General features: G+C 70.8%; 47 protein-coding genes (2 of these 47 cut by a window edge). 8 read left to right on the plus strand and 39 right to left on the minus strand.

Annotated elements, in window-relative coordinates; genetic code table 11:
- Together QWI33_RS06080 and QWI33_RS06085 are read left to right on the plus strand one after the other, a co-directional pair.
- Positions 1–810 carry the 3' portion of an ADP-ribosylglycohydrolase family protein gene (locus tag QWI33_RS06080; RefSeq protein ID WP_289955925.1) on the plus strand. 156 nt of this gene lie to the left of the window's left edge, so only the last 810 of its 966 coding nucleotides appear in the window; the start codon falls outside the window, past its left edge; it ends in the stop codon at positions 808–810.
- A gap of 79 nt (positions 811–889) precedes the next feature.
- The gene (locus tag QWI33_RS06085; RefSeq protein ID WP_289955927.1) at positions 890–1,312 is read left to right on the plus strand and encodes an ester cyclase; all 423 of its coding nucleotides are present in this window, start codon (positions 890–892) and stop codon (positions 1,310–1,312) included.
- Between the two features lie 69 nt (positions 1,313–1,381).
- On the opposite strand, the gene QWI33_RS06090 is transcribed toward QWI33_RS06085, so the two are convergent.
- The 10 genes from QWI33_RS06090 to QWI33_RS06135 all read right to left on the minus strand — a co-directional run bounded on the left by QWI33_RS06090 (position 1,382) and on the right by QWI33_RS06135 (position 22,783).
- Positions 1,382–2,515, minus strand: a complete 1,134-nt coding sequence (locus QWI33_RS06090; protein WP_353895421.1) for an NAD(P)-dependent malic enzyme — start codon at positions 2,513–2,515, stop codon at positions 1,382–1,384.
- 114 nt (positions 2,516–2,629) lie between these two features.
- Positions 2,630–4,675, minus strand: a complete 2,046-nt coding sequence (locus QWI33_RS06095; RefSeq protein WP_289955930.1) for a YehQ family protein — start codon at positions 4,673–4,675, stop codon at positions 2,630–2,632.
- The gene (locus QWI33_RS06100) at positions 4,672–5,841 is read right to left on the minus strand and encodes a VWA domain-containing protein (protein WP_289955932.1); all 1,170 of its coding nucleotides are present in this window, start codon (positions 5,839–5,841) and stop codon (positions 4,672–4,674) included. The genes QWI33_RS06095 and QWI33_RS06100 overlap by 4 nt, the downstream gene beginning before the upstream one ends.
- Complete coding sequence (locus QWI33_RS06105) at positions 5,841–8,108, minus strand: DUF5682 family protein (protein WP_289955935.1); 2,268 nt, start codon at positions 8,106–8,108, stop codon at positions 5,841–5,843. Before QWI33_RS06105 ends, QWI33_RS06100 begins: the two co-directional genes overlap by 1 nt.
- Positions 8,105–9,202 carry an AAA family ATPase gene (locus QWI33_RS06110; protein WP_289955937.1) on the minus strand — a complete coding sequence of 366 codons (1,098 nt, stop codon included), beginning with the start codon at positions 9,200–9,202 and terminating at the stop codon, positions 8,105–8,107. The genes QWI33_RS06105 and QWI33_RS06110 overlap by 4 nt, the downstream gene beginning before the upstream one ends.
- 13 nt (positions 9,203–9,215) lie before the next feature.
- Positions 9,216–11,402, minus strand: a complete 2,187-nt coding sequence (locus QWI33_RS06115; RefSeq protein WP_289955939.1) for a DUF4132 domain-containing protein — start codon at positions 11,400–11,402, stop codon at positions 9,216–9,218.
- 106 nt (positions 11,403–11,508) lie between these two features.
- Positions 11,509–14,856, minus strand: a complete 3,348-nt coding sequence (locus tag QWI33_RS06120) for a DUF4132 domain-containing protein (RefSeq protein ID WP_289955941.1) — start codon at positions 14,854–14,856, stop codon at positions 11,509–11,511.
- A 53-nt stretch (positions 14,857–14,909) separates the two neighbouring features.
- Positions 14,910–18,272 (minus strand): DUF4132 domain-containing protein, encoded by a 3,363-nt coding sequence (locus QWI33_RS06125; RefSeq protein ID WP_289955943.1) that lies wholly within the window; start codon positions 18,270–18,272, stop codon positions 14,910–14,912.
- Positions 18,273–18,354: 82 nt separating this feature from the next.
- Entirely contained in the window at positions 18,355–21,687 is a 3,333-nt protein-coding gene (locus tag QWI33_RS06130; protein WP_289955945.1) for a DUF4132 domain-containing protein, read from the minus strand.
- Positions 21,688–21,790: 103 nt separating this feature from the next.
- Positions 21,791–22,783, minus strand: a complete 993-nt coding sequence (locus QWI33_RS06135; protein WP_289955946.1) for a heme o synthase — start codon at positions 22,781–22,783, stop codon at positions 21,791–21,793.
- Between the two features lie 177 nt (positions 22,784–22,960).
- Between QWI33_RS06135 and tkt the strand changes: the two genes are divergently transcribed.
- The 6 genes from tkt to pgl are packed head-to-tail and all read left to right on the plus strand — an operon-like array spanning position 22,961 to position 31,100.
- Positions 22,961–25,075, plus strand: a complete 2,115-nt coding sequence (gene tkt / locus QWI33_RS06140) for a transketolase (protein WP_353895405.1) — start codon at positions 22,961–22,963, stop codon at positions 25,073–25,075.
- 39 nt (positions 25,076–25,114) lie between these two features.
- Entirely contained in the window at positions 25,115–26,251 is a 1,137-nt protein-coding gene (gene tal, locus QWI33_RS06145; protein ID WP_289955949.1) for a transaldolase, read from the plus strand.
- Positions 26,248–27,864, plus strand: a complete 1,617-nt coding sequence (locus QWI33_RS06150) for a phosphoglucose isomerase-related protein (RefSeq protein WP_289955951.1) — start codon at positions 26,248–26,250, stop codon at positions 27,862–27,864. The genes tal and QWI33_RS06150 overlap by 4 nt, the downstream gene beginning before the upstream one ends.
- Complete coding sequence (gene zwf, locus QWI33_RS06155; protein WP_289955952.1) at positions 27,865–29,403, plus strand: glucose-6-phosphate dehydrogenase; 1,539 nt, start codon at positions 27,865–27,867, stop codon at positions 29,401–29,403.
- Positions 29,404–29,418: 15 nt separating this feature from the next.
- Positions 29,419–30,360 carry a glucose-6-phosphate dehydrogenase assembly protein OpcA gene (locus QWI33_RS06160; protein WP_289955954.1) on the plus strand — a complete coding sequence of 314 codons (942 nt, stop codon included), beginning with the start codon at positions 29,419–29,421 and terminating at the stop codon, positions 30,358–30,360.
- Positions 30,357–31,100: a 6-phosphogluconolactonase gene (gene pgl, locus QWI33_RS06165; RefSeq protein ID WP_289955955.1), complete on the plus strand. Its 744-nt coding sequence runs from the start codon at positions 30,357–30,359 to the stop codon at positions 31,098–31,100. Before QWI33_RS06160 ends, pgl begins: the two co-directional genes overlap by 4 nt.
- A gap of 113 nt (positions 31,101–31,213) precedes the next feature.
- On the opposite strand, the gene QWI33_RS06170 is transcribed toward pgl, so the two are convergent.
- The 29 genes from QWI33_RS06170 to QWI33_RS06310 all read right to left on the minus strand — a co-directional run.
- Positions 31,214–31,567: an RNA polymerase-binding protein RbpA gene (locus QWI33_RS06170; protein ID WP_289955957.1), complete on the minus strand. Its 354-nt coding sequence runs from the start codon at positions 31,565–31,567 to the stop codon at positions 31,214–31,216.
- A gap of 309 nt (positions 31,568–31,876) precedes the next feature.
- A complete protein-coding gene (locus QWI33_RS06175) occupies positions 31,877–32,494 on the minus strand; it encodes a hypothetical protein (protein WP_289955958.1) in 618 nt (205 codons plus the stop codon).
- A 161-nt stretch (positions 32,495–32,655) separates the two neighbouring features.
- Positions 32,656–32,904, minus strand: coding sequence for a preprotein translocase subunit SecG (secG, locus tag QWI33_RS06180; protein ID WP_344472935.1), 249 nt, complete (start codon positions 32,902–32,904; stop codon positions 32,656–32,658).
- A 266-nt stretch (positions 32,905–33,170) separates the two neighbouring features.
- Entirely contained in the window at positions 33,171–33,956 is a 786-nt protein-coding gene (gene tpiA / locus QWI33_RS06185; RefSeq protein WP_289955964.1) for a triose-phosphate isomerase, read from the minus strand.
- 2 nt (positions 33,957–33,958) lie between these two features.
- On the minus strand, positions 33,959–35,155 hold the full coding sequence (locus QWI33_RS06190) for a phosphoglycerate kinase (protein ID WP_289955966.1): 1,197 nt from the start codon (positions 35,153–35,155) through the stop codon (positions 33,959–33,961).
- Between the two features lie 7 nt (positions 35,156–35,162).
- Positions 35,163–36,158: a type I glyceraldehyde-3-phosphate dehydrogenase gene (gene gap, locus QWI33_RS06195; RefSeq protein WP_289955968.1), complete on the minus strand. Its 996-nt coding sequence runs from the start codon at positions 36,156–36,158 to the stop codon at positions 35,163–35,165.
- Between the two features lie 283 nt (positions 36,159–36,441).
- The gene (gene whiA / locus QWI33_RS06200; protein ID WP_289955970.1) at positions 36,442–37,428 is read right to left on the minus strand and encodes a DNA-binding protein WhiA; all 987 of its coding nucleotides are present in this window, start codon (positions 37,426–37,428) and stop codon (positions 36,442–36,444) included.
- Between the two features lie 3 nt (positions 37,429–37,431).
- Positions 37,432–38,349, minus strand: a complete 918-nt coding sequence (locus tag QWI33_RS06205; protein ID WP_289955972.1) for a gluconeogenesis factor YvcK family protein — start codon at positions 38,347–38,349, stop codon at positions 37,432–37,434.
- 109 nt (positions 38,350–38,458) lie between these two features.
- On the minus strand, positions 38,459–39,358 hold the full coding sequence (rapZ, locus tag QWI33_RS06210; protein WP_435367559.1) for an RNase adapter RapZ: 900 nt from the start codon (positions 39,356–39,358) through the stop codon (positions 38,459–38,461).
- Between the two features lie 93 nt (positions 39,359–39,451).
- Positions 39,452–41,353, minus strand: a complete 1,902-nt coding sequence (gene uvrC / locus QWI33_RS06215) for an excinuclease ABC subunit UvrC (protein ID WP_289955975.1) — start codon at positions 41,351–41,353, stop codon at positions 39,452–39,454.
- A gap of 37 nt (positions 41,354–41,390) precedes the next feature.
- A complete protein-coding gene (locus QWI33_RS06220; RefSeq protein ID WP_289955977.1) occupies positions 41,391–42,317 on the minus strand; it encodes a serine protein kinase RIO in 927 nt (308 codons plus the stop codon).
- 221 nt (positions 42,318–42,538) lie between these two features.
- The gene (locus QWI33_RS06225) at positions 42,539–43,324 is read right to left on the minus strand and encodes an ABC transporter permease (RefSeq protein WP_289955978.1); all 786 of its coding nucleotides are present in this window, start codon (positions 43,322–43,324) and stop codon (positions 42,539–42,541) included.
- 1 nt (position 43,325) lies between these two features.
- Positions 43,326–44,144, minus strand: coding sequence for an ABC transporter permease (locus QWI33_RS06230; protein ID WP_289955980.1), 819 nt, complete (start codon positions 44,142–44,144; stop codon positions 43,326–43,328).
- A 103-nt stretch (positions 44,145–44,247) separates the two neighbouring features.
- Positions 44,248–45,048 (minus strand): ABC transporter permease, encoded by an 801-nt coding sequence (locus QWI33_RS06235; RefSeq protein WP_289955982.1) that lies wholly within the window; start codon positions 45,046–45,048, stop codon positions 44,248–44,250.
- Positions 45,038–45,826 (minus strand): ABC transporter permease, encoded by a 789-nt coding sequence (locus QWI33_RS06240; RefSeq protein WP_289955985.1) that lies wholly within the window; start codon positions 45,824–45,826, stop codon positions 45,038–45,040. Before QWI33_RS06240 ends, QWI33_RS06235 begins: the two co-directional genes overlap by 11 nt.
- A gap of 1 nt (position 45,827) precedes the next feature.
- The gene (locus QWI33_RS06245) at positions 45,828–46,649 is read right to left on the minus strand and encodes an ABC transporter permease (RefSeq protein ID WP_289955987.1); all 822 of its coding nucleotides are present in this window, start codon (positions 46,647–46,649) and stop codon (positions 45,828–45,830) included.
- Positions 46,642–47,439, minus strand: coding sequence for an ABC transporter permease (locus QWI33_RS06250; RefSeq protein ID WP_289955989.1), 798 nt, complete (start codon positions 47,437–47,439; stop codon positions 46,642–46,644). Before QWI33_RS06250 ends, QWI33_RS06245 begins: the two co-directional genes overlap by 8 nt.
- 55 nt (positions 47,440–47,494) lie before the next feature.
- On the minus strand, positions 47,495–48,493 hold the full coding sequence (locus QWI33_RS06255) for an ABC transporter ATP-binding protein (protein WP_289955990.1): 999 nt from the start codon (positions 48,491–48,493) through the stop codon (positions 47,495–47,497).
- A 51-nt stretch (positions 48,494–48,544) separates the two neighbouring features.
- Positions 48,545–49,498, minus strand: coding sequence for a hypothetical protein (locus tag QWI33_RS06260; RefSeq protein ID WP_289955992.1), 954 nt, complete (start codon positions 49,496–49,498; stop codon positions 48,545–48,547).
- Positions 49,495–49,956, minus strand: coding sequence for a hypothetical protein (locus QWI33_RS06265; RefSeq protein WP_289955993.1), 462 nt, complete (start codon positions 49,954–49,956; stop codon positions 49,495–49,497). The genes QWI33_RS06260 and QWI33_RS06265 overlap by 4 nt, the downstream gene beginning before the upstream one ends.
- A gap of 43 nt (positions 49,957–49,999) precedes the next feature.
- Entirely contained in the window at positions 50,000–50,917 is a 918-nt protein-coding gene (locus tag QWI33_RS06270) for an HTTM domain-containing protein (protein ID WP_289955995.1), read from the minus strand.
- Complete coding sequence (locus tag QWI33_RS06275; protein WP_289955996.1) at positions 50,914–51,381, minus strand: hypothetical protein; 468 nt, start codon at positions 51,379–51,381, stop codon at positions 50,914–50,916. The genes QWI33_RS06270 and QWI33_RS06275 overlap by 4 nt, the downstream gene beginning before the upstream one ends.
- 45 nt (positions 51,382–51,426) lie before the next feature.
- On the minus strand, positions 51,427–51,816 hold the full coding sequence (locus QWI33_RS06280) for a thiol-disulfide oxidoreductase DCC family protein (RefSeq protein WP_289955999.1): 390 nt from the start codon (positions 51,814–51,816) through the stop codon (positions 51,427–51,429).
- Positions 51,817–51,854: 38 nt separating this feature from the next.
- Complete coding sequence (locus tag QWI33_RS06285; RefSeq protein WP_289956001.1) at positions 51,855–52,673, minus strand: shikimate dehydrogenase; 819 nt, start codon at positions 52,671–52,673, stop codon at positions 51,855–51,857.
- Positions 52,673–53,974, minus strand: a complete 1,302-nt coding sequence (locus tag QWI33_RS06290) for an endolytic transglycosylase MltG (RefSeq protein ID WP_289956002.1) — start codon at positions 53,972–53,974, stop codon at positions 52,673–52,675. Before QWI33_RS06290 ends, QWI33_RS06285 begins: the two co-directional genes overlap by 1 nt.
- The gene (gene ruvX / locus QWI33_RS06295; RefSeq protein ID WP_289956004.1) at positions 53,950–54,429 is read right to left on the minus strand and encodes a Holliday junction resolvase RuvX; all 480 of its coding nucleotides are present in this window, start codon (positions 54,427–54,429) and stop codon (positions 53,950–53,952) included. The genes QWI33_RS06290 and ruvX overlap by 25 nt, the downstream gene beginning before the upstream one ends.
- The gene (gene alaS / locus QWI33_RS06300; protein WP_289956005.1) at positions 54,430–57,111 is read right to left on the minus strand and encodes an alanine--tRNA ligase; all 2,682 of its coding nucleotides are present in this window, start codon (positions 57,109–57,111) and stop codon (positions 54,430–54,432) included.
- A gap of 20 nt (positions 57,112–57,131) precedes the next feature.
- Positions 57,132–57,422: a hypothetical protein gene (locus QWI33_RS06305; RefSeq protein ID WP_289956008.1), complete on the minus strand. Its 291-nt coding sequence runs from the start codon at positions 57,420–57,422 to the stop codon at positions 57,132–57,134.
- Between the two features lie 36 nt (positions 57,423–57,458).
- Positions 57,459–57,671: the final stretch of a DUF948 domain-containing protein gene (locus QWI33_RS06310; RefSeq protein WP_289956010.1), read on the minus strand. It continues 279 nt past the right edge of the window; only the last 213 of its 492 coding nucleotides appear in the window; its start codon lies off the right edge, out of view — the gene reads right to left on this strand; its stop codon occupies positions 57,459–57,461.

The raw sequence follows: 57,671 nt of genomic DNA on the forward strand, positions 1-57,671 counted from the left end.
ATCTCCGACGACACCCAGATGACCCTCTTCACGGCCGAAGGCCTCCTCGATGCCGCACCCGGCGACGAGTTCGCGTCCGTCAAGAGCGCGTACATGCGCTGGTACGCCACGCAGAAGGAGTACCTGCCGCCCAGCGGCGCGCGGGGGCTGGCCGCCGAGCCGTGGCTCTACGACCGCCGCGCCCCCGGCAACGCGTGCCTCTCGGGGCTGCGGGCCGGCGGGGGGCCCGGCGTGAACATGGACTCGAAGGGCTGCGGCACCGTCATGCGCTCGGCCCCGTTCGGGTTCCACTCCGGACCGGAAGAGGCCTACGCGCTCGCCGAGCGGTGCTCGGCCCTCACCCACGGCCACCCGACCGCCGGAGCCTCGGCGGGCGCGTTCGCGATGATCGTGGCGCACTTGATGAACGGCGAGACGCCGCAGCGCGCGGTCTCCGCCGCGATGCTGCACCTGCGCGACGGCCTCCACCGCTCCGAGACCGCCGACGCGCTCCAGCACGCCTACCGCCTCGCCGGGAGCGTCCCGCCCGGCCCCAACACCTGCGCGCCCCTGGGCGAGGGCTGGATCGCCGAAGAGGCACTCGCCATCGCGGTCTACTGCCTGCTCGGCACCGACGACGTCCGCAAGGGCCTCACCGCCTCGGTGAGCCACAGCGGCGACTCCGACTCCACCGGCGCGATCCTCGGCAACCTCTACGGCGCCGCGTACGGCCATGCGGCCCTGCCCAGGGAGTGGAGCTCCCAAGTGGAGGGACGCGGCACGATCACGGCCCTGGCCGGCCGGTTCGCCGCCGACGCGCCGACCTCGTAGGCGGGCGACGCGCGAATCGCGGGAACCGGACCCGCCGCCGAGAATGCGAACGATAATCGGAGGTGAGGAGGTGATGACCATGGGCCAGGCAAGAGAGGTCCTGGACAAGCTCACCGATACCGCGATCGAGCGGCACGACGTCGACTCGGCCGTCGCTCTCTACGCTGACGACGCCGTGCTGATGACGCCCGATGCGGGGACGGTGCGAGGACCCGAGAAGATCGCCGAGTACTGGCACCAGTTCATCGACGCGTTCCCGGACGGCCACTACGAGACGATCGCCCAGCTCGAATCCGACGGCAAGGCGGTCGACGAGGGCTACTTCATCGGCACCAACACCGGGGCGATGACGACGCCGTCAGGCGAGCGGATCGAGGCGACCGGGAAGCAGGTGAAGCTCCGCAGCTGCGACATCGCGGCCGTGGAGGACGGCAAGATCACCGAGCACCACCTCTACTTCGACGAATCGGAGTTCATGCGCCAGATGGGGCTGAGCAGCTGATCGCCCGGTAGAGCACACGAAATGACCCGGCCGGGACGTTGCGTCCCGGCCGGGTCGTTCGCGTGCGCGCTAGGCGGCGGCCCGCACCGCCGCGGCGACGGCCGGGGCCACGCGGGGGTCGAGCGGGGACGGCACGATGCGGTCGGCGGCGAGGTCCTCGGCCGCGATGTCGGCGATCGCCCGGGCCGCGGCGAGCTTCATCGCCTCGGTGATCTGCGGGGCCCCGGCGTCGAACGCGCCGCGGAAGATCCCGGGGAACGCCAGGACGTTGTTGATCTGGTTCGGGTAGTCGCTGCGGCCGGTGGCGATGATCGCCGCGTGCTTCGCGGCGACCTCGGGGTCGACCTCCGGCGTCGGGTTGGCGAGGGCGAACACGATCGCGCCGTCCGCCATGCCTTCGAGCGCCGATTCGGGGACGGTGCCGCCGGAGACGCCGATGAGGACGTCGGCGCCCTTGAGCGCCTCGGTGACGCCGCCGCTGCGTCCGTTGCTGTTCGTGAGCGCCGCGAGCCGCTCCTTGACCGGGCTGAGGCGGTCGCGGCCCTCGTGGACGATCCCGGTCGAGTCGCAGACGATGAGGTCGCCGACGCCCGCTTCGTCCAGGATCTTCGTGATGGCCACGCCCGCGGCGCCCGCGCCGACCACCACGACCGTGAGGTCCTCGGCCCGCCGGTCCTGGAGGCGCAGCGCGTTGGTGAGCGCGGCGAGGACGACCACGGCGGTGCCGTGCTGGTCGTCGTGGAACACCGGGATGTCGAGCAGGGCCTTGAGGCGGTCCTCGATCTCGAAGCAGCGCGGGGCCGAGATGTCCTCGAGGTTGATGCCGCCGAAGGACGGCGCGATGGCCGCGACGGCGGCCACGATCTCATCGGGGTCCTTGGTGCTCAGGCAGATCGGGACGGCGTCGACGTCGGCGAACTGGCGGAACAGGGCGGCCTTGCCCTCCATCACGGGCAGGGAGGCGGCGGGGCCGATGTCGCCGAGGCCGAGGACGGCGGTGCCGTCGGTGACCACGGCGACGACGTTCGAGCGCCACGTGTGGGTCCGCGCCAGCGACTCGTCGGCGGCGATGGCCTCGCAGACGCGGGCCACGCCGGGCGTGTAGGCGACCGAGAGGTCCTCGCGGCTGGCGAGGGGGACGGTGGTGGAGGTGCGCAGTTTGCCGCCCTCGTGGGCGACGAAGATCGGATCTTGCAGGTCGATCATTGGTCAAGCCTCATTGCTTCGATGATGATCGCCGACTCTGCGTACGCCGAGCGGATGGCTCCGGCTGAGATTTGAGTGGCTGAAGTTACAGAATGGGGATTGCCCAGGCGGTCAGTGTAGCTCAGCGGTGACCAGCATTCGGACAGCGGCGGCGATCCAGGCGGCGCATTTCGCCGGGTCGTCCTCCGCTGCCAACGCCTTGGACAGGTGCACGAAATCGCTTGCAGCCCTGTGGAGTCCGACCCGTTCGAGGTCGGCGGCGGCGGCCTCCACACGGCGGCGGGACGGTTCGCGGGCGCCGCGCAGGCCCTGGTGCGCGAGATCGGCGCACACGGTGAGCGCGTCCTCGACCGCGGCGGCGACCGGGTCGGTCGCGGCGTTCGCGCCGGCGGCGGCCAGCTCGGCGGTGTCGTCCCCGGGGGCGAAGTCGGGGACCACCGGGCCGTCAGCGGTGAGCAGCGCGGTGGGCTCGACGATGAGCACGCCGCGGTGGCGCTGCACGTGCCCGGCGACGGCGGTGACGCCCTTGAGCAGGGCCTTCTCGGCGGCTTCGAGCGCGCCGGGCGCGGCTACGCGGTGCGGGACGCGCAGGATCGCCGAACCGCCCTTCGGGGCGGCGATGCGGGCTTCGAGGCACTGCGAGGCGGGGTCGTAGCCGAGGAGCTCGACGTCCTCGACGGCGATCACGCGCAGGGACTCGGCGGCCACGCGCGGGCGCACGAGCGCCGGCGGGCGGGCGGCGAGCTCCTCGGCGAGGGCGTCGAGGTCGGTGGCGCGCAATGAGTCCGGGAGGTCGTTCCAGGCCAGGCCGAGCGGCAGGACCTGGGTCTTGGCGAGGCGGCCGGTGCCGAGCTTGAGCGCGCGGGCCGCCGTGCGGGAGGCGGCCTCGGTGACCGTGTTGCCCGCGGCCAGCGCGCCGATCTTGCATCCGGCGAGGCGCTTCGCGGCGATCTCGGCCCCGGTGAGGGTGGCGTCCTGCGGAACGGGCCAGTCGCGCTGGACCGCCAGGACCATGCCGGTCTCGGGCTGGGCCAGGTAGATCTCGAGGGCGCGGGTGTCGCCCGCGGCGGTGACGCGGGCGCCGAGGCCGGTCAGGCGCACGAGGGTGAGGGGGGTGGCGGCGGCCTCCTCGCTGCCGAGGACCTGGGCGGTCGGGGTGCCTGCGGAGTGTCGGGCGGCGCGGGAGCGGGCGGGGAGTTCGGCGAGGAGGGCGGCGAGGCGCTGGGGGTCGTAGGCGGCGGAGCGGTCCTCGTAGCGTTCGAGCTGCTCTATGAGGTCGTCGACGGCGCCGGCGGGCCAGTGGGCGCGGCGGCGGGTGAGGGATTTGGATTCGCGCTGGAGGGCGGCGCGCAGGACGCCGTCGGCGCCGACCGCGCCGTCGAGGAGGACCCGTTCGGCGAGGGCGAGGGCGTCCTCGAGGGCGTCGGCGGCGGTGCCGCCGCCGACGCTGACGGTGGTCGGGGGTTCGGGTGCGGTGCCGTCGAGGGCGGTGCCCGCAACGGTGGCGCTCTCAGACTCGGCGCCGTCTGGTGCGGTGCTCTCCAGGGCCGCGCGGAAGGCCCAGACGGCGAGGACGATCGCGGTGTCGCGGGCGGGGCCGGTGGCGTCGGTGTGGACGTAGCCGAGGCCGGGGACGAGGAACGTCACGGTCGCCGCGGGGAGCTCGGCGGCGGCGGGGCGGTCGGGGCCGGGCCAGGTGAGGCGGGCGGTGTAGCCGGCGCGGCGGGTCTGCTCGGCGGCTTTGAGGGCGTGGTGGCCGAGGACTTCGCGGAGCGCTTCGTCGGTGATGGCGGCGGGGTTCGCGATCGGTCCGGCGGGCTCGGGGGCGGCGTCGGCGGTGGTGTCGGGATCGGCCGGTTCGGTTGCGGGCGCTTCCTGCACGCGCTGGTAGGCGAGGACGGCGCCGACGCGGTGGCGGCATTTGCCGGTGGCGCCGCAGGTGCAGGTGGCGGCTTCGAGGCCGCCCGCGGCCGGGAGCGCGGCTTCGGCGCCGTCGGGGAAGACGGCGGTGAGGGTGCCGTCGTCGGCGAGCGCCACTTCGGGGACGGTCCCGGCGTCGAGGTCCTTGGCGGCGCGTTTGACGAGGCCGCGGTTGGCCAGGGCCGCAAGGGCGTCCGTGGTGAGGGCGAGGAGGTCGTGCCTGGGTTCCGCGGTCACGTGCCGAGCCTTTCCGCAACGAATTCGACCAGGTGGGAGGGGGTCATGGCGCCGACGTGGGCGCCGACGTCGGCGAGGCGGGCGGCCATCTGGTGGTCGAAGATCGGGTTCGCGTCCTCGTCGAGGGCGGCGAGGCCGAGCACCTGGGTGCCCTGCTCGCACAGCTGCTTGACGAGGTGCACGAGCCGGGCTTCGCTGCCGCCTTCGTAGAAGTCGCTGATGAGGGCCACGATGGAGCGGCGCGGGTTGTCGATGAGCCCGGCGCCGTACTCGACGGCGCGGGCGATGTCGGTGCCGCCGCCGAGCTGGACCTTCATGAGCAGTTCCACCGGGTCGTCCACATCGGAGGTCATGTCGACCACCGCGGTGTCGAACGCGACCAGGTGGGTCGTGAGGCCCGGGAGGGCGTAGAGGCAGGCGGCCGTGACGGCCGAGTGGATCACCGAGCCGGTCATGGACCCGGACTGGTCGACCAGGAGCACCAGCTGCCACTGCTCGAGCCGCTTGGAGGTGCGCGAGTGGAACTGCGGGCGCTCGATGGCGACGCGGCGCTCCTCGGGCTGGTAGTGCTTGAGGTTGGCGCGCAGCGTGCGCTTGAGGTCGAAGTCGCGCGAGCGCCGGTGCCAGCTGGGCTTGCGGGTGCGGCTGCCGGTGAAGACGGTGCGCACCTGCACGGAGAGCTTCTCGACCAGGCGCTGCACGACCTCCTCGACGATGCGGCGGGCGGCGGCGAGCACCTGCGGGTTCATGAGGTGCTTGGTGCGCAGGACGGCTTTGAGGAGTGAGGGGCTCGGTTCGATGCGCTCCAGCACGTCGGGGTTGGTGAGGACGTCGTGGATCTCGTAGCGCTCGATGGCGTCGCGCTCGAGCCGCTCGATGGTCTCCTTGGGGAAGAGCCGGTGGATGCCGTCGAGCCAGTCCACAGTGGTGAGCTGCGAGGGCGAGTCGTCCGCGCCGCGCGAGTCGTCGCCGCGGGCGCCGCCGCGGCGCACGCCGCGCTTGCCGAGGTCGTCGTCGCGGCTGTAGAGCCAGTCGAGGGCGGCGTCGCGCTGGGCGTTCTCGTCGCTGAGGCCGCCGGTGCGGCTCTCGGCGGCGGGCCCGAGGATGAGCCGCCAGCGTTCGAGGTCGGCTCCGTGGTGCTGGGCACCGTTGTGCTGGTCCCCCATCAGGACTCTCCTCCGAATACGAGGCCTTCGCGGGCGAGGGCGGTGTCGACGCGGGCTTCCAGGGCCATGGCGGCCGCCATGGCGACCGGGTCGACCGCGAGCTTCCTGGTGAGGTCGCGGGCGTTCCCGCCGCCTCGTGCGTCGACGAGGCGTTCGGCGATGAGGCCCCGCTCGCGGGGCGGGAACGTCGCGAAGGCCTGGCGCAGGGCGGGCAGGGCGGTGAGGAACTCGTCCTCGTTGAGATCGGCGACGAGTTCGTCCACAGCGGACACGACGCCCTGCTCCTCGGCGAGGACCTCTTCGCGGGCCACGGCGAAGAGCCCGGCGAGCCAGTCGCCGAGGCGGACCGGGTCGGCCACCCCTGTGGCGGCTTCGGCCGCGTTCGCGGGCGCGCCGAGGGCCCAGGCGAGGCCGAGGGCCGCGCCGCGCAGGTCCGGCGGGGCGAGCCCGTCGGTCGCGATCCGTTGGGCCGCACCGGCGACGGACGACGCCGGCGGCGTGAGCCCGGGCGCGTGGCGCACGGCGTCGCGCAGGGCCCGCATCGCCAGGAGGCGGCCGGTGTCGGCCGGGCCGGGACCCGCGTGGAGTCCTTCGGCGAGCCACAGGATGCGGTTCGCGCACGCGGTGACCACCGCGGCGTACAGGGCGCTGCCGGCGGTGCCGAAGAGGTGGTCGTGGCGCCACAGCGCGAGCACCGTGGCGAGCGCCGGACCGACCTCGCCGAGGTCGCCGCTGTCGTCCACGGCGGCTTCGACGGAGGCGCCCAGGCGGTCGGTGAGGTGCGCCCGGCCGCACAGGGCCGCGTCGAAGAGCATGGCGGCCAGGGCGTCGAGCGCCCCTTCGGCGTCGGCGCGCTGCTCGAGCACGGTCTGGGCGGCGTCGCCGAGGGTCGCGCCGAGCGCGCCGGACTCGATGAGCACCGGCAGGCGGTCGGCGCTCGGCTTGAGCGTCCACTGCTCCTCGGCCGTGACGTCGGCGCCGGCCGTCGGGCCCGCGACGCGGCGGACCCCGGGCAGGCGCAGCAGCCGCATGCAGTGCAGGGCGCGGCTGCGCTCGAGGTCCTTCGGTTTGGCGAGGTCGAGTCGCAGCGCGCCCTCGCCGTCGAGGCCCAGGCGGGCCATCTCGGCCTCGGCGTCGTCCACGAGCGGCGGCCGGGGCGTGTCCGGGTGCAGGCGGCCCACGCGCTCGCCGGTGAGGGCCGCGGTCATCTCGACCACGACCGGATGCGTTCCGGCGGTGAGGGAACCGCGGCGCGTCCACGGCAGCGGCTGCTCGAGGTCGTCGCTGATGAGGGCGCTGGCCAGGCCGTCGAGGAGGTCGGTGCGGCCGGGCCGCCCGTGGCCGCGCAGGCGCGCGAGCCCTTCGGTGAGGCTCCGCGCCCCGATGAGGTCCGAAGTGGAGACGTGAAGGCCGCGCTCGCGCAGGCGGCGCGTGATCCGCTGCACGAGCGTGGCCGCCGCCTCCTCCGGACCGGCCTCCCAGAGGCGCTGGTAGTACTCGGGCGAGGGCATCCCGGACTGGTATCCGGCGAACGCGTCGAGGCGCTTGAACGAGTAGGGCACGAGGTAGCCGCCGGTCTCGGTGCCCTCAGGCGGTGCGGGGAGGTCGGGGAGCGCGGTGTCGCCCGCTTCGGCGAGACGGCGCAGCGCGGGGGCGTGGAAGCCGCCGCAGACGACGAGCACCGGCCCCTCGGTCTCCGCGAGCGTCGCGCGGATCCATTGGGCCATATACGCTTCGCGCGCATTGTCGTGGCCGTCCGCGTCGGCCTCGCCGCGCACGAGGTCGAAGTACTGGTCGAGCCGCTCGGTCAGGCCCTCGGTCTCGGCGACCTCGACGAGGTGGTCCCAGAGGGCGTCCACGTTGTCGACCGCGAGCGCGCGGCAGAGCCGGTCGGTCGCGTCGGTGTAGCGGCGCTCGGCGTCCGAGTAGCGGTTCTCGACGCCGTCGAAGGCCCGGTGCCAGGCGGGCAGGTCGATGAACCGCACCTCGGCGCCCGATCGGCGCCCCTCGGTGAGGGCGACCCACTCGGGCGAGTAGTCGCACATCGGCGCCCACGTGCGACGCACCGCGAGGTCGGTGCTGGCGTACGAGTAGATCGCCACGGGCAGTTCGTGCTCCAGGGCGAGCTCGTCGAGGCGGTCGTTGAAGTCCGCCGGGCCCTCGATGAGCACGGCCGCGGGCCGCAGCTCCTCGATGCGCGCGGCGACGAGGCGGGCGCAGGCGGGCGAGTGGTGCCGCACGCCCTGGACGTGGAGGCGCTCGATCATCCCGGCAGCAGGTTCCGCGCCTGGTACAGCGACTCCCAGTGCGGGCCTTTGCGTTTGGGGGCCTTCTGCTCGAGGTAGCGGCGCAGGCGCGCGAGGTCTTCGGCGTTGTCCTTCGCCGCGGCCCCGGCCATGCAGTCCACGATGTCCCCGGCGACGGCGGTGCCGCCGCGCAGGTACCAGGCCTTGATGCCCACCGCGTGCGCGACAGAGACGGCCTCGGCGGTGGACATGACCGCCTGCGGGCGGCCCGAGTTCGCGTCCCCGGTGCGCAGGTCGCGGAAGACCCGCACGAGCACTTCGAGCACGTCCCGGGACGGCGGCGCGGGCACGCCCGAGCGCGCCAGGGCCGCCGAGGCCTCGGCCTCGACCAGGTCGAGCTCGGTCTTGAAGTCGGCGATCGGGAAGACGGTCTCGAAGTTGAAGCGGCGCTTGAGGGCCGCGCTCATCTCGTTCACGCCGCGGTCGCGGGTGTTGGCGGTGGCGATGATGTTGAAGCCCTCGCGGGCGAAGACCATCGAGTCGCCTTCGAGCTCGGGGATGGCGAGCACCCGGTCGGACAGGGGCGAGAGCAGCGAGTCCTGCACTTCGAGCGGGCAGCGGGTGATCTCCTCGAACCGCACGACCCGCCCCTCGGACATGCCGCGCAGCAGCGGCGCGGGCACGAGGGCGCGCTGCGTGGGGCCTTCCGAGACGAGCAGGGAGTAGTTCCAGGAGTAGGCGATCTGGTCCTCCGTGGTGGAGGCGCCGCCTTGGATCGTGAGGGTCGAGTCGCCGGAGACGGCGGCCGCGATGAGCTCGGACAGCAGCGACTTCGCCGTGCCGGGCTCGCCCACGAGCATGAGGCCGCGGTTGGTGGCGAGCGTGACGAGCGCGCGGTCGATGAGCGAGGGGTCGCCCACGAACTTGCGGCTGACGCCGCGCGACTCCTCGCCCACGATGAACGTGCGGGCGGCCTGGAGGCTCAGGGCCCACCCGGGCGGTCGGGGCGACTCGTCCTCGGCGGCGAGCTTCGCGAGCTCGGTCGCGTAGCGGTGCTCGGCCGGCGGGCGCTGGACTTTCGGTGCGGCGGCTGTGCTCACAAGTTCAGTGGTCATGGCGGCTTTCTGCTCAGTGGTGGATGCCGGTGGCGCGGCCGAGACCGGCGAGGATCTCGGCGACGAGGACGGGGTCGAGGGCGTCGCCGCGCAGCGTGGGGGCGCCGCGGCGGCGGTTCTTGGTGGGCGAGAACCAGACCCAGAGGATGCGGTGGCGTCCTTCGGGGTCGGGTTCACGGTAGTCGGGGCTCGGGTCGATCTCGGCGAGGAGGTGCGCGTTCTGGACGACCTCGCGGCTGGCGTCGTTCAGGGCCTCGAGCGGGAGCTCGCGGTCGAAGAGGTAGGTCCGGCCGCCGGCCCATTGCGAGTCGGAGTCGCCGGTCCAGTGCAGCGACTTCCATTCCAGCACCTCGCTCAGCGCGCCGAACGTGGCGGTGGCGCCGGAGAAGCGCTCCAAGACGCCGGTGTGCGCCTCCTCGGGGGTGAGCGCCAGCGCCGGGCGGACGAGCTGGTCGAACGGCTGCAGGATCTCGTAGTCGGCGAAGACCTCGGTCCACAGCGCCACGTCGGCGTCGAGGAGCACGGGGTGGGCGAGGCGGACGCGGGCGTCCTCGACGAGTTCGAGCGGCTTGTCGTTCACGTCCGCGAAGCTGCCGTCCTCGGCGAGTCGGAACGCTTGGGGCCCAGTGGCAGTCTCGCCGATCCAGATGAGGCCGCGGGCGAGCGCGGCGAGCACGGGGTGGGCGAGGAGATGCGCGAACTCCTCGGGCCGCCAGATGCGGCTGGTGAGCATCGCGTCCTTGAGGCGGTCGCTCTGGAACTCGCGTTCCGCGGCGAGGTCCTTGGCGAGCGCGCGGAACCGGACGAGGGACGCGGCGGCGGTCTCGGCGTCGTCGCGGACGCCGGGGCGCGGCAGGCGCGAGCGGATCTTCCCGTCGGCGTCGGCGACGCGGAGGTTGAGCCGGTCGTCGGTCCTGATGTGGAAGGCGCGCGGTCCGAAGTCGAGCGTGAGCCGGCCGGGGTCGTCGAGGCCGAGCGTGGGGGTGCCGCGGTCGGCGAGCGGTTCCACTTCGGATCCTGAGCGGTCCGCCACGGCGGCGGCGTGCGCGGCCGCCAGCTCCCGGACCGAGTCGTGGAGCCTCCCGCGCGAGAGGCGGTACAGCGCGGGGAACGCGGTCTCGGCGGGGAAGGCCGCGAGGGTCTCGAGCGCCAGGCCGGTCTGCGCGAGGTTCCGCGCCCCGGATTTCTTGACCTGGGCCTCGATCAGGACGGCGGCCTCGGGGCCGCCGAAGCGCGCGAGCTGGCCCACGGTCCAGGGCGTGAACCGGTACCGCTGCGCCATGGCGAGCGAGAAGCGTGCGAGCGATGCGGCGTCGCAGGCTTCGGCGACGGCGTCGGCCGCGGGGTACGGGGTGCGCGGCGACCACTGCGAGAGGACCGCGATGAGGTGCGAGACGGCGCTGGGCGGCAGGACCGCCGCCCGGTCGGCGGTGAGGACGCGCGGGAGCAGGTCCTGCGCGTGGATCGAGCCCGCGGTCGGGTTGCTCAGCAGCGGCCGGTCGAGGTGGTCGGCGAGGACGGCGGTGACGCCTGCGACCGCTTCCGGCCCATGGGTCTCGGCGCGGCGGATGACGGCCTTGGGGCCGTACCGCCAGGCGAGGAGGCGGAGCGCGCCGCGGGCGGTGGTGCGCTGGTAGGCCTTGGGGCCGAAGGCTTCTGGAATGAGGAGCGGCACGGCGTGGAGGCCGTGGCGGTCGAACCAGTCGAGGCCGGGGCCGCGCCCGGCGTCGAGCCGGAGGCACCAGTGCGCGGCGGTCGCCGCGGCCGGGGTGCTGCGGATGGCGAGGAGGACGCGGCCGGCCCACGGGGATTTCTTGATGTGCCGGACGGCCCTGTCGGCGAAGCGCGGGCCGCCGCGGGCGAGCTGGGAGAGGAGGCCCTCCTCGAACTTCCATTCGGGGCGGTAGCTGTAGATCCGCTCCCCCACCGAGTCGTCCCAGTAGGTCTCCGGGTCCCATTCGACGGCGTCGGGTTCGAGCGCCATGGCGCGCTCGAACTCGCCGGGGCGGCCGACGAGCTGGGGGGCGGGGACTTGAAGGCCGGGGATCTCGCCGGGCGGGCGGCTCCGGCGCGGTTCGGCCCACGGCGGGGCGACGAGCACCTTCGGCAGGTCCGCAAGGGCCGCGACGGGGAGTCCGGACGGCGGCGACTCGTCGGTTGCTTCGAGTCGCTTGTCTTGTGGCGCAAGGTGATCGGTCATGACCGGCTTTCATGGGGCGGTGGTGTCATGCAGAGCATATGAGGACGGTGCGACACGCCTCCGGCCCATCGCGTTCGAACAACGCGATGGGCCGGAGTCGAGGCGGTCAGGCGACGCCGGCGGCCTTCGACAGCGCCGCGAGCACTTCAGAGGCGACCACGGGGTCGACCGGCCCGAAGCCGGTCTTCGGCGGCGGCACGGTCCAGTCGGTGAGGCCGCGGGCGGCGAGCAGGACGGTGCGGAGCCGCTGGTCGGGGCAGTGCTCGATCGCGCCGACCCAGATGCCCGGGTCGAGGTCGAGCACGAGGTAGCCGGCGCCGCGCACCTCGCAGGACATGCCCGGTTCGATCCCGGCGTCCTGGGGTACGGCCCGCTCCCAGCCCTTGCTCGTGAGGCCGAGCAGCTTGCCCACCGGGACCGTGATCCCCTCGAACCGCTTCAGGCGGCCCGTCTGCAGCTCCTCCTCGGTGAAGGCCAGCACGGGGCGTTCGAGTTGCGGGAAGGGCTGCAGGATCTCGTAGTCGGCGAGGATCTCGCCCCAGGCGTCGAGCTCGTCGCCGATGATCGCGGGGTGCGCGAGGCGGATCGCGGCGTTCGCGGGAAGCGTGAACTCCTCTTCTTCGACGTCGGTGCAGCCCTTGTCCTCCGCGAGGCGGAACGAGGTCCGCCGGCCGTCGGCCTCGGCGATCCACACCAGGCGCCGGGCGAGGTGCCACACGAGCGGGTGCTGGACGAAGTGCTCGTCGAACTCGGCGGGCGTCCACGTGCGGCCCTGCACCATGGCCCGCTCGAACCGCTTCACCTGGTCCGCGGCGACCGTGCGGAGGTCTTTGCGCAGTGCGGCGAACCGCTGGTACGCGGCGGCGGCGAGGAGTTCGTCGTCCTTGGCACCCGGCTTGGGCAGGCTCTTGCGGGGCTTGCCGTCGCCGTCGCGCACGAACGGCTTGAGCGCCTCGTCGAAGCCCACGGTGAACTGCCGCGGCCCGTAGTCGAGGACGAGCGCGGCCTCGTCGCGCAGCCCGAAGTCGGGCACGAGGCGGTCGGCGAGCTGGTCGGCGGTCAGGCCGAGGTTCGCGGCGATGGCGTCGATCTGGTCGCCCGCTTCGGCTTTGATCGCGGCGAACTTGGCCTTCTCGGCGATCTGGTTGATCGCCCGCAGCGCGGCCTCGGTGCCGATCGCGCCGAGCACCTTGAGGCCCTTGACGGCCCGCTGGTGCTGGCTCTCCCCCGGCCACTTCGCGACGAGCGGGGCGAGCAGGCGCACGGCCTCGTCGTCGGCGAAGTGCGCGAGCTGCGTCAGGGCCCAGCCGTCCTCGGAGGGCGCTCCGGCGGCGAGCCACTGCTCGAACAGCGCCACCGAGAAGCGCGCCAGCGAGAGCCGGTCGCAGGCCTCGGCGACGACCGCGACGCCCGCGTAGTCGTACTCGGGCGTGCCGATGGCGAGCACGGTGAAGAGGTTGCGGACCGCGGCGTCCGGCAGCGCGTGCTCGCGCCCGGCGAGCAGCACCTGCGGCAGCACCGCCGGGGAGGCCCACGCGCCGGCCTTGGGGACCTGGATGCCGATGGGCATGAGCGGGTCGATGTCCACGAGGTCGCCGATCGCGGCGGCGGCCTCGTCGCCGTACTGGGCGGCGGCTTCGCGCACGAGGTCGGCGCCGTGGGTCGAGGCGAGGTAGCGCAGTGCGGCTTCAGCGGCGGCGCGGGTCTTCTTGGACTTGCCGAGGGCGTCCGGGACGAGCAGCGCCGCGGCGTCCGCGCCGTGACGGTCGAACCATTCGACCGCGAAGGGCCGCATGGTCTTCAAGCGCACGAGCGCATCGGCGGCGTAGCGGGCGACGAGGAGGTTCGCGACCGGCAGCAGCAGGAGGCGCCGGTACTCGAAGTCGTACGAGGTGGCGGTCATGATGTACTGCGCCGCTTCCGCACCGAGGTTCGCCAGGATGCGCTGGAGGACCGGGAGGTTGAAGTAGTTGTGGTCGACCTTCCAGCGCGGCAGGAGGTCGGCGGCGACCTCCGGGTGCGCGAGGGCCAGCAGGCCGGCCTGGTCGTAGGCGTCCTTGGCGTCGAACTCGCGGGTCGCATACTCCCAGCGGGTGCGGCTCCATTCGGCGGACTCCTTGAAGCGGGCGAACTGGTGGTGCTCGATCGCGGCCCACGCTTCGCGTTCGCCTTCGGCCCAGGTCATCCGCTCGATCGGCGCGGGTGCGAGATCCTTGAGGACGATCGCTTCGCGCTCGGCCGCGCCGGTGCCCCAGGGCGGGGCGGCGAGCAGGGCGGGCACGGCGTCGGCGGGGGCTTCGGGGACGCGCCGCCGGTCGGCGGTGAGGGGCGCGACGGCCGCCTGGGTCGCCTCGTCCATGAGCGGGAGCACGGTGTCGAGCAGGACCGGGTCGGCGTGGGCCAGGGTCGTGAGCTGCCTGTGCTCGGCGGCGTCGGCGGACGGGAGGCGCTCGGCGATCAATCGCAGTGCGCGCCTGGGGAAGTTCACGGCCGCCTCGATGGCGAAGCCCATGGCGTCGGCCTGGTCCAGATGGTCGAGCAGCACCGTCATGGCCTCGTCGCCGGGCATCGCCGCGAGGGCCCGGTATACGGTCCGCCGCTCCCCGGGGCCGGGGCGGCCGCTGCCGAGATACCCCTTGCAGACGGGCAGCGCCGCGGCGCCGAGGCGGTGGAGGAGGTCCGCCGCTTCGGCCACCGGCAGCCCGTAGAACCGGCTCGGGTCCACTTCGATCAGATCCGTCTGCTCTTCGGTGGTGACCAGTTCGAGCAGCAGTTTCGGGTAGGCATGGGACGCCGAGGTCCGGTACTCGTTGCAGACCTCGGTCAGCCAGGCCTCCTCGTCGGGGACCAGGATGCTCACCGCGAGCCGCAGCTCGGGGCTGGTGCGGTGCTCGGCGAGTGCGGCCACGACGCCCGCGTAGTCGGCGTCCGCGGCGATGCGCGCCCGGACCTGGCGAATCTCGGCGTTGTCCTGAAGCTTCGACCAGCTGCTCTCGGACAGCGCACGCCATGAGACACCGAGGTTCCGGTCGCGCCGGTCGAGGTCGAGGGCGAGGGTGTAGGCGAGCGCGGCCGCCGCGAACGGCAGGCCGTGATCGGTCTCCAACAGGTCGAACATCGGCCGGCACCGGAGACGGTACGTGTCGTGCGCCGAGTTGGCGAGCAGTGCCACGACGCCGGCGCCGCGCACGTCGGCCTCACTGTGGAGGGAGGCAGTGCCGGAGGAAGCACTGCTGAGGTATGCCGACGCGGCGGTAGCGAACTTGTCGTCGCGGCCCTTGGCGAGGCGCGCGCGGATCCAGTCCATGTGCTTGTCGAGGTGAGCGCGCCCGGCCCCCGGGTCGAGCACGATCCTGCGCGGCTTGGCGCCGCGGCGCGGCTGCACGAAGCGGTTCCACGCGGCGGGGAAGGCGAGGCGGTCTTCGTCGGAAAGCGGTACGGCGGTATCGGTCATGGGCGACAGCTTAGGAACCGGGTACGACACGGTGATCGCGCTGGCGCGCAGTGTCATCGGTCGCCTTGCGGGGCGGTGTCGCTGCGGGTGAGGCGGGCGAGTCCGCTCAGCGCCTCGGAGGCGAGGACGGGGTCGATGTCGCTGAGCGGCTCGCCGTCGGGGAAGAGCGGCGAGCCGAAGTAGCCGTTGAATGAGAGGCAGACACTGGCGGTCTTCTGGTCCGGGTAGGCGCTCGCCGAGCCGACGTAAATCCCCGGGTCGAGCTCCACGGCGAGGTAGCCGCTGCCGGGGAAGGCGTAGAGGACACCGGGTTCGACGCCGCCGTCCTCGGGTTCGGCGCGCGTCCAGCCCCGGTTGACGAGCCCGAGGACGGAGCCGACGGCCACGGTGCGACCTTCGAAGCGGGTGAGGCGGCCGGTGGCGAGCTCGTCTTCGGTGAAGGCGAGCACCGGGCGGCTCAGCTGCTCGAACGGCTGCAGGATCTCATAGTCGGCCAGGAGCGTCGCCCAGGCCCGTGCCTCGTCGGCCTCGAGGAGGGCCGGGTGGGCGAGGCGGATCGCGGATTCGGGTGCAGGCGTGAAGGTCTCGTCGTGCATGTCGCTGAAGGAGCCGTCCTCGGCGATGCGGAAGCCGGTGCGGGCGCCGTCGTGGTCGGCGATCCAGACGAGGCGGCGGGCGAGGTTGCCGGTGAGCGGGTGCTCGACGCAGTACTCGCGGAAGTCCTCCATTGTCCACTGGCGACCGTCGATCATGGCTGCTTCGAGGCGCTTCACGAGGTCGGCGGCGACGGTGCGCAGGTCCTTCCTCATCGCGGCGAAGCGCCGGTAGGCGTCGTCGGCGATCGCGGCGTCGTCGTGCTTTCCGGGCTTGGGGAGGGCCTTGCGCGGCTTGCCGTCGCCGCCTTGGACGAAGGGCTTCAGCTGCTCGTCGAAGCGCACGGTGAACTGCCGCGGCCCGTAATCGAGGACGAGCGCGGCCTCCTCGCCGAGCCCGAAGTCGGGCACCAGCCGGTCGGCGAGCTGCTCGGCGGTGAGGCCGAGCCGCGCGGCGATGGCCTCGATCTGCTCGGTCGCCTCCCACCGGATCGCGTCGAACTTCGCCTTGTCGGCGATGGACTGGACGGCGCGCATCGCGGTCTCGGTGCCGATCGCGCCGAGTACCTTGAGGCCCTTGACGGCCCGCTGGTGCTGGTTCTCCCCCGGCCATTTCGCGACGAGCGGTGCGAGCGTGCGCACGGTGTGGTCGTCGGCGAAGTGGGCGAGCTGGTGCAGTGCCCAGGTCTCGGCGGTCGGCGCGCCTGCGCTGCGCCACTGCTCGAAGAGGGCGAGCGAGAAGCGGCTCAGTGAGGCGCGGTCGCAGGCCTCGGCGACGGCGGCGACGCCGACGTAGGGCTGGTCCGGCGAGTCGATCGCGAGGACGGTGAGCAGATGCTCGACCGACTTCGGCGGTAGCGCCCGCTCGCCTCCGACGAGGAGCACTTGCGGGAGGAGTGCCGGTGCGGCCCAAGCGACCTGCTTGGGGATCTTCACCCCGACCGGGTCGAGCAGATCGGCATCCACAATGGCGCTGAGGGCGGCGGCGGCTTCATCCCCGTAGTGCTGCGCGGCGTCGCGCACCAGGCCGGGTCCACGGGTGGCCGCGAGGTGGGCCAGCGCGGCCGTCGCGCTCGTGCGCAGCTTCTTGTCCGCGCCGAGCGCGTCCGGGACGAGGAGCACGGCGGCGTCGGCGCCATGGCGGTCGAGCCAGGCGATGGCATTGGTGCGCAAGGACTTCAGCCGTACGAGGGCGTCGGCCATGCACCGGGCGGCGGGCAGGTTCGCGATCGGCCGTACCGCGTCGCGGCCGGCGGCGTCGAAGGCGGCGGCCCTGGCGACCTCGTAGGACACGGCCGTCTCGAAGCGGGCGAGGACGCGATAGAGCTTGTATTGCGCTTCGAAGCCGAGTGGGGCGCCGGCGCGCCAGCGGTCGGCGACGGGGGCGGCGATCGCAAGCGGCGCTTCCGACAGCAGCCGCAGGCCGAGATCGGAGGGCAACCGGCCCAGTTCCATGCGCCGGGCCTCCTCGCGCCAGCTTGCCTCGTCCCGGTCACCGAAGTGGTAGAAGCGCTTTCCGAAGCGCTCGCGTTCGTCGGCGGCCCAGACGACCCGGTTGATCGGGGGCGGGACGAGTCCTTCGAGGACGGGGTCCTTCCGCCTGTCGCGCTTGGCGGTCCACGGCGGGGCGGCGAGCAGCGGCGGCAGTTCGGCCGGGTCGGCGTACGGCGCTCGGTCGGAGGCGGCGAAGAGCGGGCCGACCGTGCTCATCGCCGCGTCGTCGAGCCCCGGCACGGCCGCGGCGACGGCGGGATCGGAGTGGAGGAGCTGCGTGAGGCGCCGGCGCCGGCCCGGGCCCGCCTCGGGGAGGCGGGCGGCTGCGGCGCGGAGCGTCCGCAGCGGGTAGTGGGCCGCGAACTCGATCGCGACGGCCATGACGTCCGGTTCGTGGAGCCGGTCGGCGAGATATCCGGCGGCTTCGTCGGAGGGCAGCCCGGCCAGTGCCTTGTGGAGCCTGCGGCGCCAGGCCACGGGGTGGGTGTCCTTCACGCTGTCGATCACCACCGGTGCGGCGGCGGCGCCGAGGCGCTTGACGAGGTTCGCGAGCGCGGGCGTCTCGAGGCGGTAGGGCGGGATGCGGAGCCGGCCGAGGGCGGCGAGCTGGCCGGACGTGGTGACGGCTTGTGTGACCAGCAGTTCGGTGAGGTGCGATGCGGGTGTGCCGTCAAGGTGCTCCTCGCACACGTCGTCGGCCCAGGCCCGCTCGTCGGGGACGAGCAGGGTCACCGCGAGCCGTTCGGCCGAGTTGGTGCGGCGGCGGGCGAGCGCGTCGCGGACGGCGGTGTACTCGGAGTCGGAGGCGGCGGCGATCAGGTGGCGGAGGTCGGCGAGGAGGCCGTCCGGGACGGTGCGGAACCAGGCGCTGTCGTTGAGGTGCACCTGGCGCAGGCGGACCTCGATGCGGTCTCGGCCGGTGTCGAGCGTGAAGAGCATCGCGGCGGTCTCGGCGGCGAACGGCAGGCCGTGGTCGGCGGCGAGGCGGGCGAGCAGGTCGCGGGACGCGGCCGACTTCTGCTCGATGAAGTCGGTGGTCGCCGGGTCGCCGCCCACGTAGTGGCAGATGACGGCGGTCGCGACGGCCGCGCCGACCGGGTCGGCGGCCCCGTCGAGGAAGGCGGTGCCGGCCGGTCGCAGCAGCTCGTGGGGCGCGAGGTCGAGCACGGCGCGGGCCCGGGTCTCGTGTTCGGCGAGCAGCCGGCCGCCCGCTTCGGGCGACGCGGTGACCTTGCGGGGCTTCCCGATGGAGCGGGTCGGCTTGACGTGCCGTTCCCAGACCTTCGGGAAGTGGGCCTGGTCTTCTTGGGGTGCAAGCGATGCCGTCATCCGGGTCCTTCGTGCGGCGGGGAATGTCGCAGCCGAGGATAGCGATTCGGTGCGACATTCCCGTTCCGTCACGAATCAGGCACTATGCGGTGCCGGTGAGCCGGGCCAGCGACGCCAGGACCTCCGAGGCGACGACAGGGTCGATGCCCTCGGGGATCTCGCGAGCGAAGTCGTCGGCGTTCGACCACTGGTAGCGCTCGTACCGGTCGAGCCCGACGCTCACCACGGTCTGCTCCGGGGCCTCGGCGACCTCGCCGACCCAGATGCCGGGGTCGAGCGAGACGACGACGAAACCGCCGCCGGGCAGCGGGTACGCGATGCCGGGGGCGACGCCGCCGTCTTCGGGGGAGGCCCGGTTCCAGCCGCGCTGCGTCAGGCCGAGCACGCGGCCCACGTCGACTTTGGCGCCCTCGAACCGCTTGAGGGCGCCGGTGGCGAGCTCCTCGTCGTGGAAGGCCATGACGGGGCGGCTCAGCTGGTCGAAGGGCTGCAGCACCTCGTAGTCGGCGAGGACCCCCGCCCAGGCCGCGGTCTCGGCGCCGAGGCGGACGGGGTGCGCGAGGGTGATGCGCGCGGTCGCGTCGAGTGCGACGGTGTCGTCCTCGACGTCGCTGAAGGTCCCGTCCTCGGCGATGCGGAACCCGAACCGGGTGCCCTCGCTCGCGGCGATCCAGACGAGGCGGCGCGCCAGGTGTCCGGTGAGCGGGTGCTCGACGAAGTACCGCCGGAACTCGTCCGCGGACCAGTCGCGGCCGGCGACCATGGCGTTCTCGAGGCGGCGCACCTGGTCGGCGGCGACGCTGCGCATCTCCTTCTTCAACGCGCTGAACCGCTGGTAGGACTCGGCGGCGATCTCGGGGTCGTCCTTCGCACCGGGTTTGGGCAGTGCTTTGCGGGGCGAGCCGCCGTCGTCGCGGACGTAGGGTTTGAGCTGCTCGTCGAAGGCCACGAAGAACTTGCGCGGCCCGTAGTCGAGGACGAGCGCGGCCTCCTCGCCGAGCCCGAAGTCGGGGACGAGGCGGTCGGCGAGCTGCTCGCGGCTCAACCCGAGGTCCTCGGCGATGCGGGTGATCTGGCGGCCCGCCTCCTCCTTGAGCGCCTTGAACTTCACCTTCTCGGCGATGGTCTGGATGGCGCGCAGCGCCGTCTCGGTGCCGATAGCGCCGAGGACTTCCAGTCCGACGACGGCGCGCTTGTGCTGGCTCTGGCCGGGCCACTCGCGGATGCGCGGGGCGAGGTCCCACACGGTCGCGTCGTCGGCGAAGTGCATGAGCTGCGTGAGCGCCCAGGAGTCCTTCGAGGGCGCGCCGACGGTGAGCCACCGCTCGAACAGGGCCCGGCTGAACCTGGTGAGGGAGGCGCGGTCGCAGGCTTCGGCGACGAGCTCGATGCCGGGGTAGGCGTAGTCCGGGGTTCCCAAGGCGAGCACGGTGACCAGGTGCGTGACGGCCGCGGCGGGCAGGGCCCGCTCGCCGCCTTCGAGGAGCACCTGCGGCAGGACCGCGGGCGAGGCCCAGCTGCCGGGTTTGGGGACGGTGACGCGCGGTTCGAGCGGGTCGACGTCGAGGAACGCCTCGATCGCCGCCGCCGCTTCGGGGCCGAACGGCGCGGCCTCGGCCGCGACGGCGGCGTTGCCGTGGCTCGCGGCGAGGAACGCCAGCGCGGTCTCGGCGTACCGGCGGCGCTTCTTGTCGGCGCCGAGCGCGTCGGGGACCAGGTAGGGCACCGCGGCGAGCCCGTGCCGGTCGAGCCAGCGGACGGCGCTGGGCCGGGCGCCCTTCAAGCGGGTCAGGCGTTCGGCCGCGATGCGCGCGGCGGCCAGGTTGAGGATCGGTCCGGGGAGTTCGCGGCAGGTGTGCTCGGTGGCGGGGAAGACGAGCACCCGGTCGATGACGCGCTCGCCGTACCGGGCGAGGAGGCGCTGCAGCTGGGGCTCGTTGCCGGAGACCGTGCTCGGGTCCCAGTGCTCCAGGAGCGGTTCGGACCGTTCGGTCGCGACGTAGGCGAGGAAGGCGGCCAGCCGCCAGTCGCCCTGTTCGATGGTGTCCTTGTCGTTCCAGTAGTAGTCGCCGAGGTCGTAGTATCCGCGGACCTGGCTCCAGGCCTCCCGTTCGCCCGGCTCCCATGACAAGTGCGCGGCAGCGGGCGCCTCGAGGCCTTCGACGGCCACGGGTGTCGCCTTGGGGCGCTTGCGGGTCCACGGCGGGGCGACGAGCAGCGGCGGGAGGTCCTCGGGGGCGGCGGCGGGGGCGCGGCCGGAGGTGTCGAGGAGGTCGGCGAGGGCCTCCCGGTCGGCCTCCCCGAGGTGGGCGCGGTGCGCGGGGTCGACGAGGTCCGCGATGGCGGTGAGCCAGGTGCGCAGGCCCTCGGGGGCGCCGGGGGCGAGGCGGGCCGCGGTGCGCAGGGCCCGGACGGGGAAGCGGGCGACGGCCTCGTTCGCGGCCTCCCACACGTTCGGCCAGGTGAGGCGTTCGAATACGAACGCGGTGGCCTCGTCGCTGGGGATCATCGCGATCGCGCGGTACAGGAGCTTGCGGAAGTCGTCGTTGTATCGGTACGCGGCCTTGTCGGTCTCGAGCATGATCGGCAGCGCCTCGGTGCCGAGCCCGCCGAGCGCGGCGGCGACGGCGTCGACCTCCATGCGGTAGTAGCTCAGGATGATGGGCATGCCCGCGGCGCGCGGCTGGGCGGCGTCGCTGGTGGCGTGCCAGACGAGCAGGTCGGCCCGGCCCGCGTAGGCCCGGCTCTGCCCGAACTCGGCGCAGGCCTCCGTGACCCAGTCGGTCTCGGTGGGGAGCAGGAGCATGGCGGCCATGCGCTTCGCGCCGGAGTCGCGGTGCCCCGCGACGGCCGCGACGACCTCGGCGTACGCCTCGTCGGAGACGGACGCGAGGAGGGAGCGGAGGGCGGCGATGTCGCCGTGGTCCATTTCGTGCACGGCCGTGTCGGGGTGGGCCACGTCGTGCTCGAAAATGGTGCGCTTCGCGATGGCCTCCCCGCCGTAGTAGCCACCGGTCGTCGGGCAGACCGCGAGGCGCTCGACGGCCGCGGCGACCGCGAAGGGCAGGCCGTGCTCGTGCAGCCAGCGGTCGAACTCGGGTCGCAGCCACGATTCGCGCGAGCGCCCCTCGTAGTCGAGGATCAGCGTCGCGACGGCGGCGGCCCCGCGCGGGTTCGCCTCCCCGTCGAGGTACGCCTGGGCGTCCGCGGCGTAGTCCGCGTTCTCCGGCAATGCGAGCGCGGCCTGGATCTTCTCGTAGCGGGCGGCGATCTTCTGGCGCTGGGCCGCGAACGTGGCGGGGTCGGCGGGGGTGAACGGCTTCCCGGCGCGCCGGCCGCGCCACGGCAGCAGCCTGGCGTTCCAGGCCGCCGGCAGTTGCAACTGGTCTTCTTGGGGGGCAACGTGATCGGTCATCGAGGTCCTTCGTCAGGGAGTGTCGTCCCGACGATAGGCCCGCGGTGCGACATCCCCGCAAACGCCGAAGGCCCGGCCGGCGGCCGGGCCTTCGAACAACGCCCTACATGAGGAAGGAGTCGACCGCCAGCGCGAGGAACAGCAGCGTCAGGTAGCTGGTCGACCAGTGGAAGAGGCGCATCGGCTTGGGGTCCTCGCCGCGGTTGACGCGCCCGAGGAGCTTGTGGCACTCCAGGACGAACAGGCCGCCCGAGACGAGCGCGACGATGCCGTAGAGCCAGGTCGTGCCGGGCTGGAGGAACATGGGCACGATGGAGACGGCGAGCATCGCCCAGCCGTAGACCACGGACTCGATCGCGACGCGCTTGGCGGGGGCGACGACGGGGAGCATCGGGATGCCCGCGGCGGCGTAGTCGTCCTTGAACTTCATGGCGAGCACGTAGAAGTGCGGGGGCTGCCAGAGGAAGACGACGGCGAACAGGACCCAGGCCATCCAGGACATGTGGCCGGTGACGGCCGCCCAGCCGATGAGCACGGGGGCCGCGCCGCACGCGCCGCCCCACACCGTGTTGTACGGGGTGGTGCGCTTGAGCCAGATCGTGTAGACGACGTCGTAGTAGACGATGGCGCCGAAGGTGAGGAGCGCGGCGAGCCAGTTGACGAGCAGGCCCATGCCGAGGACCGCGACGGCGCCGATGACGAGGCCGAAGACCAGGGCGTTGCGCGGCGGGATCTGGTGCTTGGCCAGCGGGCGGCGCGAGGTGCGGGCCATGAGCTGGTCGATGTCGCGGTCGATGTAGCAGTTGATCGCGTTCGCGGAGCCGGCCGCGAGGGCGCCGCCGATGAGGGTCGCCAGGACCGCCTTCAGCGTGGGCAGGCCGCCGTACTCCATGCGCGCGGCGACGAGCATCGCCGGGATGGTGGTGATGAGGAGCAGCTCGACGATGCGCGGCTTCGTCAGCGAGACGTAGGCGCCGATGAGCGTCCTGAGGGACGGCTTGGCCGGGGCCCCGTCGCCGGGCGCGGGCAGTTCGATTCGCTTGCGGGCCTGGGGCCGGGGGCGGTCGGCCAGGGCGCGGGTCGGGTCCTCGTTCATCACCGCCCACCATACGGGCCGTGAGGAGGTGACCTGGGCCTGGGTCTAGGGCCCCTACCTGGGCGTTCCTGATGGGAGACTTGCTCGTGGGCGGGCTCACAAGCCGCGGAATTCCGACCTCCGAGAGACCGCGCATAAAGTTCACCCTGTGTAGGTAGGGTCAGAAGGCACACGTCAATGGCCCAAATACGACGAGTATCAAGGAGTATCCCAGTGGCACAGTTCGAGTGGACCGTACTCGACCAGAAGGCGGTCGACACGGCGCGGCTGCTCGCCGCCGACGCGGTGGAGAAGGCCGGCAACGGCCACCCCGGTACCGCCATGAGCCTCGCCCCGGTCGCGCACACCCTGTTCCAGAAGGTCATGCGGCACGACCCGAGCGCCCCCGACTGGGAAGGCCGCGACCGCTTCGTGCTCTCGTGCGGCCACTCCAGCCTGACGCTGTACGTGCAGCTGTACCTCCAGGGCTACGGCCTGGAGCTTGAGGACCTGCAGAACCTGCGCCAGTGGGGGTCCCTGACCCCGGGCCACCCCGAGGTGGGGCACACCGCAGGCGTTGAGACCACCACCGGGCCGCTCGGCCAGGGCCTGGCGACCGCCGTGGGCATGGCGATGGCCGCCCGCCGCGAGCGCGGCCTGTTCGACCCCGAGCCGGCCGTGGGCGAGAGCCTGTTCGACCACCACGTGTACGTGATCGCGTCCGACGGCGACATCGAGGAGGGCGTGACGCACGAGGCCTCCGCGATCGCGGGCGTGCAGGAGTTGGGCAACCTCGTCGTCGTCTACGACGACAACGAGATCTCCATCGAGGACGACACCAAGATCGCCCTCGGCGAGGACGTCGCCAAGCGCTACGAGGCGTACGGCTGGCACGTCCAGACCGTCGACTGGAAGTCCGGTGACGAGTACGAGGAGGACCCGAAGGCCCTCTTCGAGGCGATCGAGAAGGCCAAGAAGGTCACCGACAAGCCCTCGCTGATCCGCCTGAAGACCATCATCGGCTGGCCCGCCCCGAAGAAGCAGAACTCCTACGCCGCGCACGGCTCCGCCCTGGGCGCCGAGGAGATCGCCGCGACCAAGGAGCTGCTCGGCTTCGACCCGGCCGTGTCCTTCAACGTCCCCGAGGACGTCCTGGAGTACACCCGCGGCTCGATCCGCCGCGGCCAGGACCTGCGCTCCGCGTGGGAGACCGACTTCAACAACTGGGCCGCCGCGAACCCCGCGAACAAGGCCCTGCACGAGCGCCTGTGGGCGGGCGAGTTCCCCGAGGGCTTCGAGGACGCGTTCCCGGTGTTCGAGCCGTCCGCCAAGGGCGTCGCCACCCGCTCGGCCTCCGGCAAGGTCCTCTCGGCGCTCGCGCCGGTCCTGCCCGAGCTGTGGGGCGGCTCGGCCGACCTCGCGGGCTCGAACAACACCACGATGGACGGCGAGCCGTCGTTCCTGCCGCTCTCGCGCCAGACGAAGGCCTACCCGGGCAACCCGTACGGCCGCACCCTCCACTTCGGCATCCGCGAGTTCGCGATGGGCACGATCCTCAACGGCATCAAGCTCCACGGCCCGACCCGCCCGTACGGCGGCACGTTCCTCGTGTTCTCCGACTACATGCGCGGCGCGGTCCGCCTCGCGGCCCTCATGAAGACCCCCGTGGTCTACGTGTGGACGCACGACTCGATCGGCCTCGGCGAGGACGGCCCGACCCACCAGCCGGTGGAGCACCTGGCCTCCCTGCGCGCCATCCCGGGCCTGGACGTCATCCGCCCCGGCGACGCGAACGAGACCGCCGTGGTCTGGAAGACCCTGCTGGGCAAGACCGACCGCCCGGCCGCGCTGGCGCTGACCCGCCAGAACATCCCGGTGTGGGACCGCACGAAGTTCGCTTCGGCCGAGGGCGCCGCGAAGGGCGCGTACACGCTCCTGGACACCGAGGGCACCCCCGACGTGATCATCATGGGCTCCGGCTCCGAGGTGCAGCTGGCCGTCCAGGCCGCCGAGAGCCTGGCGTCCGAGGGCGTCAAGGCCCGCGTCGTCTCCGTGCCGTCGATCGAGTGGTTCGACGAGCAGGACGAGGACTACCGGGAATCGGTGCTGCCCAAGGCGGTCAAGGCCCGCGTGTCGGTCGAGGCGGGCATCGGCCTGTCCTGGCGCGACCTCGTCGGTGACGCAGGAGTCAGCGTCTCCCTGGAACACTTCGGTGCCTCCGCGCCGTTCGAGAAGCTGTACGAGGAGTTCGGCATCACCGCCGGCGCCGTGGCTGACGCGGCCCGCTCCTCCATCAAGAAGGCACAGCAGTAGCAACGTCGAAGAACTAGCTGGAAAGCTGGAGGAGCACCGATGAGCGCGAACGAGAACCTTGCCGGACTGTCGGCGGCGGGGGTGTCCGTCTGGTTGGACGACATCTCGCGTGAACGCCTGGAGACGGGCAATCTGAAGGACCTCATCGCCGGGTCGTCCGTCTCGGGCGTCACCTCGAACCCGTCCATTTTCGCGGCGGCCCTGGCCAAGGGCAACGCCTACGACGAGCAGATCGCGGACCTCGCGGTCCGCGGAGTGAGCGTCGACGAGGCCGCTCGCGCCATCACCACCTTCGACATCCGCTGGGCGGCGGACGTCCTGGCCCCGGTCTTCGAGACCACCGGGGGCCAGGACGGCCGCGTGTCCATCGAGGTCGACCCGCGCCTCGCCCACGAGACGCAGGCGACCATCGCCGAGGCCAAGGCCCTGTGGTGGGCCGTCGACCGGCCGAACACGATGATCAAGATCCCCGCGACCCGGGCCGGGCTCCCCGCCATCACGGCCGCGATCGCGGCGGGCATCAGCGTCAACGTGACGCTGATCTTCTCGCTGCAGCGCTACCGCGAGGTCATGGACGCGTACATGGCGGGCCTGGAGTCCGCCAAGGCCGCCGGGCACGACCTGTCGCAGATCCGCTCCGTCGCCTCCTTCTTCGTGTCCCGTGTGGACTCCGAGATCGACAAGCGGCTCGACGGCATCGGGTCCGACAAGGCCCTCGCCCTCAAGGGCAAGGCCGCGATCGCGAACGCCCGCTTGGCGTACCAGGAGTTCGAGAACGCCTTCGCGTCCGCGCGCTGGGAGTCCCTCGCCGCCGCCGGGGCCGTCCCGCAGCGCCCGCTGTGGGCGTCCACTTCGGTCAAGAGCCCGGACTACCGCGACGTCATGTACGTCGAGGACCTCATCGCCCCCGGCACGGTCAACACCATGCCCGAGGGCACCATGCAGGACTTCGCCGACCACGGCGAGGTCGAACAGGACACCATCCGCCCGTCCTATGCGGACGCGGCCACCCTCATGCTCGAGCTGGAGCGCGTCGGCGTCGACTACGACGACGTCGTGCAGGTGCTCGAGGACGAGGGCGTCGAGAAGTTCATCGTCAGCTGGAAGCAGCTCCTGGGGCAGATCGAATCGAAGCTCGGCGAGAGCACGGTTGTAGAAAGCGGAGCACAGAAGTGAGCGATGTGATGGGCAAGATGGAAGCCGCCGGAGGCCTGGCCGTAACGACCGGCGTCGACGTGAACGCGGCCGTCGAGCGGCTCCGGTCCGAGGGCGTCCCGGCCAAGGTCGCCGCCAAGGACGCCACCCTGTGGGGTCCCGAGGCCGAAGAGGAAGCCGCGATCAGGCTCGGCTGGGTCGACACCTTCGTCAAGTCGAAGGAGCTCCTCGCACCGCTCGCGAAGCTCCGCGCCGAACTGAACGAGCAGGGAATCGACCACATCGCCCTCGCGGGCATGGGCGGCTCCTCGCTCGCCCCCGAGGTCATCTCCCGCACCCTGGACCTGGGGATCAGCATCCTCGACACCACCGACCCCGGCCAGATCCTGGCCGAGCTCGGCGAGGACTCGCTGCGGCGCACCGCCGTCGTCGTCTCCTCCAAGTCCGGCTCCACCGTGGAGACCGACTCCCAGCGCCGCGCCTTCGAGAAGGCCTTCGAGGCCATCGGGATCACCGAGCACGCGGGCCGCTTCGTGTTCGTCACCGACCCCGGCTCCGCTCTCGAGGAGCTGGCGACGAAGCAGGGCTCGCACCTGTTCCTCGCCGACGCCACCGTGGGCGGGCGCTACTCGGCGCTCACCGCGTTCGGGCTCGTCCCGACCGCGCTCGCGGGCGCCGACGTCGCCGAGCTCATCGAGCAGGCCGAGGCCTTCGCCGCCACCATCGGCAGCGAGGACGACGACCCGGCGGTCGTGCTCGGCGCGGTCATCGCGGCCAAGCCGACGATCACCATCGCCGACGACGGCACCGGCGTCGTGGGCCTGGGCGACTGGGCCGAGCAGCTCATCGCCGAGTCCCTCGGCAAGGACGGCAAGGGCACGCTCCCGGTCGTCCTCGAAGGTCCCGCCGCGGCGGGCGCCCGCGGCTCCGACCGCGTGTACGCCACCGTCGGGGGCTCCTCGACGGGCCTGCCGACCTCCGGTTCGGCGCTGGCGATGCCCGACGTGGTCGTCAACGGCCCCCTGGGCGCGCAGTTCCTCGCATGGGAGCTCGCGACCGCCTACGCCGGCTACCTGATCGGCATCGACCCGTTCAACCAGCCGAACGTCACCGAGTCGAAGAACAACACCAACCGCATCCTCGCCGACGGCCTCCCGGACGAGCGTCCGCACGCCGTCGACGGCGCGGTGGAGATCTACGGCTCGCACTCGACCACGGTCGCCGGCGCGCTCGGCGAGCTCCTCACCGACGCCGACAGCGAGCACGCCTACATCGCGGTCCTCGCCTACCTGGACCGGATCGACGACGCCGACGTGGCGAAGCTCCGGGCCGAGCTGGCCGACCGCACGGGCGCGCCCGTCACGTGGGGCTGGGGACCGCGGTTCCTGCACTCCACGGGCCAGTTCCACAAGGGCGGCCGCCAGACCGGCGTGTTCCTGCAGCTCACCGGCGAGGTCGAGCAGGACCTCGAGATCCCGGGCCGCGACTACACGTTCGCCGGGCTCCAGGCCGCGCAGGCCGCCGGGGACCGCCAGGCCCTCGAGTCGCGCGAGCGCCCGCTCGTGCGCCTGCACCTGACCGACCGCAAGCGCGGCGTCAACCAGATCCTTCACGCCGTGAGGGAGCTGAGCTAGATGGGCGAGACCCTGCACACCACCAACCCGCTCCGCGACCCCGCCGACCGGCGGCTCCCGCGGATCCCCGAGCCCTGCGCCCTGGTGATCTTCGGCGTCACCGGCGACCTCGCGAAGAAGAAGCTGATCCCGGCGGTCTACGACCTCGCCAACCGGGGCCTGCTCCCGGCGTCGTTCGTGATCGTCGGGTTCGCCCGCCGAGACTGGGGCGACGAGACGTTCGAGGAGATGGCCCGCGAGGCCGCCAAGTCGCACGCCCGCACCCCGTGGCGCGAAGAGGTCTGGGCCCGCCTGGCCGGCAGCTTCAAGTTCGTGCCCGGCACGTTCGACGACGACGAGGCCTTCAACCGCCTCGACGCCACCGTTGACGAGCTGCGCGAGACGCACGGCATCGTCGGCAACGCGGCGTTCTACTTCTCGATCCCGCCGCTGGCGTTCCCCCAGGTGCTGAAGCAGCTCAAGCGCACCGGCATGTCGGACAACCGCCAGGACGGCGGCGGCTGGCGCCGCGTCGTGGTCGAGAAGCCGTTCGGCGAGGACCGCGCCTCCGCGGCCGAGCTGAACCACCTCGTCGACGAGGTGTTCACCGCGAACGACGTGTTCCGCATCGACCACTACCTCGGCAAGGAGACGGTGCAGAACATCTTCGCGCTGCGCTTCGCGAACGCCATGTTCGAGCCGATCTGGAACTCCAACTACGTCGACCACGTCCAGATCACCATGGCCGAGGACGTCGGCATCGGCTCCCGGGCCGGGTTCTACGACGACAACGGCGCGGCCCGCGACGTCCTCCAGAACCACGTGCTGCAGCTCCTGGCCATCGCGGCCATGGAGCAGCCCAACGGGTTCGAGGCCGAGGAGATCCGCACCGAGAAGCTGAAGGTCCTGCGGGCCATCAAGCTCCACGACGACCTCGAGGCCACCGCCATCCGCGGCCAGTACGCGGACGGCTGGGTCCAGGGCCGGCCCGTCAAGGGCTACCTCGCCGAGGACAACATCCCGCAGACCTCGACCACCGAGACGTACGCGGCGGTCCAGCTCGGCATCCAGAACCGGCGCTGGAACGGCGTCCCGTTCTACCTGCGCACTGGCAAGCGGCTCCCCAAGCGGGTCACCGAGATCGCGGTGGTCTTCAAGGAGGCCCCGCACATGCCCTTCGCCGACTACGACACCAAGACGCTCGGCCACAACCAGCTGGTCATCCGCGTCCAGCCGGACGAGGGCATCACGGTGAAGTTCGGCTCGAAGGTCCCCGGCACCGGCATGGAGCTGCGGGACATCTCGATGGGCTTCGGCTACGGCGAGACCTTCACCGAGTCCAGCCCCGAGGCGTACGAGCGGCTCATCCTGGACGTGCTCCTGGGAGACAAGACCCTGTTCCCCGACGCGCAGGAGGTCGACGCCTCCTGGGCCGTCGTGGACCCGCTCGAGGAGTTCTGGGAGGGCACCAAGCCCGAACCGTACGAGTCCGGGACCTGGGGCCCCCAGGGCGCCGATCTCATGCTGCAATCGTCCGGCCGCCGCTGGCGCCGGGCCTAGAAGGGGAGTCTGGACGTGCATCTGAAGGACACCACCACCGGCGACATCATGAAGTCGCTGACGAAGCTGCTGCACGAGGTGGGCGGCGCCTCGGGCCTCGCCCTCAACCTGGTCGCGCTGACCACTGAGGACGAGCGCGAGGAGGTCGAGAAGGCCGCCTCGTTCGCCGCGCAGGAGCACCCGTACCGGCTCATCATGGCGATCCCGCGCGACCTGGACGCCAAAGAGCCGCGCATCGACGCCGAAGTGACCGTGGGCGAACGGCTCGGCTCCGCCGAGGCGATCATCCTGCGGCTCGACGGCCCCGCCGCCGCGCACCTCAGCTCGATCGTGCTGCCGATGCTGGCTTCCGACGTCCCGGTGGTCACCTGGTGGCTCCTGGACCCGGTCCGGTACGGACTGGAGCAGGAGCTGCGCAGCTTCGCCGACCGCCGCATCACGTACTCGGCCCGCGCGAACGACCCCGTGCAGTCGCTCCACCGCCGCGCCGAGACCTACGTCTCGGGCGACACCGACATCTGCTGGACCCGCATCAGCCTGTGGCGCTCGCTCATCGCCAGCGCCTTCGACGGGGTGACCCACGCGGTCGAGAAGATCACCGTCAAGGCCGACGACGACGACCCGTCGGCGCAGCTCATGGCCGCGTGGCTGCACACGCGCCTGGGCGTCGCGCCGGAGATCGTCGACACCCCGGTGGTGCGCAACTCCGAGCACCTGCCCGCGATCGCCTCCGTGGCGTTCACGATGGCCGGGGGCGAGACCATGGAGGTCGAGCGGAAGGCCGACGGCACCACCGTGCTGCGCCAGGCGGGGCTGCCGAAGCGCCGCCAGACGCTGCAGGGGCGCACGCTCGGCCAGCTGCTGGCCGAGGAGCTGCGGCACATCGACCCCGACACGGCGTACCGGAGGGTCCTCGAGACCATCCGCGAGAACGCCGGCGAGCGGGCGAGCGCATGAGCCGTACCGGTGCGGTGATCGTCCACAACGACGCCGACGTGCTCGCGGAGGCGGTGGCGGCGCGGCTGCTCAACCGGCTGGCGGACGCGCAGGCGCATCGCGGCGAGGCGTCGATCGTCCTCACGGGCGGGCGGATCGCAGCGAAGGTGTACCAGAACATCCTGGGCTCGCCGATCCGCACGGTCGTGGACTGGTCGAAGGTCGACTTCTGGTGGGGCGACGAGCGGTTCCTGCCGTCCGGCGACCCGGAGCGGAACGAGACGCAGGCGCGCGAGGCGTTCCTGGACCACCTGCCGGTGGACCCGGAGCGCGTGCACCCGATGGCGGCCGCGGACGCGGTGGAGACGCCTGAGGACGCGGCGGTCCTGTACCGCGAGGAGCTGGCGAAGGCCGCGGGCGGCGAGGGCGCTCCGGCGTTCGACCTGCTGCTCCTGGGCATCGGCGAGGACGGCCACGTGGCGTCCCTGTTCCCCGGCAACCCGGCGCTGGAGGCCTCGGGCTCGGCGGTGGGGGTGCGCAACTCCCCCAAGCCGCCGTCCGAGCGGGTCTCGCTGACGATGTCGACGATCAACGCCGCCACGGCGGCCTGGATCATCGCCTCGGGCGAGGGCAAGGCCGAGGCGGTCGACGAGTCCCTGTCGAAGGGCGAGCTTCCGGCGGGCCGCGTGAAGGCGGTGGGCCACACCAGGTGGCTCATCGACAAGGACGCGGCTTCGCAGCTGAAGCACCTGGAGTTCTGAGCGAGCGCAAGGGCCCGGATCGCGCATCCCATTTCCCATGGGATGCGCGATCCGGGCCCTTCGTCGTGCCGGCGGCGCATCGTCCAACCTTGCGGTGCGGACCGCCGGGCTGCTCAGTAGAGCGAGCGCTCGCCTCGGGCGGCGGCCCTGGCGGCGAGGGCTTCGGCGAGGAGGTCTTCGGCCTCTTCGTCGCTGCGGCGCTCGCGCACGTAGGTGAGGTGGGACTTGTACGGCTTGGCGCTTCGGCGCTCCGGTGGGTTGTCCTGGTCGGGGCTGGCCGGCCAGCCGCAGCAGGTGCAGTCCCATTCGGTCGGGACCTCGACGTAGAGCGCGAACGACAGTGCAGTCTCGTGTCCCCTGGCGCACCAGTACTTGACGTGCTGCCGCGGCACCGGCTCGCCGCGTTCCGAGTGGAGGCCCGCGGTGGCGCCTATGCGAGTGCCTCGGATGGCCTGTCCGTTGGACATATGTGTGATCGCTCCTCACAGACGGGGGATCTTCTGTGGATGTCGACCGGACACGGCTGAGCGAGGAGTCTGCGGGAAGGGACCGCGACTCCCCTTGAGCGTCGCCGTGGAGTCACCGGTCGGAGCGGCTGGGGCACCGCCCTCAGCAATTCTATGACGCAAAGCACACACTGTAAAGACTACGGCGAAATGGTTTCACTTAAAGGCAGGAGCCGTGCACTCACGCACGGCCCCATGGGAATCGGTCCGTCCCTAGGAGAACCACATCGCAGCCCACGGCGTTGGCGGGCCGCGGCGATGGGCCGTCCGTCAGCCGCTGAGCCGCAACGGGTACGACGCTTGGGGATCGTTGTTCGCGTCCAGCACGTCCTTCCAGAAAGGCACCGCCGACTGGGCATCGGGGCCGGCCCCCGCCTGCTCGGGGGCAAACTCCCTGCCGACGTAGTCGAGCAGATCGACCCCGTAGACGATGATGTCCGACTGGTGGACGGACAGGACAGGATGGCCCCAGTTCCCCCGGCCCGAAGGCAGATACCGGTGGCTGTACACGGGGATCATCTTCGGCACCGCAGCCAGGTGCCGCCCGGCGACGGCGAGCGCATCGGCCGTGGTGCCCGGACGCTCGCCCCAGTCCTCGACCCAGAACCCGCAGTGCTCGACGTCGAACAGCAGCCCTTCGACCGGCCACTCCAGACGCCGCCGAAGCGCTTTCGGATCGCCTGCGCGCCAGTCCGGCCATCCCCCGGGACCCATCGGCATCCCTGCGGCCAGGAACGCGCGGTGGTCGTCGGCGAACTCGATCCCGAACTCGCCCTCGATGCGGGCGAACTCAGCGTCCGTGAGCCCCGGCAGGATCCCGAATCGGCCCAGCTCGGCCAAGCGGCGCGCGGCGCGCCTCCCGATCCAGGCGCCGTCGTGAAAACCCATGACTCAGTTGTACCTGCCGGGAGCGCGAAGCGGCCCGCCCGAGCAGTGCTCGGGCGGGCCGCTTCGAAGTATGGGGCCGTCGCAGACGGCGGTGCTGCCGGACAGCGATGGTCTCAGACGACCGTGCTGCTGGACGGCAGCATTGCTGAACAGCGGTGTTGCTAAACGACAGTGCGCAGCAGGAGGCCGAAGGCCACGATGCACGCGAACCAGATGACACCGACGCCGATCGTGATCCGGGTGAGGTTCTTCTCCGCCACCGAGGAACCGGACGCGACCGAGGACATGCCGCCGCCGAACATGCTCGACAGGCCGCCGCCCTTGCCCTTGTGCAGCAGCACCATGAGGATCAGGACCGCGCTGGAGAGCAGCAGCAGGATCATCAGGGTGTAACTCAGAACCGTCATCATCGGTGATCGGGTGTCCTCTCAGCAATTCTGGCCCGTTATGGGGCGCGGGCCACGGCTGAGTCTAGCGGTTTGGCTTGTAACTCTGCCATGCGCCCCAGGCCCCGGAAACGCAAGGAGCCGCCGCACAACGCTGTGCGGCGGCCCTGTCTGCGGCGTGCAGTGCTCAGCTCGGGCACTGCACACGTCTTGGTACTACGCCCCCGCATGCTCCGGACTGAGCACACGTTCCCTACGCACTGGCGTGCTCCGGGCTGAACACACGTTCCCTACGCCCCCGCGTGCTCCGGGAAGCGCACGATCTTGGCGAACTCTTCGGCGTCGAGGCTCGCGCCGCCCACGAGGGCGCCGTCGATGTCGGGCTTGCCCATGATCTGAGCGACGTTCGAGGACTTGACCGAACCGCCGTAGAGGATCCGGACCCGCTCCGCGACCGCGCCGAACTTCTCGGCGAGCGCCTGGCGCAGGGCCCCGATGACCTCCTGGGCGTCCTCGGCGCTGGCCGTGCGGCCCGTGCCGATCGCCCAGACGGGCTCGTAGGCCACGACGACCTTGGCGAGCTCTTCCTCGGTGAGGCCGTCGACCGCCGCGATGAGCTGGCTGACGGAGTGCGCGATGTGGTTGCCCGCCTCGCGCACGTCCAGGGCCTCGCCGACGCAGAGGATCGGGCTGATGCCGTTGTTGAGGGCCTGGCGGACCTTGGCGGCCACCAGTTCGTCGCCCTCTTCGTGGTACTGGCGGCGCTCGGAGTGGCCGACGGCCACGTAGGAGCAGCCCAGCTTCGCGAGCATCGAGCCGGCGATCTCGCCGGTGTAGGCACCGGACGGGTGCGCCGACAGGTCCTGCGCGCCGAAGCCGATGGTGAGCTTGTCGCCGTCGACCAGCGTCTGCACGCTGCGGATGTCGACGAACGGCGGGAGGACGACGGTCTCGACCGCTTCGAGCTGCTCGCGGGTGAGGCTGAAGGCCAGCTTCTGCACCAGTGCGATCGCTTCGAGGTGGTTGAGGTTCATCTTCCAGTTGCCGGCGATGAGCGGCTTGCGGGTCTCAGTCATCTTCAATTCTCCAGTGCGTCCAGGCCGGGCAGGGTCTTGCCTTCGAGGTACTCGAGGCTCGCCCCTCCGCCGGTCGAGATGTGGCCGAATCCGTCCTCGGGCAGGCCGAGGGTGCGGACCGCGGCGGCGGAGTCGCCGCCGCCGACCACCGAGAACGCCTCGGAGTCCACGAGCGCCTGCGCGACGGTCTTGGTGCCGGCGGCGTAGTCGGGGAACTCGAACACGCCCATGGGGCCGTTCCAGAACACGGTCTTGGCGCCGGCGATCCGGTCCGCGAAGAGCTTCGCGGACTCGGGGCCGATGTCCAGGCCCATGCGGTCGGCCGGGATCGCGTCCACGCCCACGGTGAGCGGCTCGGCGTCGGCGGCGAACTCGGCCGCGGTGGTCGTGTCGACCGGCAGCAGCAGTTCGACGCCGAGTTCCTTCGCGCGCTCGAGGTAGGTCTTGCAGACCTCGATCTGGTCCTTCTCGAGCAGCGAGGAGCCGACCTCGTAGCCCTGGGCGGCGAGGAAGGTGAACATCATGCCGCCGCCGACGATGAGTGTGTCGACCTTGTCGAGCAGGTTGTCGATGACCGCGAGCTTGTCGGAGACCTTCGCGCCGCCGAGGATGACGACGTACGGCTGCTCGGGCTTGCCGGTGAGCTTCGAGAGGACCTCGACCTCTTTGGCGATGAGCCAGCCCGCGTAGTGCGGGAGCAGCTGCGCGACGTCGTACACGGAGGCGTGCTTGCGGTGCACGGCGCCGAAGGCGTCGTCCACGTACACGTCGCCGAACGCGGCCAGCTGGCCGGCGAACTCGGCCCGCTGGGTGTCGTCCTTGCTGGTCTCACCCTTGTTGAAACGCAGGTTCTCCAGCAGCAGGACGCCGCCGTCGCCCTGGGCGACGGCCTTGTTCTCGGCGTCCGTCCCGACGGTGTCGGTCGCGAAGGCGACCTCGCGGCCGAGGACCTCGCCGAGGCGCTGGGCCACGGGGGCCAGCGAGAAGGCGGGGTCGGGCTCGCCCTTGGGGCGGCCCAGGTGCGAGCACACCACGACGCGCGCGCCGGCTTCGGCCAGCGCCTTGACGGTGGGCGCGACGGCGCGGATGCGGCCGTCGTCGGTGATGTTCTTCCCGTCGAGAGGGACGTTGAGGTCGGCGCGTACGAGTACGCGCCGACCGTTGACGCCCTCCTGCAGGAGTTCGTCGAGCGTCTTCATCAGGCTGCTAGCCGACCAGCTTGACGAGGTCGACGAGGCGGTTCGAGAAGCCCCACTCGTTGTCGTACCAGCCGAAGACCTTGACCTGGTTGCCGATGACCTTGGTCAGGAGGCCGTCGATGATGCACGAGTGCGGGTCGCCCTCGATGTCCTTGGAGACGATCGGGTCCTCGGTGTAGTAGAGGATGCCCTTGAGGGGGCCCTCGGCGGCGGCCTTGAGCGCGGCGTTGACCTCTTCGGCCGTGACCTCGCGGGAGGCCTCGAAGGTGAGGTCGGTGATCGAGCCGGTCGGGACCGGGACGCGCAGCGAGTAGCCGTCGAGCTTGCCGTTGAGCTCGGGCAGCACCACGCCGACGGCCTTGGCGGCGCCGGTGGTGGTGGGCACGACGTTCAGGGCGGCGGCGCGGGCGCGACGCGGGTCGCTGTGCGGGCCGTCCTGGAGGTTCTGGTCCTGGGTGTAGGCGTGGATCGTGGTCATCAGACCCTTCTCGATGCCCACGGACTCGTTCAGGACCTTGGCCATCGGGGCCAGGCAGTTGGTGGTGCAGGACGCGTTCGAGATGATGTTGTGCTTCTCGGCGTCGTAGTTCTCGTGGTTGACGCCCATCACGATGGTGACGTCCTCGTTCTTCGCCGGAGCGGAGATGATGACCTTCTTGGCGCCGCCTTCGAGGTGGGCCGAGGCCTTCGTGCCGTCGGTGAAGAAGCCGGTGGACTCGATGACGACGTCCGCGCCGACCTCGCCCCAGGGGAGGTTCTTCGGGTCGCGCTCGCTGAACGCCTTGATGGTCTTGCCGTTGACGGTGAGCTCACCGTCGCCGATCTTGACCTCGTACGGCAGGCGGCCGAGGATCGAGTCGTACTTGAGCAGGTTGGCGATCGTGTTGAGGTCGCCGAGGTCGTTGAAGGCGACGATTTCGACATCGGCACCAGAGGCGAGAACCGCCCGGAAGAAGTTGCGCCCGATTCGGCCGAAGCCGTTGACGCCCACACGGATGGTCACTTGGCCATCTCCTCGCTTGAACAGGATCGAATAACTGACTGAGACCGGGAGCGGTCTCGTACGCGATCCGTTCAGCCGAATAGCGACGGTGGAACAGATCGCTGTTCGGCCTCGTCGCCGAGCACTTCTTGACCCTACCGCTGCGGTTCCTGAACCTGTCGCGGCCGGCTCCCCCCGATCATGTCACACCCGGAACAGGGGTGTGACATCGCGGTTAAGCGTAGCCGGTGATCGGCCGTCCGTCCGCGTTGCCGCGCCAAAGGGCGGGCAGGTCGCGCGCGGTTCAGGCGACGAGCATTTCCTCTTCGGCCACAACGTCGTCGGGGCCGGGGATGCCGTGCTCCTGGGCGCGCTTGGTGGCCATGTTGATGAGGCGGCGGATGCGCCCGGCGATGGCGTCCTTCGTCAGCGGCGGGTCGGCGAGGGCGCCGAGCTCCTCGAGCGAGGCCTGGCGGTGGTCCAGGCGCAGGCGCCCGGCCGAGGCGAGGTGCTCGGGGACGTCGTCGCCGAGGACTTCGAGGGCGCGGGTGACCTTCGCGGCGGCGGCGACGGCGGCGCGGGCGGAGCGGCGCAGGTTGGCGTCGTCGAAGTTGGCGAGGCGGTTGGCGGTGGCGCGCACTTCGCGGCGGACGCGGCGCTCCTCCCAGGTCAGGACCGAGGAGTGGGCGCCGAGGCGGGTGAGGAGTTCGCCGATGGCGTCGCCGTCGCGGATGACGACGCGGTCGACGCCGCGCACGTCGCGGGACTTGGCGGCGATGCCGAGGCGGCGGGCGGCGCCGACGAGCGCGAGTGCCGATTCGGGGCCGGGGCAGGTCACTTCGAGGGAGGAGGAGCGGCCGGGCTCGGTGAGCGAGCCGCGGGCGAGGAAGGACCCGCGCCAGGCGGCCTCGGCGCAGCACGGGTAGGCGCCGACGACGTGGTTGGGCAGCCCGCGGACGGGGTAGCCGCGCTGGTCGGTGAGGCCGATCTGCTTGGAGAAGGCCTGGCCGTCGGCCATGACGCGCAGCAGGTAGTGGTTGTTGCGGCGCAGCCCGGCGGCCACGAGCACGTGGATCTCGGACTCGTAGTGGTAGAGGTGGTCGATCATGCGCTTGGCGCGGCGGGCGACGTTGCCGGCGTCCACCTCCGCCTCGACGACGACGTTGCCCTGGCCGACGAGGTGGAGGCCTCCTGCGAAGCGGAACAGCGCGCCCAGTTCGGCGCGCTGGCAGCAGGACTTCGTCACCTCGATGCGACTGAGTTCGTCCTTGACCTCCGAGGTCATCGCCATTCGTTAACCACCATCTTCGACCAGCAGGTTTCCCAATACGGCAGCCAGCGCGGCGACGTCGTGCGTCACACCGTCAGCGGCGAGGTCCGCCGCGACCAGCTGGGCCTCCAACGATTGTGCCGCACTGTTCAACGATCCGGGATCGGCAAGGGTTCGGGTATCGCCTGAGACGACGTAGTGAAACCGGACACCTTCGGCGTATCGGCGCAGCGTGTCGACGTGACCGGCGAGGGTGAGACCGTCCGTCTCCTTCTCTTCGGAGAGGTTGAGCACGACGATCCGCCGGGCGTGGGCGGCGCCGATGGCCTCGCGGAGGTCGGGGAGGAGGAGGTGCGGGATGACGGAGGTGTACCAGGAGCCGGGGCCGAAGACGTGCCAGTCGGCGGCGGCGACGGCTTCGAGGGCCTCGGGGCAGGCGGTGGCGCCCGCGGGGAGGAGGCGCACCTCCTTGACGCTGCCGTCGGCGACGGCGATGTCGTGCTGGCCGACGATGGTGCGGGTGCCGTCGCCTTCGAAGAGGTCGGCCTCGATGTCGAGCGGGGTGCAGGCCATGGGCAGGACGCGGGCGCGGGAGCCCAGGAGGCGGGCGGCGGCGTCGAGGGCGTCCACGGGGTTGGCGTGGAGTTCCAGGAGGCCGGTGAGGACGACGTTGCCGACGGGGTGGCCGGTGAGGAAGTCCTGGCCGCCGAAGCGGTGGGAGAAGAGCCGGGCGGTCTCGGACTCGTCGGGGCCGGCGGTGGCGATGAGGGCTTTGCGCAGGTCGCCGGGGGGCAGGACCGGTCTGGTGGCGCGGATGTCGCCGGTGGAGCCGCCGTCGTCGGCCACGGTGACCACGGCCGTGAGGTCGAGGTCGAGCCTGGAGAGGGCGCGGAGTGCGGCCGACAGGCCCCGCCCGCCGCCGAACGCGACGACTCTGGTCATGCGGTCACCTTGGAGATATGGCACTGGGGGGTGCGGCGCTCGGGGCAGGGCGGGGCGTCCGGGGGACCCGCGTGGGCCGTGGCCTGGGCGGGTCCTCTGGGCGCGTCGGTCACTCGTTGCCCCGGTCGCGGTGGTGGGTGCCTGCGGGGAAGCCGGCGGCGTTGAGGCGCTTCGCCAGGGATTCGGCGATGGCGACGGAGCGGTGCTTGCCTCCGGTGCAGCCGATGGCGATCGTCATGTAGCGCTTGCCTTCCCGCTCGAACCCTTGGGTGGTGCCGAGCAGCAGGGAGGCGTAGGCGGCGACGAATTCCTCGGCGCCGTCCTGGCCGAGGACGTAGTCGGAGACGTCCTGGTCGATCCCGGTGTGCTCGCGCAGGGTGGGAACCCAGTACGGGTTGGGAAGGAATCTTACGTCGGCCACGTAGTCCGCATCGCGCGGGATGCCGTACTTGAACCCGAATGACATGCAGGTGAACTGGAGTCCGGGGGTGGAGGGCGCGAGGAAGGCCTCCTCGACGCGCGACCGCAGCTGGTTCTCGTTGAGGTGCGTGGTGTCGAACAGGGTGTCGGCGGAGCCGCGGGCCGGTTCGAGGATGCGGCGCTCGGCGGCGATGCCGTCGGCGAGCATGCCGTCGCCCTGGAGCGGGTGGGCGCGGCGGACCTTCTCGAAGCGGCGGATGATGATGTCGTCGTCCGCGTCGACGAACACGAGGTGGGGTTTGAAGCCGCCCTTGCGGAGGTCCTCGATGACGCCCACGAGGTCGGTCATGAACGCGCGCGAGCGCACGTCGAGGACCATCGCGGTGCGCCGCACCTCTTCTCCCCCGGCCGCGGCCAGCTCGGCGGCCTGGCCGACGAGCGATTCGGGGAGGTTGTCGATGACGTAGTAGCCGACGTTCTCCAGCGCGCGCGCCACGGTCGAGCGCCCGCCTCCGGAGATGCCGGTGACGATCACGAGGTCCAATTCACTGCGGTCGGACTTGCCCGCCTGCACTGCTGCCACACCCATAAGTCAAGTATCCCCGAGTTCGTTCCTGCCGCCGCGGTGACACGGCTTCGACCTGATCGCCGAACTGACAAGCGTATTACTACCCGCCGCGTCTCAAGCCCCGTTGTCGTCGGGATTACGCAGATGTGTCTGCAAGGCCTCGGCCAGTTTCGGGCCGATCCCTGGCACGGCCTCCAGATCGGACAGTTCGGCCTCGCGGATGCGCTTGACGGAGCCGAACTGCTTGAGGAGGGCCTTGCGCTTGGACTCGCCCAGGCCGGGCACGCCGTCGAGGGCGGAGGTGATGAGGCTCTTGCGCCTCCTGGTGCGGTGCAGGGAGATCGCGAAGCGGTGGGCCTCGTCGCGGACGCGCTGCATCAGGTACAGGGCCTCGGAGGTGCGCGAGAGGATCACCGGGTAGTCCTCGCCGGGGAGCCAGATCTCCTCGAGGCGCTTGGCGAGGCCGGCGAGGTTGATGGTGTCGATGCCGAGTTCGGCGAAGACGGCCTCGGCGGCGGCGACCTGCGGCTGGCCGCCGTCGACGACGAGCAGCTGCGGCGGGTAGTGGAAGCCCTTGCGGGGCTCCGCGGCCTCCTCGCCCTCCTCGCCCGTGTCGACCGGAGAGCCGGTCGGCTGCTCCGCGAGCTTGGAGAGGCGCCGGCGCAGGGTCTCCTGGAGGCTCGCGAGGTCGTCCTTGCGCTCGCCCTTGATGACGAAGCGGCGGTACTCGCTCTTGCGCGGCAGGCCGTCCTCGAAGACGACCATCGAGGCGACCACGTCCTCGCCCTGGGACTGCGAGACGTCGTAGCACTCGATCCGCAGCGGGGCCTCGGGCAGGTCGAGGGCATCGGCGAGCTCTTCGAGGGCCTTGGAGCGGGCGGTGAGGTCCCCGGCGCGCTTGAGCTTGTGGCGCTGGAGGTTCTCGATCGCGTTCTTCTCGACGGTCTCGGCCAGGGCGCGCTTGTCGCCGCGGCGGGGCACGCGCAGGTCCACCTTCGCGCCGCGGCGCTCGGAGAGGAGCTCGGCGAGCGCCGGGGCGTCGGCCGGGAGGGCCGGGACGAGCACTTCGCGGGGCACGACCTCGTTCTGCTCCCCGTAGAACTGGAGGCAGAAGCTCTCCACGATGCCGGGGAGGTCGATGGGCTCGGGCTTGTCGATGACCCAGCCGCGCTGGCCGCGGATGCGGCCGCCGCGCACGTGGAAGACCTGCACGGCGGACTGCAGCTCGTCGTCGGCGACGGCCATGACGTCGCAGTCCACGTCCTCGGCGAGGACCACGACCTGCTGCTCGAGGACCTTGTCGAGGGCGCCGAGGTCGTCGCGCAGGCGCGCGGCGCGCTCGAACTCGAGGGCTTCGGAGGCCTCCTGCATCTCCTTGAGGAGGCGGCGGCGGACCGGGGCGTGGTCGCCGGACATGAACGCGCAGAAGCCGTTCACGAGTTCGCGGTACTCCTCGGCGGAGATGCGCCCGACGCAGGGCGCGGAGCACTTGCCGATGTCGGCGAGGAGGTTGGGACGCCCGATCCGGTTGCAGCGCTTGTACTCCGAGTCGGAGCAGGTGCGGATCGGGAAGACCCGGGTGAGGAGGTCGAGGGTCTGGCGGATCGCCCACGCGGAGCCGAACGGCCCGAAGTAGCGCACGCCCTTGCGGCGGGCGCCGCGCATGACCTGGGCGCGCGGGAACTCCTCCCCCACGGTGACGGCGAGCCACGGGTAGGACTTGTCGTCCTTGAACATGACGTTGAACCGCGGGTCGTACTCCTTGATCCAGGTCCACTCCAGTTGGAGGGCCTCGACCTCGGTGGCCACCACGGTCCACTCGACGCTGCGGGCCGTGTTGACCATGCGGCGGGTGCGCTCGTGCAGCCGCGATTCGTCGGCGAAGTAGGAGTTCAACCGGTTGCGGAGGTTCTTGGCCTTGCCTACGTAGATGACCCTCCGGTCGCGGTCCCGGAAGCGGTAGACGCCCGGGGCGGTCGGAATGGTGCCGGGAGCGGGACGGTAATCAACTGCCACACCACAAGGATATGACCCGCCCCCGACACACCCGTGCCTACGGCATGGCCGCCAAGGCCTTCAGCTCCGCCTGGAGGTCGTCGACCTCGTCGCGGCCGATGCCGCGCGCGGTGAACCACGAGCCGAGGTTCTCCACGTCCCGCTCCAGGAAGCCCATCCCGAGCGGGTTCGCGTAGATGTCCACGACCTGCGGGAGGTCGAGGACGACGAGGCGGCCGTCGTGGACCACCGTGTTGTACGGCGAGAGGTCGCCGTGGGCGAACCCGAGCTCGGTCATGCGCCGCAGCGACTCGGCCGCCTGCTCCCACAGGCTGTCGAGGTCGTCCGCGCCCGGCTTGGTCTCGGCGAGCCGCGGCGCGGCGGTGCGGCCGTCGCCGATGAACTCCATGACCACTTCGCGGCCGAGGACCTGGACCGGGTACGGGACCGCGACCCCGGCGTTGTAGAGGCGCTTGAGCGCGTCGAACTCGGCGGCGGCCCAGCGCCCCGCGGCCTGCTCGAGGCCGAACGTGGTGCGCTTGGCCATGGCGCGGACGTCGCGCGAGCGCTTCGCCCCGCGTCCGGCCATATAGTCCCCGGCCCGGTTGAACTGGGTGTGCTCGGCGCTGCGGTAGCGCTTCGACGCGAGGATCACGGCCCGGTCGGTGCCCGGGACGACGCGTTCGATGAGGAAGACGTCGGCTTCCTTGCCGGTCTTGAGGACGCCGAGCTCGTAGTCGACGGCCCCGTGGTCGGTGATGACCCACGCCGGCAGGGGTTCCGGGCCGCGCTGGAGCGGCTCGGAGTCCCACCAGATCGACCACCGGTCGCCCGCGGGCGGGCCGTCGTCCTGCGGCATCTCGTCGAACTCGGTGCGCATCTCCTCGAACCGGGCCTGGTCCTCTTCTGAGAAGACCCGCATGTTCTTGGACTTGCGGCTTTTGATGGATTGGAAGGATTCGGAATAGTCAGACTTGCGTGCCAAGGTGGCGAGCTCCTGGAGGAAGGTCCGTCGCTCGCTGCGGAATCAGCGCGAGCCGACGGGAGGTGAACTGAGTTTCAAGGCATGGGCGCGGACAACGACAGCCATCAGTAACACCTCCAATCCTCAAGAGTCCCAAGGCGACACGCCTCGGGCAACAGCGACGACTCTAGCGGAGCCCTTCGGAATCGCGCAAGTGGTTTTTTCGCGTGAGTGCGGTCACCTCAGTGGCCTGCGGATTCGTAGCGGTGCAGGCCCGCCCTCGCCACGAGGACCGTCACGGCGACGAGGGCCAGGGCGACCACCGGCGGGACCGCCAGCCACCACGCGGGGAGGGCGCCGGTGAGGATCTGGACGGGGATGTAGTTGACGAACGCGAGCGGCACGGCCCAGGTCAGGAGGGCGCGCACCGCCCTGGGGTAGATGGTCAGCGGGAACCGCGTGGCCGTCTCCTGGGTCTGGGCGGTCAGCCAGGCGAACACCGGGCTCGGGCCCTTGAGCCAGAAGTTGACGCAGTTCAGGCTGGTGATGACCGTCAGCTGCACGGCGACGGCGCAGGCGAAGAGCAGGACCGCAGCGGGGATCATCGCGAGCGGGATGCCCGCGCCGCTCCAGCCGATCGCGATCATCGTCGCGCCGGTGGCGAGGTTCCCCGCCGACTGCATGCCGATGGCGCTGGCGCCGATCTGCATCATCACCAGTGCGGGGCGCACGACCGCGTAGTCCAGCCCGCCGTCGATGATCTTGCGGCCGACCGTCCACATCCCGTCCCAGCCGACCTCGGTCACCGAATCGGCCAGGACCATGAAGCCGATGAGCAGGAGCATCTCCGGGAAGCCCCACCCGTCGATGGCGGTGACCTGCGCGAAGATCACCGCGATGAAGGCGAGCTGCGCGGCCTGCTGGATGAGGGCGACCGAGACCATCGTCCAGAAGTCGGCCGGGTACTCGGTGATGGAGCGGAACTGCGCCGCGATCAGGCGCACATACGTGGACGCGGTACGGCGCATCTCAACCTCCGTGGATGGTGACGGCCCGGACCGCGCGGCTCCACAGCCAGCGCCCGAGGAACCAGAGCGCGAACACCCACGCGAGCTGCGCGGCGATGAGCCCGAGCGCGCCGAGGGTGTCGACCCGGCCGAGGTAGATCTGGGACGGGGTGGTCGTGAAGTGGACGAACGGCAGGCACCAGGCGAGGACCTGCAGCGGCTCCGGCATGATCGCCAAGGGCACCATCGCCCCCGAGAAGAACGCCACGACGGTCTGCCGGGCCCACATGATCCCGTGGTAGCTGCGGGTCCAGAAGCACAGCATGGTCGAGAGGTAGACGACGCTGAACGCGATGGGCGCGATCAGCGAGATGCTGACGAGCGTGAGCAGCCCCGCGGCGAACGAGGCCGGCGGCAGCGGCGTGAAGAAGATCAGCGCGATGGTGAGCCCGACGACCATGGTCGGGAGCGAGCCGGCCAGACCGCCGTAGAACTCGGCGGCCCGCGCCCGCTGGAAGTCGACGGGTTTGAGCAGGTCGATCGCGACGCTGCCGTCGAGGATGCGCTGGGCGGTGTCGGAGCCGCCGAAGATGAACGTGGCGGTGACGAAGCCGATCACGTAGTAGGTGCGCATGGCGTCCCAGTCGTACCCGGCGATCGAACCCTGCTCGGCGAGGATGGTCCCCCAAAGCGTGAGCGAGACGAGGAGTTCGCCGCCGCCGAGCACGACCGCGAAGACCCAGTTCAAGCGGTAGGCGAGACGCCGTTTCAATGCGACGACGGCCAGTGCGAGGTCGACTGAGAGCGCGCTTGGGCGCGCTCGGACGGGGATCGCGGTCAAGGGCATCAGCATCCAGGGCTCAAGGGGGAGGCGGGTGACCAGCTTGCACTGCAACGGGTTGCCGAGTCAAAGCATTTCCGCCGAGCGGTCCCGGGCCGCCGGTTCAGTGTCCGGCGGAGTCGTAGGCCTTCAGGCCCGCCCGGAAGGCGAGGACGGCGAGGAGGGCGGTGGCGGCCGCGGCGATCGGCGGGGCGATGAGCCACCACGGGTCGGTCTTGCCCGTGAGGATCTGGACCGGGATGAAGCTCGCGAAGGCGAGGGGCAGGCCGAAGGTGAGGGCGAGACGGACCGCGACCGGGAAGATCGTGAGCGGGAACCGCATCGACTCGTTCTGGATCTCGGTCAGCATGAAGGCGACCACCGGGGTGCGGCCCTGCATCCAGAAGTTCGCCGCGTTCGCGATCGTCAGCAGTGCCGCCTGGATCACGGTGCCGCAAAGCAGCAGGAACACGCCGACAGGGACGGCCGCGAGGCCCAGGCCCGAGCCGATCCAGCCGTAGACGAGCATCCCCAGGCCGAGCGAGACCTCGCCGAAGACCTGCATGCCGACATGCTTGGAGCCCACCTGGACCAGCACCGGCGCGGGGCGGGTGATGCGGTAGTCCAGGTCGCCTTCGACGATCATCTTGCCGGTGTCCCAGATGCCGTCCCACACCAGCGCGGTCGCGCCGAAGGGGATCGACACGAACCCGGCCAGCAGCAGCATCTCGTGGTAGTCCCAGCCCTGCACGGCGTTCACGTTCTGGAACAGGATGGACAGGAACGAGAAGCTCAGGATCTGCCAGAAGCACCCGGCGATCGCCATGACCCAGAAGTCCGCCGGGTACTCCGCGATCGTGCGCAGGTACGCGCCGATCGAGCGGCGGTAGACGCCGCCCGCGTGCACTGCGTCCTTAACCGCCATGAATGGTCACCTTCCTGACGAGCCGCCCCCAGATGAGGCGGGCGAGGAGCAGCAGGCCGACCGACCAGGCGGCCTCGACCACGATGAGGCCCAGGGCCCCGCCGGTGCCGACGCGGCCGAGGTAGATCGACGCGGGCGTGGTGGTGAAGTGCACGAACGGCAGCCACCACGCGAGCGTCTGGAGCCAGAAGGGCATGAGCGCGATCGGGATCATCAGCCCCGAGAAGAACGCCAGGATGCAGTCTCGCGCCCACTGGATGCCGAGATACCGCTGCGTCAGGAAGCAGGCCATCACCGCGAGGTAGTTGATGCCGAACGCCAGCGGGAAGATGAACAGCAGGCTGATAACGGTGAGCGCCGCCGCGAGCGGCGACGCGGGCGGCGCGGGCCGGAACAGCAGCACCGCGGCGGCCGTGCCGATGATCGCCGCCGGGACCGAGGCGGCCATGCCGCCGATGTACTCGGCGGCCCGCGCCCGCTGGAAGTCCACCGGTTTGGTCAGGTCGATCGAGACCATGCCGTCGAGGATGCGGTTCGCCATCTCCCAGTCCGAGCCCGCCCACGCGAGCGTCGAAGTGAGGAAGCCGATGATCAGGTACGCCTTCATGGCGTCCCAGTCGTAGCCGCCCAGTTCGCCGTCGCCGATGAGATGGCTCCACACGGCCAGGCCCGCCAGGAGCGAGAAGCCGCCGAAGAGGACGGAGAACAACCAGGTGGCCTTGTAGGCGATCTTGCGTTTGAACGCGATCGTCGCGAACGCGATGTCGATGCTCGCCATGTCAGTGTCCCGCCGAGTCGTAGGCGCGCAGGCCGAGCCGGTACATGCCGGCGGCCAGCGCGGCCGCTGCGACCGCCGCGAGCGGCACGCCGACCAGCCACCAGGCGCTCATGTGGCCGGTGAAGACCGCGACGGGGACGACGTTGATGAACGCGACCGGCACGATGAACAGCGCGATGATCCTGACCGCCACGGGGAAGACGCCGAGCGGCAGCTTCATCGCGCCGCCCTGCAGCTGGATGAGGAGGAACGCGAAGACCGACATCGGGCTCTTGATCCAGAAGTTCAGGGCGCAGAGCGCGGTCACGAGCGCCGTCTGGGTGAGGGCCGCGCAGACGATCGCCAGCGCGCCGACCGGAATCCACGCGATGCCGACTCCGGCGCCTATCCAGCCGTAGACCAGCATCGCGAAGCCGAGTGCCAGCTCGCCGAATGACTGGAGTCCGATGTGCGAGGACCCGACCTGGAGGATCACCGGGGCGGGCCGGGTGATCCGGTAGTCGATGTCGCCCTTGATGACCATGCTGCCGGTGTTCCAGGCGCCGTCGAAGCACAGCGCGTTCGCGCCGCCGGCGATGCTCAGGAGGCCCGAGAGCATGAGCATCTGGTGGAAGCCCCAGCCTTCGATGGTCGGAACGTTGGCGAACAGCACTGCGAGGAAGGCGAACTGCAGGACGTTCCACACCGCGCCTGCCGAGGCCATGATCCACAGGTCGGCCGGGTATTCGATGATCGAGCGGATGTGCGCCGCCAGCGCGCGCCAGTAGACGCCGGAGGCGTGCCGGATCGGCACCGACCGTTCGATGGACAAGGCGTCAGCCACCGTGCACCGTCACTTTCCTGACCGCGAAGCGGAAGACGAGTCGGCCCGCGTACCAGAGGCCGACGACCCAGGCGGCCTCCGCGGCGAGGAGCCCGAGCGCGCCCGCGGTGTCGACCCGGCCCAGGTAGATCGCGGCCGGGGTGGTCGTGAAGTGCGGGAACGGCAGGGCCCAGGCCGCGGCCTGGAGCCAGCCCGGCATGAACGCGAGCGGGATCATGAGTCCGGAGAAGAAGCTGAGGAGGGCCTCGCGCAGCCACATGATCCCCAGGTACCGCTTGGTCCAGAAGCACACCAGGACCGAGAGGTAGGTGATGCCGAAGGCCAGGGGGAACAGGAGGATGAAGCTGAGGGCGGTGAGCAGGCCCGCCGTCGGCGTGGCCGGTCCGGGGGGATCGAACAGCAGCCAGGCCCCGAGGACGCCGAGGGCGGCGGTCGGGGCGGTGGAGATCATCGAGCCGACGTATTCGGCGGCGCGGGCCCGCTGGAAGTCGACGGGCTTGGTCATGTCGACCGCGATGTGGCCGTCGAGGATGCGGTCGGCGATCTGGAAGTCGGCGGCGCCGAAGACCATGGTGGCGGCGACGAATCCGATGATCGTGTACGCGCGCATCGACGACCAGTCGTAGCCGTTCAGCGATCCGTCGCCGAGCAGGTTCTGCCACATGGTGAGCGAGATGAGCATGGAGCCGCCGCCGAGGGCGAGGCCGAAGATCCAGCCGGACTTGTAGGCGAGTCGGCGCTTGAACGAGATGACCACGAGTGCGCGGTCGACCGCGAAGGCGTGGGTCATCTTCGTCTGCTCCGGTTCGGTGCGCCGAACAGTTGGGCGGGGCGGGGAGTGGGGTTCACTTCGTGAGTTCCCCGGCGTACAGGCGGCGGATGACGTCCTCGATGCTCGGCTCGGAGAGGGAGAGGTCCCGCGGGGAGAGCTGGGCGGTGAGGGAGCCGAGGACCTCGGCGGTGGTGAAGCGGTTCGACTCGTAGGTCACGACGACCTCGGAGGGCGCCTCGCCTGCGGTCCACTCGTAGTCGGGGAACTTCTCGGCCAGCTCGGGCACGTTCGCGGCGCCTTCGAGGTAGAGGTGCACGGCCTTGGTGGTGATGTAGTGGGCCTTGAGCCGCTCGATCGAGCCGTCGTAGGCGATGGCGCCCTTGTCGATCACGACGATCCGCTCGCAGACCTCTTCGATGTCGGCCAGGTCGTGGCTGGTGAGGAGCAGCGTGGTGCCGTCGTTGACGAGCTCGCGCAGGAACGCGCGGAGGCGGTCCTTCACGGAGATGTCGAGGCCGATGGTCGGCTCGTCGAGGTAGACCATCTTGGGGTCGTGGATGAGGGCGCACGCCAGGTCGGCCCGCATGCGCTGGCCCAGGGAGAGGGTGCGGGCGAGGGCGGGCATGAACTCGCCCAGGTCGAGCAGCTCGTCGAACCTGGCGATGCGGCGCTTGTAGTCGGCGTCGGAGACGCCGTACATGTGCTTGAGGAGCTTCAGGGACTCCTCCACGGGCAGGTCCCACCACAGCTGGGTGCGCTGTCCGAAGAGGACGCCGATGTCGTGCGCGTTGGCGATGCGCTCGGTGTGCGGGTCGCGGCCCATCACCCGGACGGTGCCCTCGGAGGGGCGCAGGATGCCGGTGAGGAGCTTGACCGTGGTGGACTTGCCCGCGCCGTTGGGTCCGACGTAGGCCACCGATTCGCCCGCGTCGATCGAGAGGTCGATGCCGTCCACCGCGGTGTAGTTCTTGTACTTGCGCTGCATCAGGTGCTTGACGGCGCCCTTGAACCCCGAGTCCTTGTCGGGCCTGCGGAAGGTCTTGGTGAGGGCTTGGGCTTGGAGAATCGGCATGCTCCCACCGTATGGAGATTCGGTGGGAGCGGGCCACTCGTTTTCCGCGGGTCAGGACGCGGGCTCGGCCTCCGGGGCGGGCTCGCCGGACCGGCTTTGCGCTGGTATCGCCTTGCGGGCCTTGAGCCTTCGGCGGATTCGGCCGGGCAGGCCCGGCGCGTTGCGAATCAGCTCACGCGGGTTGATGCGCTCCAGCGGGAGGAAGCAGGCCATCGCGACCATATGGGGCAGGAAGCTGATCTCGACGGCGAGGAACACGGTGAGGTGGAAGAGGTAGAAGAACGCGACGATGCCGTATTTGAGCCGCTTGGCGGCCACGAACATGACGATGGGACTGAGCAGTTCGAAGCCGACCATCCCCCATTGGGAGAGGCGCAGCAGCCACGGGTAGTCCAGGAGCCAGGTCGAGAACTCGGTGCCGCGGCGGATGATCGCCCAGGTCATGGTCGCGGAGTTGACCCATTCCCAGCCGCCGTAGCGGATCTTGGCCCAGGCCGCGAAGAAGTACGTGCAGACCACGCCGATCTGGACGAGGTTGAAGCCCCAGCCGACGTGCTCGGAGAGGCGCGTGCGGTCGCCCCAGCGGGCCTTGGGCATGGTGGGCAGGAGGAACAGCAGGATGAGGAAGGCGAACTTGCCGTGGTCGACCTTCCCGTAGGACATCGCGATGATCATCCACTCGAAGTAGGCGACCGCGCAGATCCATCCGAACAGGCGCGGGGCCTTGTTGCACATCATGGGGACCGAGGCCGCCAGGAGCACGACGAGGGTGCCGACGACGAGCCAGTAGCTCGGGACGGGGAAGACCGGGAGCACGCGGGCGAGGAACAACGGCTGGTAGAGCTCCCCGGGGACGTGGCGGTGGCCGAGGATCCAGGGCATGTACCACCACCAGTCGACCCAGATGAACGCTCCGGCGAGGAAGCGCATCGCGGCGACGCGGCCGAGGGCCACGGGGGTGAAGAAGAAGCCGGCGGTCTTCTGCGCGAGCGGCAGCGGCGTCATTCTCCGGTTCCTTCGCGGGTGTAGGCGGCCTCGACGACCTCGGTGACCTCGCCCGTCTGGTGGCCGTCCTCGAGCCGGTAGCGGCGTTCGATGATCTCCACGGTGACGATCCCGGGCTTGTCGGGGTTGGTGTTCTCGTACGCCTGGGCGACGTACTCCAGGAGGGCGGGGTTCTCGATGAACCGGCTCTTCTGGCCCTCGAGTTCGGCGCGGCGGAAGCCCGTGGCGCCCTCGGTGAGCATGAAGCGCTCGCCCTCCTCGTTGACGGCCTCGACGCGGGTCGACCCGGCCCAGCCGTCCAGCTCCATCGACGAGGAGTACATCTTGAAGGGCGCGAACGGGAAGAAGTCGTCACCGCCCCAGAAGGTGGTGGCGGTGACGAGGGCGAGCACGATCAGGGTGATCGAGACCCGCACGGCCCGCCCGAGGGGCCGGACCGTCGCGTACTGGGTATCCACGGCAAGAGTATGGCACGGGTGTGCCACAGGGGACCCGCCCGAGTCAGCCGGTCGCGCTGAGTTCGGGATCGGCTTCGCCCCGACTGCGCTGGTCGGGAGTGTCCTTGCGGCCCTTGAGCTTCGCGCGGGCGCGGCGGGCGAGGTCCTTCGGGTCGACGCGTTCGAGCGGCAGGAAGCAGGCCATCGCGAACAGGTGCGGGAGGAAGCTGATCGTGAGTGCGGCGAAGATCGCCACGTGGAAGGCGTAGAAGAACGCGATGATCGAGTACTGGATCCGCTTCCACGGGTAGACGAAGAGCACCAGCGGGGTGAGCAGCTCGAACGCGATCATGCCCCACTGGGCGGCGGTCAGGAGCTGCGGGAAGTCCAGCAGCCAGTCCGAGAAGACCGTGCCGCGGCGGATGATCGCCCACGTGAAGACTCCGGAGTTGGCCCATTCGAGGCCGCCGTAGCGGAACTTGGACCAGGTGGAGAGGAAGTACGTGCACACCACGGCGATCTGCACCAGGTTGAAGCCCCAGCCCACGCGCTGGGACAGGTGCTCGCGGTCGCCCCAGCGGGCCTCGGGCATCATGCAGAGCACGAGCAGGAGCACCATGAAGCCGAAGCTCGCGTGGTCGACCTTCCCGTACGAGTTGTAGATGAGCATCCACTCGAAGTACGCGATGAACAGGATCCACCCGAACAGGCGCGGGCGGTAGCCGAACATCATCGGGATCGCGGAGGCGAGGCAGACGGCGAGGGTGCCGGTGACGATCCAGTAGTTCGGGGCCGGGATCGGCAGGATGCGGCCGATGAGCAGCGGCTGGTACAGGTCCTCGGGCAGGAAGCGGTGCTGGATGATGAACGGCTTGTACGCCCACCATTCGATCCAGACGAAGAGCCCGGCGAGGAAGCGCATCGCCGCGACCCGGCCGAGGGCCACGGGGGTGAAGAAGAAGCCGTTCAGATAGCGGGTCACGATCCGTCCGCCCCTTCTTCCCACGCGGCGGCCACTTCGGCGGTCTCGGCGCCGGTGCGTTCACCGTCTTTGAGCTCGTAGCTGGTGATGATCACTTCGGCGGCCACGATCTCGGGGCTGTCCGGGTGGGCGTCCTCGTAGGCCTGGGCGACGAGCGCCAGGAGCTCGGGGTCCTCGCGGAAGCGGCTCAGCTGGCCTTCGAGTTCGGCGCGGCGGAACCCGGTGTCGTTGTCGCCGATCGGGAAGCTGCGCCCCGTGGCGTCGGTCAGGACCAGGCTGGTGCTGTTGGCCCAGCCGTCCGGGTCGTGCGCGTGCGAGTACATCTTGAACGGCGAGAACGGGAAGAAGTCATCGGTGCCCCACAGCGAGGTCGCCATGAGGGCGATGGTCATCGCGAGGGTCGCCGCTATGCGCACGAGTTTCCCTCGGCGTGTCAGCGGTCGTTCGGCGGCTTCGTTCGGCACCGGGCGAGTATGCCATAACCGCGCCGATCCCCATGCGACGGAATGTCACGGACCGGCGAGGCGGTCCCGTTCGGCCTGCGGCAGCGAGCACGCCGCGGTGCCGCCGGGGAGCTTGTGGCGGTTGCGGGAGACGAGCCGGTAGACGGGCCAGGCGAGCCACGACACGGGCTTGAGCGAGAGGACCCCGCCGATCGGCTTCCAGTACCACTGGGCGCGGCGCAGCAGCACGGCGATCGCGTCCGGCCCGGCCCGCGTGAGGCCCGGCTCGATCCAGATCACGGCCGCTTCGGCCTCGTCCTGGGTGACGCCCAGCGCGTCGAGGTCGGCCCACTGCCAGGGCGTGACCTTGGCGGTGGTGCGGACGTGCCGCTCCAGGAACTGCGCGGACTGGGTGCAGAACGCGCAGTCCCCGTCGTAGAGGAAGGTGTGGTCCATGCCGGTCTCGATTCAGCGGTCGGAGCGGGTAGCGCGGGTCATGACGACTGCCTCGACGGTACCGCTCCGTAGAGGGCCGCGCGCATCGCCGTGACCGGCGCCTCGTCGAGGCCGGTGAACTGCGTCCACTGCCGGACCGCCTGCGCGAGCAGGAGGGCGAGGCCGTCGAGGACCTGCACGCCTTGGCGTTCGGCCTCGGCGGCGAGCGCGGTCGGCCACGGGTCGTAGAGGATGTCGAACAGGACCGCGCCGGGCTTCCACTGCAGGCGCAGGTCGTCGGTGACGCCCTTCGGGACCGTGGCGATCACGAGGTCGGCGTCGCCCACGTGCACCGCCTCCTCCCAGCTGCGGGCCTCGAGCCGGAGCCCGAGCGCCGCGGCGACCGGTTCGAGCTCGGCGATCGCCTCGCGGCGCCGGGCGTAGACCTGGACCGCGCTCGCGCCGAGCGACTGGGCCGCGGCCAGAGCGGCGCGGGCCGAGCCGCCGGCGCCGAGCACGGCGACCTCGTCGGCTTTGCGGAGTCCGACCTCGGCCAGCGCGTCCACGATCCCGGGCGCGTCGGTGTTGTCGGCGACGCGCCGCCCGCCGCGCAGGACGAGCGTGTTGGCCGCGCCGATCGCCGCGGCCACAGGCGTCGCCTCGTCGGCGACGGTCAGCGCGATCTCCTTGAGCGGCATGGTGAGCGAGAGCCCGGCCCAGGTGTCGTCGAGGGAGTCGACGAAGCGGGCGAGCGCGGGCTCGTCGCATTCGTGGCGCGTGTACGTCCAATCGGCGAGCCCGGCCGCGCTGTACCCGGCGTTGTGGATGACCGGCGAGAGGGAGTGCTCGATGGGCTTCCCGAGGACGGCGGCCCGCATCACTGGATGCCGTTCTCTTCGGCGATATCGATGTTGTCGTTGTGCTCGGCGTACGTCTCGGCGAACAGCGCACGGCCGTCGTCGAAGGCCGTGACGAAGAACAGGTAGTCGTTCGCTTCCGGGGCGACTGCGGATTCGAGCGCGGCGGCACCGGGATTGGAGATGGCGCTCGGCAGGTAGCCGGCGTGCTCGGGAGCGCTCGGGGACCAGGGGTTGTCCGGGTCGCGCATGACCGCACCCCAGTCGATCTCCTCGCCCGAGGTGATGGCCTCTTCGCCGTTGAGCAGGCGGCCGTAGTTCCAGATGGCCTCGGACTCGAAGCAGTTGCAGTTGGTCTGCTCGTGGGAGTACGGGTTGAGGTACATCTTGTTGTACATGACCTGGGCGATCTTCGGGTCGTCGCTGGCGATGCCGGATTCGGACTGGACGATCGAGGCGATCTGGAGGGCCATCCACGGCTGGATCTTGAACTCGCCGTTGGTGGGCGGGTAGAAGGTCTGGTTCTCCATGGCGCCCGGGTCGTACTCGGGGTCGGGGTCCTGGATGTCGGCGAGCTTGTCGAGGAAGCCGATCTCCTCGATGGTCTCGTTGAAGCGCTTGACCATCTCGGAGAGCATCTGCTCGGCGGTCATGGTCTCGTCGAACTCGTAGGCGGAGGGGAAGAGGAAGCCCTCCACGGATTTGACCTGCCGGTCGGAGAATCCCTCGAACCAGATCGGGTCGACGCCGAGCGCCTCCGGGTCCTGCGCGGCGGCCTCGAAGTCCTCGATCGGGACCCCGGTGTATTCGGCGAGGATCTCGTAGATCTCGAACGAGCGCTTGCCTTCGGGGACCACGACGTGGTCGAGCGTCAGGTTCGCGGGGTCGGTCATGAACTCCAGCGCGGCGGCGGCGGACATCTCCTCCTCCATCGCGTAGGAGCCCGGCTGGATGGACTGTCCTGCGTTGTTCGCGTCCTCGGAGGCGTTGAGGAAGGCCTTCGCGGAGGCCACCACTCCCTCGGCTTCGAGTTCGTCGGCGATGTCGGAGACGAACCAGCCTTCTTCGACGGTGATGACCACCTGGTTGCCGTTGCCGTCGCCGGCGTAGTCCTCGGCGACGAAGTAGTCCTTGATGACGTTGTTGTACGCCCACCAGCCGCCGACGCCGATGACGCCGAACAGGGCCACGACCAGGGTCATGGCGATCACGGACTTGCCGGAGTCCTTGCGGCGGTGGCTCCGGGGAGCATCCGCCCGCTCGTCCTCGGTCCTAAAATCGCCGAGCATCCTGTCCTCTACCTCCGCCGCTGGTCCAACCATTGCTGGAGGATCTCCACCGCCGCCGCCTGGTCGATGATGGAGCGCTTCCGGCTGCCGCGCACGCCGCCTTCATTGAGTCTGCGTGTCGCGACGGCGGTGGTCATGCGCTCATCGGTCAGGGTCACCGGAACGGGTGAGACGTGGTCGGCGAATCGCTGCACCCAGGCTCGGGTGTGTGCGGCTGCCGGCCCCTCCTCACCCGAAAGAGTAACGGGTAGGCCGACGACGATTTCGACAACCTCGTACTCGCGGGCCGTTTCGGCGATTTCCCGGATATCGCTGGGAATGTCCTCACCAGCGGTTTTGAGGTCGCGACGAACCGTCGCGACTGGAGTGGCGAGGAGTCCGTCCGGATCGCACACGGCGACGCCGATGCGCGCTTTGCCCAGATCGATGCCGAGACGGCGGCCCCGCGTCCAAGTGTTGGACGCGGGGCCGTTCGCTGAATCGCTCATTTATGCCGTGATCGCGCCGGTGACGGCCGCGAGCAGCTGCGCCGCCTGGTCGGCGGGGACGCCGCCGCCCTGGGCGACCTCGTCGTTGCCGCCGCCCTTGCCGGACAGCGCGGCCTTCACGAGGGCCTGCGCCGAGACGTGCTGCGCCTGCGCGGCCTTGTTGGCCGCGACGACGATGCTGGCCTTGCCGCCGGCGGTCGCGACGACCGCGGCGACGCCGGGCTGGTCCTCAGGCAGGTGCCCGCGGATCTGCATGGCGAGGTTGCGGACGTCGCCGCCCTTGGTGCCCTCGGGCGCCTGCACGGCCGCGACCTTGACGGCCCCGACCTGCTTCGCGGCCGCGGCGAACTCGGCGGCGCGACCGGAGACGGCCTTCGCCTGGAGGTTCGCCAGCTCGCGCTCGGCGTCCTTGGTGCGCTGCAGGATCGCGCGCACCCGCTCGAGGACGTCCCCGCGCTGAGCGCCGATCTCCTCGGCGATCTGCGTGACGAGGTCCCGTTCGCGGGCGAGGTACTTGTAGGCCTCCATGCCCGTGGCGGCCTCGACGCGGCGCTGCCCCGAGCCGACCGAGGACTCGGCGGTCAGGACGAGCGGACCGATCTGGGCCGAGCGCTCCACGTGCGTGCCGCCGCAGAGCTCGCGCGACCAGGGGCCGCCGATCTCGACGACGCGCACGGTCTCGTCGTAGGTCTCGCCGAACAGCGCGACCGCGCCGAAGTCCTTGGCCTCCGGGAGCGTCATGTACTGGACGGCGACCGGCAGGTCGTCGCGGACGGCGCGGTTGGAGACCTCTTCGATCTCACTGCGCGTCTCGTCGGAGAGCTTCGAGCGCCAGGAGAAGTCCAGGCGCAGGTAGCCGGGGCGGTTGAACGAGCCGGACTGGAGCGCGGTCGGGCCGAGCACCTCGCGCAGGGCCGCGTGGACCACGTGCGTGCCCGAGTGCGCTTGGCGCGCGCCCAGACGCCACTCCGGGTCGACCGAGGCCTCGAGCTTGTCGTCGATGACGAGCTCGCCTTCGAGGACGCGGACCTTGTGGACCACGAGCTTCTTGACCGGGCGCTGCACGTCGAGGACCTCGGCGAACAGGCTCGGGCCGACGAGCTTGCCGGCGTCGGCGTGCTGGCCGCCGGACTCGGCGTAGAACGGGGTCCGGTCGAGCACGACCTCCACGATGTCCCCGGCCTTGGCCAGCGGCACCGACTGGCCGTCCTTGAGGACGCCGATCACGCGCGACTCGGTCTCGAGGGTCTCGTAGGCCTTCCACTCGGTGGGGCCCTGCTCCTGGAGGAGCTGCCAGTACGCGGACAGGTCCGCGTGGCCGGTCTTGCGGGCCGCCGCGTCCGCCTTCGCGCGCTGCCGCTGCTCGGTCATGAGCGTGCGGAAGCCCTCCTGGTCGACCGAGAGCCCCTGCTCCTCGGCCATCTCCAGGGTCAGGTCGATCGGGAAGCCGTACGTGTCGTGCAGCTCGAACGCCTTGGAGCCCGAGAGGGTCTTGCCGCCCTCGGTCTTGGTCTCGGCCACGGCGGTGTCGAGGATCGTCGTGCCGTGCTTGAGGGTCTTGAGGAAGGCCTCCTCCTCGCCGTACGCGTAGGAGGAGATCCGCTCGAAGTCGGTCTTGAGCTCGGGGTACGCGGTGGACATGCGCTCCATGGCCACGGGCAGCAGCTCGGGCATCGCCGGCTTGTCGTAGCCGAGGAGGCGCACGGCGCGGATCGCGCGGCGCATGAGGCGGCGCAGCACGTAGCCGCGGCCCTCGTTGGAGGGCACGACGCCGTCGCCGATGAGCATCAGCGAGGAGCGCACGTGGTCGCCGATGACCCGGAAGCGGATGTCGTCCGGGTGGGACTCGGAGGCGGTGTGCGAGGTCGAGACGCCGTAGCGCTTGCCCGTCAGCTCCGAGGCCTTGTCGATGATCGGCCGGACCTGGTCGGTCTCGTACATGTTGTCGACGCCCTGGAGGAGCGCGGCCATGCGCTCCATGCCCATGCCGGTGTCGATGTTCTTCTTCGGCAGGTCGCCGGTGACCTTGTACCCCTCCTTGGCGGGGCCCTCACCGCGGATGTTCTGCATGAACACGAGGTTCCAGAACTCGAGGTAGCGGTCCTCGTCGACCTCCGGGCCGCCCTCGGGCCCGTAGTCGGGGCCGCGGTCGTAGTACAGCTCGGAGCAGGGGCCGCACGGGCCGGGGATGCCCATCGACCACATGTTGTCGGCCTGGCCGCGGCGCACGATGCGGTCGAGCGGGAGCCCGATCTGCTTGTGCCAGATGTCGATCGCCTCGTCGTCGTCGAGGTAGACCGTGGCCCAGATCTTGTCGCCGTCCAGGCCGAGGCCGCCGGACTCGAGCGAGCCGGTGGTGAGGTCCCAGGCGAAGCGGATCGCCTGCTCCTTGAAGTAGTCCCCGAAGGAGAAGTTGCCGTTCATCTGGAAGAACGTGCCGTGGCGGGAGGTCTTGCCGACCTCGTCGATGTCGGGCGTGCGGATGCACTTCTGCACCGACGTGGCGCGGTTCCAGTCCGGAGTCGCCTGGCCCAGGAAGTAGGGCACGAAGGGGACCATGCCCGCGGGCACGAACAGCAGGTTCGGGTCCTCGAAGGCGGGCAGCGGTGCGCTGGGGACCACCGTATGGCCGTTGGACTCGAAGAACTTCAGAAACCGGCGTTGGATTTCAGCGGTCTCCATGGGGCACCTCCTTCAAGGGTCTAGTACAGCCGGCCGTGTACGGCCGGGTCGTTCTCGTCCTCTTCGGCGAGCAGCGGCTGGATGTCCTCGCCGCGCTCGATCGCGTCGAAGAGTTCGGCCTCTTTGGCCTGCTTCGCCTCCGACACGTCCGCCCAGAAGGCCTTGAACGATGCCTTCATTTCAGCACCGGCACCGCCCACACGCTCGGCGACCCCGCCGGGAGTGACCGACTCCGCCGCCTTCGTGATCTTGCGGACCGCGATCACGCCGACCGCGATGCCGATGCCTACCCAGATCATCCGTTTCAACACGGCTACTCCTCAACCTGTTTTACCGCGAACGGTCTGCTACTCGCCGGCCTTCTGGCGGGCCTTCGCGGCCCGCTTCGCCTGGCGCTTGCTCTGGCGGGAGGCCTCGACCATGCGGCGCACCTGCTGCTCGTCGACGTCCTGGTTGCGCTTCTTCACGGCCGTGCGGAGGCCGAACCCGAACGCGGCGGCCTTCACCAGCGGCGATCCGACGGCCGAGACGACCAGGGCCGTGATGTTGGCGACGTTCGA

The organism is Glycomyces tritici, from assembly GCF_030403505.1.

Coding starts and splice junctions, on each gene's coding strand:
- QWI33_RS06085 (WP_289955927.1), top strand. CDS start 890: ATGGGCCAGGCAAGAGAGGTCCTGGACAAGCTCACCGATACCGCGATC.
- QWI33_RS06100 (WP_289955932.1), bottom strand. CDS start 5,841: ATGGGGGACCAGCACAACGGTGCCCAGCACCACGGAGCCGACCTCGAA.
- QWI33_RS06105 (WP_289955935.1), bottom strand. CDS start 8,108: ATGATCGAGCGCCTCCACGTCCAGGGCGTGCGGCACCACTCGCCCGCC.
- QWI33_RS06110 (WP_289955937.1), bottom strand. CDS start 9,202: ATGACCACTGAACTTGTGAGCACAGCCGCCGCACCGAAAGTCCAGCGC.
- QWI33_RS06115 (WP_289955939.1), bottom strand. CDS start 11,402: ATGACCGATCACCTTGCGCCACAAGACAAGCGACTCGAAGCAACCGAC.
- QWI33_RS06120 (WP_289955941.1), bottom strand. CDS start 14,856: ATGACCGATACCGCCGTACCGCTTTCCGACGAAGACCGCCTCGCCTTC.
- QWI33_RS06125 (WP_289955943.1), bottom strand. CDS start 18,272: ATGACGGCATCGCTTGCACCCCAAGAAGACCAGGCCCACTTCCCGAAG.
- QWI33_RS06130 (WP_289955945.1), bottom strand. CDS start 21,687: ATGACCGATCACGTTGCCCCCCAAGAAGACCAGTTGCAACTGCCGGCG.
- QWI33_RS06135 (WP_289955946.1), bottom strand. CDS start 22,783: ATGAACGAGGACCCGACCCGCGCCCTGGCCGACCGCCCCCGGCCCCAG.
- tkt (WP_353895405.1), top strand. CDS start 22,961: ATGGCCCAAATACGACGAGTATCAAGGAGTATCCCAGTGGCACAGTTC.
- tal (WP_289955949.1), top strand. CDS start 25,115: ATGAGCGCGAACGAGAACCTTGCCGGACTGTCGGCGGCGGGGGTGTCC.
- zwf (WP_289955952.1), top strand. CDS start 27,865: ATGGGCGAGACCCTGCACACCACCAACCCGCTCCGCGACCCCGCCGAC.
- pgl (WP_289955955.1), top strand. CDS start 30,357: ATGAGCCGTACCGGTGCGGTGATCGTCCACAACGACGCCGACGTGCTC.
- QWI33_RS06170 (WP_289955957.1), bottom strand. CDS start 31,567: ATGTCCAACGGACAGGCCATCCGAGGCACTCGCATAGGCGCCACCGCG.
- QWI33_RS06175 (WP_289955958.1), bottom strand. CDS start 32,494: ATGGGTTTTCACGACGGCGCCTGGATCGGGAGGCGCGCCGCGCGCCGC.
- secG (WP_344472935.1), bottom strand. CDS start 32,904: ATGATGACGGTTCTGAGTTACACCCTGATGATCCTGCTGCTGCTCTCC.
- tpiA (WP_289955964.1), bottom strand. CDS start 33,956: ATGACTGAGACCCGCAAGCCGCTCATCGCCGGCAACTGGAAGATGAAC.
- QWI33_RS06190 (WP_289955966.1), bottom strand. CDS start 35,155: ATGAAGACGCTCGACGAACTCCTGCAGGAGGGCGTCAACGGTCGGCGC.
- whiA (WP_289955970.1), bottom strand. CDS start 37,428: ATGGCGATGACCTCGGAGGTCAAGGACGAACTCAGTCGCATCGAGGTG.
- QWI33_RS06205 (WP_289955972.1), bottom strand. CDS start 38,349: ATGACCAGAGTCGTCGCGTTCGGCGGCGGGCGGGGCCTGTCGGCCGCA.
- rapZ (WP_435367559.1), bottom strand. CDS start 39,358: ATGGGTGTGGCAGCAGTGCAGGCGGGCAAGTCCGACCGCAGTGAATTG.
- QWI33_RS06225 (WP_289955978.1), bottom strand. CDS start 43,324: ATGCGCCGTACCGCGTCCACGTATGTGCGCCTGATCGCGGCGCAGTTC.
- QWI33_RS06235 (WP_289955982.1), bottom strand. CDS start 45,048: ATGGCGGTTAAGGACGCAGTGCACGCGGGCGGCGTCTACCGCCGCTCG.
- QWI33_RS06240 (WP_289955985.1), bottom strand. CDS start 45,826: ATGGCGAGCATCGACATCGCGTTCGCGACGATCGCGTTCAAACGCAAG.
- QWI33_RS06250 (WP_289955989.1), bottom strand. CDS start 47,439: ATGACCCACGCCTTCGCGGTCGACCGCGCACTCGTGGTCATCTCGTTC.
- QWI33_RS06255 (WP_289955990.1), bottom strand. CDS start 48,493: ATGCCGATTCTCCAAGCCCAAGCCCTCACCAAGACCTTCCGCAGGCCC.
- QWI33_RS06260 (WP_289955992.1), bottom strand. CDS start 49,498: ATGACGCCGCTGCCGCTCGCGCAGAAGACCGCCGGCTTCTTCTTCACC.
- QWI33_RS06280 (WP_289955999.1), bottom strand. CDS start 51,816: ATGGACCACACCTTCCTCTACGACGGGGACTGCGCGTTCTGCACCCAG.
- QWI33_RS06285 (WP_289956001.1), bottom strand. CDS start 52,673: ATGCGGGCCGCCGTCCTCGGGAAGCCCATCGAGCACTCCCTCTCGCCG.
- QWI33_RS06290 (WP_289956002.1), bottom strand. CDS start 53,974: ATGGTTGGACCAGCGGCGGAGGTAGAGGACAGGATGCTCGGCGATTTT.
- ruvX (WP_289956004.1), bottom strand. CDS start 54,429: ATGAGCGATTCAGCGAACGGCCCCGCGTCCAACACTTGGACGCGGGGC.
- alaS (WP_289956005.1), bottom strand. CDS start 57,111: ATGGAGACCGCTGAAATCCAACGCCGGTTTCTGAAGTTCTTCGAGTCC.